Below are 53,670 nucleotides of genomic sequence, written 5' to 3'. Positions count from 1 at the left end.
AGGGTAATGTTGCCACCATTGCCAGCATTAGCCGCAGCAAAAATCCCATTAGTTGTAATCTTGCTATTGCTACTGGTCACATTAATATTACCGGCATTGCCAGCCGAAAATACTTGCGCTTTGATGTCACCTGTGGTAATCTGATCGAAAGCGTTAATTTCGATGTTACCAGCATTGCTAAAACCACCGTTGGCATTAATTAAACTAGAAGTAATTGTGCCATTTTGACTGATGATTGTGATGTTACCACCAGCAGCGTTAGCACCGGTATCGACTCCAGAAGTGAGGTTGGCTGTTTGAATATTACCATTGGCTTTAAGTGCGATCGCACCTGCATTTCCTGCACTAGAACTGGAATCTAAATTGCCGACATTGATAGTGCTACTGTTGCTATTGAAAGTAATATCACCGCCAGTCCCAGTTCCTTTGACGTTTGCCGCGACATTGCCGCCGACATTAATCTTTCCTTCGGCTTGCAGAGTAATTGCACCTGCGTTACCTGTGGCAGTAGAGTTATTGTTTGTAGTAGAGGTATCGATCGCAACTTCTGGAGTATTGCTAATGTTTATACTGCCGCTAGTGCTAGTAATCTCTATTGTACCGCCATTGTGAAAAACAGAATTTTCAGCAGCAGCAATAATTTCTTTTGTGTCAATATTACCTGGTGCAGTGATACTTATATTACCAGCATTCCCCGCATTGGCTTGAGTAATAATTCTACCTGTAGTAATAGCACCGAAGAGGCTTTTTACTTTAATATTTCCGCCGTTTCCTGCTGTCAAAACACCAGCTTCAACAGAGTCAGTAGTAATATTACTAAAGGCTGTGATTTCAACATTGCCGCCGTTACCGTTGGAGGCATTAGCATTAATCGCAGTAGCGGTAATTGCTCCGTTTTGGCTGGCGATGGTAATGTGACCGGCAGAGCCTGTAGTGCTATTGCTGGAAGTGACTGATGATGCGATGACACCTGCATTGCCACGGAGTTCGATCTGACCCCCATTACCTGCACTAGAACTGGCATCAACAATACCTGCTTTAGTGTTAATAATTCCCTCGCTACTAAAGAGCAATATATTTCCTCCATAGCCGTTACCGCTTCGGGAAATAAGGTTGGCAGTAGCGATGCCTTTGGGTGCGGTGAGCGATATCCTGCCTCCATTATTGCTAGAACTCGTATCTAAATTTCCGGCAGTCGTATCGATATTACCAGCAAAACTATTAATTTGAATTACTCCACCGGGATTGGTGATATTATTAGTAGTAACATTTTGATTTGCTAACAGTAAAATGTTGACATTCTTTGTGCCGACGATACTAAAACCGTTGGTGCTTATCGAGCCAGACGTTAGAGGCGATTGCAAAGTAACTGTGCTATTAAAAATGACATCACCAGCCATAGTAATAGCACCACTGCTATTTTCCCTTCCTATAGTTATGGTGAGGAAACCCGGTTGCCAAGCTTTGATGTCTTCTGTTGTTATTTCTAAACTATTTGGATCGATATTGCTATTGCCACCAAGCACAATATTTTGGCTTGGCGTTGATGGCTGAAGTGTAAAAAAAATACTGCCCTTTACAGAACCTGCACCGCCATAAAAGTTTATTTCATCTGCCGTTAAACCCAGAGAATTTGTACCAATATACAAGTTTTTATTAAATACGATCGCTCCTGTGCCTGCGTCAAGATTTGCACTACCGATAAGAGTAACATCACTGTTAAAAGTAAGGCCGTTTTGTGTAGGAAATATCTGGCCTGCTAATTCAATATTCAGAGCGCTAGCAAAGTCCAATCCAACTAGAGGAATTGATTGGCCGACATTACCGTTTATCCGAATAGTACCGTTACTGCCTGCCAAAAGCCTCAAAAAATGGCTACCATCTACTGTGCCGTTTAAACTGATATCACCAGTATTTAAACCAGTATTTATATCAAGATCGTTAGTCAAATTAATTGGGCCATTTAGTGCAATATTTCCGCCATTAGAGTTAGCAGTTGAGTTAATGCTACCCGTATTGATTTTGGTGATACCATTCACAAAAATTTGACCGCCGTTCCCTATCAAATTGCCAGCAGAAGCATCGATATTTCCTGTAGTAACGCTATTTCCACTCAGAGCAATATTGCCGCCGTTACCTAATGTGCTACCTCCCACAGAATTGATATCACCTGTGTTGATATTGCCCTTAGAAGCGGTGACATTGATTTGGCCAGCATCACCACCAAGAGAACTAGAATCTAAAACGCCTACATTAATATTGTTGTTGTCGCTGGTGAGGGAAATATCCCCACCTCCCGAACTAATTGTAGAGTTGACAAAGATGCCGTCAGCACCCGTGCTAGTTGCGGTACTGTTATCGATAAGGCTGATATCACCGCCTGTTGACGAGAGCGTTCCATCTATGCGGATACCTTCGGCACTATCACTATTGCCGTTGAGGTTAATATTGCCGCTTGTTGATGATATCGATACGCTTGGATCGACTTTAATACCCCAAGAACTACTGTTAGTTCCATTGATATTAATACTACCTGTACCTGAAAAGAGAGGTGCATAAATAAACACGCCTCCCGTTTTACCAGTGAGAGTGATATTGCCGTCATTTGTCGTAATGCTATCTTTGACTGTAATATTGTTACCAGCTTCGGCACTCAATCCCACGCCAGGAGTAGTAATATTAACGGGAGCGCCACTATCAAAGATAATATTATTGGTTGCTTGTAGGGTTACATTTGTACTGGCATTATTAATCAGGTCAACAGCGATCGCATTTCCACCTTTGTCGGGATCGGCAAATTCATCTACTTCCGTCAGATCGACAAAATCTCCGGGAGCGGCTTGCACGATAATATCTGTAGGATCGAGTAAAAGCATCCCCGGATTACCTTGGGGCGCTAAAGTATTCACATTTCCTTTGAAGTCCAAAAACTCTCGACCGGATATTTCGACAAAACCTCCATTTCCCGATAAAATACCACCACGAGCAGTAATGTTGCCAAAAGTCCGGTTAATTTCGTTTGCCCAGACAATTACCCGACCGCCGTTGCCGTTGAGTAAAGCATCAGCAGCAATGGTAGAATCATTACTAATAAAAGTGCGAGAAGCATTCGGAACTGCACCCAATCCTTTGTAATCGCCGCCAATCAAAACAGTGCCGCCACCGGAAGTACCAGAGGCGTTAATATTAGCACTGGCAAGACCGACTTTATCGCCGAAAACTTGTACTCTGCCTCCGGTTTGTCCGGATACGTCGATCGTACCGGATGCGATCGCACTACTTCCCTGTGTTGGTACGGTAATTCCCGAACCGGTTAGCTGCACGCTGCCATCTTTATTTACAGATATTCCCGTAGCATGACCGACACCTCCTCCGGTCAACATTTGCGGCAAGGATGCGATCGGCAACGTCCAATTATTAGGTAAAGTACCGCTATTCCCTAATAGTTGCAGTTCCAAACTCAACACAAAACCGGGTTGACTCAAACGCACAAAGCTTTGCCCCGGCACCGCCATTACGGTAATATTACCAGCAGGTGCGGACAATTGCCCGGTATTGACAACCGTACCGCCGAGTAAAGTGAGATCTTGCCCTATACCCACTGCCAAATTACCCGAATTGACGATGCTTCCGGGCTGCTGCATTGTCAAGGCAAAAGCTGAAGGCGTTCCTACCAGCGCTGCATAATTATTAGGCCCAGCGGCATTAAACCAGTTGACGTTCCCAGGCATATCTGTGGGAGTGAGACCAATACCGTTGGCTGTAGTGGCTAAGAAAGCAGCAGGCACATTTAAACTGGCATTTGCGCCAAAGACAATGCCAGATGGATTCATTAAAAATAAGTTGGAATTACCGCCCGTAACTTGAATAAGGCCGTTAATATAAGAAACGTTACCGCCGTTTACCCTCGCGAGGATGTTCAGGATATCGGGTCGGGACAAAAAGTTAGCAACTTGGTCGGAATTGAGACCAAATTCGGTGAAACTATGAAATAGGTTGGCACCATCCCCAGATCTTTGGCCACCCGTGATGTCAAAACGATTTTCTTGAGGGGTAACTACAGTGCCAGTCCCGTCTGCTGCTGGGACGATCGCTTGTCCCGTAGCTGGTGCTGCTAGTGCGATCGCTCCTGTTAAAGCAGAAAAGAGAAAAAAGGCACAAGTCCGAATTGAAGCCATAGCCTGACCTCTCTGCCCTGGTTAATCATAAAATTACTTGTGTTGTGCTGACATCTTTCTTAGCACAGCAAATAAGATTGTCAATGATTTGATACCTTGTGCCACAGTGAGAGCGAAACGCTAAGGGAAACAGGAAAAGGAAAAAGGTGGGATGTCGGACGTCAATCAGAAAATGATGTTCCTATGTTAAAACCCCTACCCATTTGCATAAGTGGATAGGGGTTTTGCTATATTAAGTTAGCAACAAAATCAACTATCGGCGGGCGTATCTACCTGGAGCGTAAGCTTCGATCACTTTTCCCGTTTGAGAACAAGTCACCATCAAATAATCGCAAGCGTGACATTGTGTTGAGATAAGTTTACTGATAGAAAGGTAGTGACGTTCTCCGTGATTGCCACAGTTGGGGCAGCGGATCTTTTGTACTGTTTGCATTTTGAAATCTCTCAATTAACTCAGTTTTTAAAGACAATGGTAAAAACCAGCACCCATGATGACTGTTTTTCTACATCCGGAGTAAGAAAACGGGTTTCTTTGGGTCATATAGACGTAATCTCCTCACACCCAGCAAAATAAACCAAGTTTCTGGGATAACGCGATCGGCCCTTTAGCACCCGCGATGACACTTTTGCCGCATCATTCTCTGGTTATGACACACCTGGTTTAAACCAGATTTTCCTGACTCCAATTTCAGCTAAAACAGTCTCAAGCTGTAGCCATAGGTTGTTATATTTGAGTTCGGGTAATCTAGCTAAAAGCAATGATCCCCAATCATTATCTTGGCATAAGTCTTTGATATCAGACCCTACCATTCGGATGATAGCAGAAGATTGCTGTCTCCAGCGCCGTCACTAAAAATTATTTTTCAGTAAAGAGATGGCCTTTATATACATTTATTGAAGAATATTTAACGACTATTTTTAAGATTCTGTTCAACTTTTAATTATTTCTTTAGATACAGGATTTAAGCATGAAAAGGGGAAAAGTTATCATTTTTCTAATAAATTTGGTTTCGAGAGGGATGTCCTAACCTGTCACGCATCTAAATTAGTTATTGAGATTGCAGGGGGGCAGGGGAGCTTTCGGAGCAGGGGAGAGGATTAGAGCTACTTCTTCTGTTTCCCAATAATCAAATTTAAATGCCCAACAGCTTATTGTAGAGACGTTGTATAGAACGCCTCTACAAGCCTAAGGAAATCAGGTTATAGGGATTTGCAGCCGCATGAGGTACATGACTCCCACTTCCTACTCCCCAACTATGAGCAAATGCGTACAGGACTGACTGGGAATATTGTAGCGATCGCTATCTCCGCAAATCCTCAGAATCGCGAATTCTGCCATCAGGCATTGTGGTTTTCTTGAGAATTGCTCTCGTTAAATCCACTCCAATTAAGTTAGCTTCTCGAAGCGTCGTACCCGTCAACTCAGCTCCGCTTAAGTCTGCATTACTAAGGTCAGCATGACCGAGAGCGGCAAAACTCAAGCGAGAAAGTCTCATATCAGCACCTCGCAAGTCAGCGTGAGTGAGAAAAGCTTGCTTGAGGTCAGCACCTACCAAATAAGCTCGACTTAAGTTAGCATTAGTCAAATCGGCACGAACAAGTTTGGCACCCGACAGGTTAGCTGCTTGCAAATCAGCACCTGCAAGATAAGCATTACGCAAATCCGCATCCCTAAGATCCATCCGACCCAGAGGCGCACCGCTGAGGTCGCACCCCCGGCATTCTCTTGTTTGTAGCAAAATCCTTAAGTGTTGGGGATTGTAGGCTTGTGCTGAAGCACTTATCCCGAAGAAAGTCAATAAGATAATAGAACTTAGAAGGTGAAGTTTCATCTTTGTGCCCTGGAAAAAGGCGCTAATGTTATATCTAGTCTGCAAGACTGGTCGTCCTCAAACTGAGTTTCCCTTCCACAGCTTGACATCACTCTCCCCCAATCGCAAGCGATCGGGGGAGCGGGGGAGCGGGGGAGTGGGGGTGTGGGGGAGTGGGGGAGCGAAAGAATTAATATTTGACTTTTGACTTTTGACTTTTGACTTTTGACTTTTGACTTTCCCTCTCCCTAACTGGGATGGAAATAATCGAAAATTTCCTGAGCTAAACGAGGGCCAATTCCAGGCGCTTCCGCTAGCTGTTTTGGAGATGCCTCGCGGATATAATCGATCGAGTGAAAATGTGCCAACAGTTGCTTTTGTCGCTCAAATCCCAATCCGGGAATTTCATCCAAACGAGAACGTCGCAACTTATCGGTACGCTGTTGGCGATGGAAACTAACCGCAAATCGATGCGCTTCATCCCGCAGTCGCCGCAACAATTGCACACCCGGTTGTTCTGCATCTGTTTGCAATGGCAAAGATTCCCCTGGCAGAAATATTTCTTCTCGCTGCTTGGCTAAACTTACCACTCGCAAATCTTCCAACAGATTCATTTCTTGCAACACTGCCACAACCGATGATAGCTGACCTTTCCCACCATCAATCATCACCAAATCGGGAAAATCTGGATTTCCCACTCGTTCCAATTGCGGGTCTTCTACGTACTTGCGAAAGCGACGGCGGATAACTTCGGCGAGACTGGCAAAGTCGTCGGAGTGACCGACTGTAACGGCAGGATTTTTGATTTTGTAATGTCGATAATGTTGTTTGGCGGGTAAACCGTCGATAAAGACAACCTGAGATGCGACAGCATTTGCACCTTGAATATGGGAAATATCGTAACCTTCTATGCGGCGTGGCAAGTCTGGCAAATCGAGAATGTTGGCTAAATCTTGCATTGCTTCGCTGTTGCGATCGGCAAATTTCTGAGTGCGAGATAATTCATACTCAGCATTGCGCTCCACCATTTCAATTAATTCCGCTTTGCTTTGTCTTTGCGGAGCCAAAATTGTCACTTTGCGACCTTTTCTTTCTCCTAAAAATTCTGCCAACATTTCGCTTTCCGGTAACTCGTATTGCACCAGAATTTCCGTGGGAATTTCTACAGGTTCGGCATTTTGATAATGTTCTTCCAACACCCGCTGCAAAATCGCTCCCGGTGTAGCAGATTCAGCATCTGCCACAAATCCCAACCTTCCGACCAAACGTCCGGCTCGAATCTGGAATAATTGAATGCAGGCGTGTCGATCGTCTGCGGCAAGTGCGATCGCATCTCGCGACACGGTATCATCAGGTAACGAGACTTTTTGTTCAGCCGTCAAAGATTTCAATCCAGTAATTTGGTCGCGAATACGCGCCGCCGTTTCAAAGTTGAGCGCTTCTGCGGCTTGTTCCATCTGCGCTGTGAGAATATCGATCAATTCTTGCGTGCGACCTTGGAAAAGCATTGCCACTTTTTGTACTGTTTTGCGATATTCTTCTGGAGAAATCAGCAGCTGGCATACGCCAGGACAGCGACCGAGATCGTAATTGAGACAGGGACGGTCTTTAAATAAAGGTTGGGGACGCTGACGCAAAGGGAATATGCGCTTGACTATATGTAGAGTTTGCCGCAATATGCGAGCATCGGTGTAAGGGCCATAATATCTATCTTGTTTTTTACCTAGTCTGCGATTGCGGGTGAGAAAAATACGGGGATAATCTTCTGACCAAGTAATCAGGACGTAGGGATATTTCTTGTCATCTTTAAGCAGTACGTTGAAATACGGTTGGTACTGCTTAACTAAGTTTGCTTCTAATGCCAGTGCTTCTGCTTCCGTATCGGTGACGATGATTTCGATCTCGACTACCTGCTGTACCATTAAGGCAATGCGGGGGCTGAGGTCGGAAGCTTCGCGGAAGTAGGAACGCAGACGCGATCGCAATTTTTTCGATTTACCGATGTAGAGGATGCGATCGCTCTCATCCCGCATTATATAAACACCTGGCTCCGCCGGAATCTCCTTGAGGCGACTTTCTAGGCGTTCCGGGTCTTTGATTAAAGGTAGCGCTTTCTGCGAAGTGGTCACAACTCACTTAAAGAAACTGTCTCCATCACCATGATAAGAAAGCCTTTTCGTTTAGAGGGTGGGTATTGCCTACCGCGAACCGAACAAAAACCCGGTTTTTTGCAAAAAACCGGGTTTTTAATCAATTAGATAATTTATTAAGCAACTTTTTGTGACTTGCGTTTGCTAGCTGCCAACAAGCCACCCACAGCCATCAAACCGAGCATTGTAGAGGGTTCGGGCACTTTTACTCCCTGTAACGAGACTTCGTAGTTGCCGTTGTGAGAGAATCCATCCGTGTTAACCAGACCCGAATTAGTAGCGTTGAAGCTGTAGAGATAGTCAGTCTTACCTTCGTAAGTATACTTGACTACTTCGCTTGCTTGGAATCCACTTGGTAACAAAGCTGCAAATCCTGCATATTTGGGATTACTAGCATAGGCAGCCTTTAAATTGTAGTGACCTGCCAGCCCAATACTAATGAGACCGGTATCATCATTTTGGTTGACGTAGGAGATGTTGGGGTCGCTGCTTGCTTGGAATCCCCCCATACCCAAAAAGGCATTAAAGTAACTACTTGCAACGCTACTTCCTACGAATAAACCATAACCAGCTTTGGTGATGAACTCGTTAAACCACTTGTTAGCAAGGTTGTTCGCGCCGTATGCGGTATTCAGACCGGCTCCAAACCAGTCACTTGCTGTGATACTGCTAAGAGTGAGCGACTTGCCACCAATATTACCTGTCAAGGTGGTGTTCTTTTGGAAATCGATCGCAGTAAAAGTCCCTTTCTCTGTACTGGCTCTCAATTCTACGTTACCGGTGGGACTGGCGGCATTACCGTCGAGAACGGCTTGTATGTTTGCCGGAGTATTTGGAATCTCAACGGTTTGATTGCCGGACACACCGTACACTAAATAATCGCTAGCTGCACTTCCGCCAATTGTCGCATTAGTGAGGGATGCGGCGGATGCTGGGGCAGTGGCTAGAGCGCTCACACCTGCGACCATTGAAGCGCCGATAGCAATACGTTTAATAGTCTGAAGCATTTTTGGATTCCCTCTCAAGTTTCTCAATAAACGATTTACGTTGCACATCCCACTGTTGACGGGATTTGTCTGTTTCTCTTCCCGGTTGTAGCAGATCCACCCGTGAACGCTTAACCTTCACTTTCTTCCATTTTAGAAAAGCGATTTTTGGCTTGGGTGAACTTAGCGTAATTTCTGGTCAAATTTGTGTGAAGTTTTGGTGAATTCTGAGGGCTGGTTCAAAAAAAGGTGATATCCATCGATCGTCTCAGATTCGTAAAATCTTGACGATCTGTGGGTGAAATCATTAGATACCGTCGTTATTTGATTGAGTTCTTAGATGAGATAAGCCAAAAATTTTATTCCTACTGAATATCCCGATACTAGATACGTATATAAACCATAAAAAACTCAAAAAATTTTCCCTTTATTTATGTAAAAATACGTAAATGTTAATTTTTATAAAGCAAATAGAAGCGGAATTATTAATATTTCTTAAAGATTCTCAATCGTAGTAGGCAAAAAAAGATAAATTTATGACCGGTCAGTACTAATTTTCAAATATGAGAGTTTAGATTAAGACTAAGAGAATTTCTCCTTTAACACCTTGGCCGTCTACTTTCACACAAAGCGGGTTGCATCCATGCCTTCAGAAAATCTTGAAACTCAGTATCGCGAAGCATTGAATCAAACTCTCAATCATCTCCAAACAGTAAATTTATTAGTGGCACAAATTGAAGCTAAAATGGATGACATCAGAGATTCTATGCAAAATCTCTCTCAGATTGGGGAAAAAATTACAAGCCGGAAAAAATGGCTGATAACTAGAGATAAAAGAAAGGTAATTTATATAGGTCGATCGCGTAATTCTTCTTGAATTGCCTGCCGCAAATGAGAAAGATTGACCGGTTTAACGAAGTACCTCGTAGCTCCCAAACTGAGAGCGCGTTGTTGATCGGCTTTAAAAGCATACGCCGAGACGACGATCACCGGCACCTGATGCCAGTCCGGTATCTGCCGGATTTCTTGGAGTATGGTATAACCATCAACTCCTGGTAACTTCAAGTCTAATAAAACTAGCTGAGGCCGAAACTTGGACATCACCTGAAAAAAGGTGGTGCCTTCGGCAAGGCACAAAACCTGGTATCCGAGATAACAGAGGTAGTCGCTCAGTAAGCGACGATTTACCTCGTGGTCTTCAACGAGTAAAATTCGATCGGCCAAAATTTGCTCTCCTGACTGAGCAAGCGGGATTTGCTGTATTTTCAGCATGGTTTTTATCGTTTGGCTAGCACCCTTTGTGTAAGGCTTTCGTTTACAACCGGAAAATTCTCCAGAGAGTAATACTAGGAGAATACAGTAGCAATACTGCTAAGTATCCGTTACCTTTATGTAAAATTTATCAATTTATACAAAAGATAAAAATCTTATTCTGTCTTTATAACAAGTTGCTTTACCGAGTAAAACCTGCTTTTAATCACTTCTACCCATTATTAAAAATATGTGAATAATTGTGTACATAATTTGAGCGAAAGTTGTGTATTACCGATACAGAATAGTTATAGTAAATTGCTTCGATACAAGTTATACATTCTGATTTATTCAATCAAAAAATACAGCAATACGATCGCATTTTACTATTACGATTTTTCTGAAATTTTAATTTATTTCGATCGACTTATAACTCTCCAAGAGCTATCCTGCATTTGCAATTTAGCGCTTAGTTGCAAGAGAATTGTCCAGACTGGCAAAATCTAACAGAGGGGCTTAGCCATCTAGTTCGAGTTATAGCGATTGCGTTCGTCAGTTATGACGTTCTTAGCCCAAAATCATTTACTAGGGCAATATTTAGGCAGGCGATCGCACACGCAAGAATTCATCCATTCGCTTCACCGCAGCTTCTAGAACTGGCGGTTCGTGTACGAGAGCAAAACGGACATACCCTTCTCCAGATTTACCAAACCCAGCACCGGGAGAAACGGCAACACCCGTAGCTTCCACGAGCTGAGTGCAAAATCCGATCGAATTTTCCGTCCAAGGTGCCGGTAATCTGGCCCATACATACATTGTGGCTCTTGGTGTCGGAACCGGCCAGCCAATATTATTTAAAGCTTTGACGAAAGCATCTCGCCGATTTCGGAAAGTGGCAACGGCAGCTTTGACTCCTTCTTGAGGGCCACTTAAGGCTGCGATCGCACCGTTGAGGATACCTCCATATTGATTAAAATCAACAGCCGCTTTTACCTGCCGCAACGCCTGAATCAACTTTGGATTGCCAATAGCATAACCGATGCGAAAACCACCCATGTTATAAGACTTGGAAAGAGTGAAGAACTCGATCGAAACACTTTTTTCAGGATCGGCTTGCAGTATCGAAGGTGCCGATGTATCCTCAAAAACTAAATCGGCGTAGGGAAAATCGTGAACCAGCACAAGATTGTGCTGTTGGCAAAAGGCAACAGCTGTTTGGAAAAAAGACAGAGGTGCGATCGCCGCAGTAGGGTTATGGGGATAACTTAGCACCATCATTTTTGCCTGTGCTAAAACTGCTTCTGGCACCTCCTCAAATATAGGCAAAAACCCATTTTCTGCCCGTAGGGGCATAGGGTAGATCTGACCGCTGGCGAGGTAGACCCCACCCATATGAGAAGGATACCCTGGGTCTAATAGCAGAGCAAAATCTCCTGGATTGAGAACTGCCAAGGGCAAATGGGCCGTTCCTTCCTGAGAACCGATCAGCGGCAGCACTTCTGTTTCTGGGTCAACCGGGATACCAAATTTTTGAGTATACCAGGTAGCAGCAGCAACCCGAAAATCTTTTGTGCCGCGAAACAGTAAGTAACCGTGGGTACTGGGGTCTTGTAAGGATTGAGCGATCGCATTGATGACGTGGGTTGCTGCTGGCAAATCCGAAGATCCCAGCGACAGGTCAATTAATTCCTTCCCCCCTGCTACTGATGATGCCTTTGCCCGATCCATATCTGCGAAAACATTAAATTGCAGGGGTTCTAAACGTTTAGCAAATTGCATATTTACTCAATAATCATTGTTCAAGAGTCAATAGAAGTTGAGGTTGTAAGTTCCTTTTCGCTTGAGCGTTCCTATATCTTTTTGAGGGGAAAAGATTGTGGCTTTACGAGTTTCTGAAAGTATACACCCGAATGGTTTGTATTCCACCTGACGGCAATTTTTCTTGAAGTTCGGAAAGCGTTTCTTTCCTTTTATCTTCATTCTTGCAATTATCGTATAATTGAGCGAGTGCAGACCAAGACCTTTCCGCAGCAGATTGTCTCCCCATCGAATTCCGTTCCTTGGCAAATATGAATTGGGAGGTGCGAATAGCCTCGTCAATGGCGCGATATTGACTATTTTTTCCTTTGACTTTGAATTTGCAAACAATCATGGTTCGACCTTTATATACCAGGTTTTATATTAGCATAGCTCGTATAAAATCGCCCTAGAAGGGCGAGGTTTTTACCCAAAATTTTGATAACTATTTACAAGTGGGATTCCAGTAACTGGGTGATTTTCTGTTTGCTATCGATACCCTCGACAGACCCGATCAATTCACCCTTGTTAAACAGTCTCAATGCAGGAACGCCTTCGACCTTATACTTTGCCACAGTAGTCGGATTGGGATCTACCTCCATTTTGACCACCTTGAGGCGATCGCTATAAGTTTGCGCTGCTGAGTTAATTAACGGGGTCATCAGACGGCAAGGGCCACACCAAGAAGCCCAGAAATATACTAACACTGGCTGAGTTGCTTTCAGGACTTGAGTTTCAAATTCAGAATCGGTAATTGCGATCGTGCTGCTCATAAAACTTTTCCACGACTGACATTGATCAACTTACCCCACCCCAGACACGAACTCAACCTAGTTCGACGGAAATATAACTTGCGATAGTTGCGAAAAGCATTGGCTGTGCTGAAGGTCAGATGGATGCAATCTTTACAAATTCTTTATCGAAGGTATGTACAAACACTGGTTATAGGTTTATATGTATATGTTAGGGTGCATTCGGAAAAGACTCATAGAGAGTTGCTGGCTTAGTTAAAGAATTTACACATTTGGCATTTCGATCGTCGATTGGCAGTATGGCAGCAAAAAGCCGCTGAAAAATTGTCCGTCATAGGGGCAAAACAAACGCTTACCAGAAAGCGTAAGTTCTACAACTAACAATGCTTGACACAGCTTAACGGCCACTCTCGATCGGAGCGTTCTGACGATCGCACCCTTGAGTCTCCCTAGAATCAACACTTTTGTGTCGGGAGGCACTACCTGTATGAAAACCTTTAGTAAAAAGCGCTGGAATCAAATCAGCCTGTCCCTAACCATCCTCACTGGTGTAGGAATAGCTACAGCACAATCGGCACTTGCCGCCACTTTCACCGTTGCCGGTTATACCTGGGATTCTGACAACTCTGTAGTCGGAGGCTCAATAGTTTCAGGCAGCCAGGTAATTAATCACTTCACTGCCAGCTTCCTATCGGGCAACAGCGAAATTGCCAATCGAACCGTCGGTGCGATACTCGGCTTCGATCCCGATAGTTCGGTAAATATTGGCGATGTAAACAACCCGGCTATCCCAGGTACGATCGACCTTAACTGGGGAACGGGTATGTCCCTAACAAATGCAGCTGGGAATGACTTCGTGGTCTACGAGAACGGTGGCTGGGGGAGACCGGAAGCATACGCGGTAGCGATTAAGAAAGTCGGTCAAAGCACCTTCACTCAGTTCAGATACGAGTTCAGCGATGGTTTTGAAACTAACGTCTTTGCGACTGGTTTCGACTTGAGCGATTTCGGCATCGGTAATGAGGAGGCAATTGATGGTATCCGTATCACCAAACTGATCCCCACCGATACGGTCAGTGGGTCTGATGGGCAGGGTTTCCTTGGCGGTAGCTTCAATCCTCAAACAGGGCCTTGGGGAGGGGGTAGTTACACCAACGATATGTTCGACCCGGATGCCACTTTTGTTGTGGCTCTGCACAAACCCAAACCAGTTCCAGAACCTACTTCTGCATTGGCTTTACTGACTTTTGGTGCTGTTACTGCTGCCGCACTCCAACGCAAACACCAATCAAAAGTTAAAGGTTAGAAGTGAAAAGTTAATAGTGAAAAGAAGAAAAGTGCGTTGGGGCTAGAATAAACTGAAGGACACAGAAACATAGTTTCTGTGTCCTTTACTTGCTGGAGTTTAGCCGATCGGGCGACAACTATTGCTCAAAGCTAGACTGGATAAGCTTTTCGACTCGGCGATCTCGCTGATAATATGCTTTTTTATGATGGCTCTCCCAATTTGGTACAACATCCAATTTTTTAGTACGAGCATTTTGAACTTTCGCGGCGACTCACTATAAATTGAAACTCCAGGATTTACACCTAAATCCTGCCATTTTAGCCAGACTTCCGGTGCCAATTCAATGTATTCATTTCGTTTTAAAAGTAGTGCTTTAGCCGACATTAGCGTCGGCTCCAACGTGTTGCAATAAGGCACAGCTATTAGTATAACCGTTTGTTTCAAATCATAACGTTAATTAAATTTATCTTCGATTATATTTCTCATCGATTATCCCAGTAATTATCCATATGCTATTTATTTGCAATACCTGTAGCAAATTAACAGAATCTACACCACACCATTTGACAGGAGATACTATGAGCAGCGAAAGCGGATGCCCATTTACGGGGGGCGGTCAGAAATCTCAGCCTCGCAACGTGCCGTCGAACCGAGACTGGTGGCCTAATTATTTGAATCTGAGCATCCTCCATCAGCACTCAGCCCAGTCCAATCCTATGGGTGAGGAATTCAACTACGCATCAGAGTTCAAGACTCTCGACTTAGCTGCCCTAAGAGCAGATATCTACGAGCTAATGACGACCTCCCAGGACTGGTGGCCAGCCGACTACGGTCATTATGGGCCGCTCTTCATTCGGATGGCTTGGCACAGCGCAGGCACGTATCGGATTGGCGACGGTCGCGGCGGCGCGGGTTCGGGTAGCCAGCGGTTTGAACCCCTCAACAGTTGGCCAGACAATGCCAACCTCGACAAGGCACGGATGTTGCTTTGGCCAATCAAGCAGAAATACGGCCAAAAAATCTCCTGGGCTGACCTGATGATTTTCGCGGGCAACTGCGCCCTAGAGTCGATGGGCTTCAAAACGCTGGGCTTTGCAGGTGGGCGCGTGGACGTCTGGCAGCCAGAGGAAGACATATACTGGGGTTCTGAGAAAACCTGGCTCGGCAATGAGCGTTATGAAGGCGATCGCGTGCTGCTGAACCCCCTTGCCGCCGTTCAGATGGGTCTGATCTACGTGAACCCAGAAGGGCCAGACGGCGAGCCCGATCCGATCGGTTCGGGTCGCGATATTCGCGAGACCTTTGGTCGGATGGCGATGAACGACGAGGAGACAGTCGCGCTCACCGCCGGTGGACATACCTTTGGCAAATGTCACGGTGCGGGCGAAGCATCGCACGTAGGCCCCGATCCTGGGGGTGCTACCATCATCGATCAGGGCCTCGGCTGGAAGAGCAACTTCAACACGGGTGTCGGCGTCGATGCGATCACCAGCGGTATCGAAGGCGCATGGACCCCCACACCGACGCAGTGGGACAACAGCTATCTCGAAACCCTGTTCAAATATGACTGGGAACTGACGAAGAGTCCTGCTGGCGCGTGGCAATGGAAGCCCAAGGGCGACGCTGGTGCGGGTACGGTACCTGACGCACACGATCCGTCGAAACGGCACGCCCCCATGATGACCACGGCGGACATGGCCATGAAGATGGACCCCATCTACAACCAGATTGCGCGGCGTTACCACGATAACCCAGATGAGTTTGCTCTTCAGTTCGCCAAGGCGTGGTTCAAGCTGACGCACCGCGACATGGGGCCGCGATCGCGCTATCTCGGCCCGGAGGTTCCCCAGGAAGAGTTCTTGTGGCAAGATCCCGTCCCCGCAGTTGACCATGAGTTGATTGATGAGCAGGATATCGCTGCTCTCAAAGGCAAAATTCTGGCTTCGGGACTGTCTGTCTCCCAACTGGTTTCGACCGCTTGGGCGTCGGCGTCAACGTTCCGCTGCTCCGATATGCGCGGTGGGGCGAACGGGGCGCGTATTCGTCTCGCGCCTCAGAAGGATTGGGAGGTTAACCAGCCAGAGCAGTTGGCAACGACGCTGCAAACCCTGGAGGGAATCCAACAGGAATTCAATAGCTCGCAGTCTGGCGGAAAGCGGGTTTCGATCGCTGACCTGATCGTTCTGGGCGGATGTGCAGGTGTCGAACAAGCGGCGAAAAACGCCGGTTATGACGTGACCGTTCCCTTCAAGCCGGGGCGCACGGATGCGTTGCAAGAGAAAACGGATGTCGAGTCCTTTGCCGTGCTGGAACCGACTGCGGACGGGTTCCGCAACTACACCAGCGGCAAACACAGCGAATCGGTCGAAGAGTTGCTGGTCGATCGATCGCAATTGCTGTTCCTGTCAGCCCCGCAGATGACGGTTCTCCTGGGCGGCTTGCGCGTCTTGGGAGCGAACTATGGCGGGTCTAAGCACGGCGTCTTCACCCATCGACCAGAGACGTTGACCAATGACTTTTTTGTCAACCTGCTTGACTTGGGTACGAAGTGGAAGGCGACCTCTGAAGATGAATATGAGTTCGAGGGGACCGATCGCAAAACGGGCGAACTTAAGTGGACTGGTACCCGTGTCGATCTCATCTTCGGCTCGAACTCTCAGCTCCGAGCTCTGGCGGAAGTTTACGGAAGTGTGGACTCGCAGCCGAAATTCGTGCATGACTTTGTGGCGGCATGGGACAAGGTGATGAACCTCGATCGCTATGACCTCAAATAATTTCAGCGCAAAGACGTTCAAAGGTTTCTAAGTGTAATATCAATTCAGAAATCTAGACTAACCGCGCTTGAAGGCGCGGTTAGTCTAAACTCCAGGAAGAAAAAAGCACTTGTAAATTTCAGCTAGCTGTAGTTTTTTTCTTAGTAGCAGTCGTTTTTCCAGTTGTTTTCGCTGTCGTTTTTCCAGCAGTTTTCGTTGCTGTCTTAGTTGTCGATGTGGACGACTTTTTGGCAGTAGAAGAAACGGCTGACTTACTAGATTTTCCACTGGACTTCTTAGTAGATGCCTTAGCCTCTAAAAGTTCCACAGCCTTTTCCAGGGTTATTTCTTCCACCGATAAATCTTTCGGAATGGAAGCATTCGTTTTCCCGTGCTTGATATAGGGGCCGTAGCGGCCATCATAGATATTCACGGGTTCCTCATCAGCTGGGTGAGCGCCCAAGGCTCTTAAAGGTTCCTTCGACTTGTTGCTACTGCCGCCGCGCCCCTTCTTAGGCTCAGCCAGGAGTTCCAATGCACGTTCTAACGAAATTGTCAATACATTATCGCTAGATTTCAAAGAACGAAAGTCTTTACCTTCCTTACCTTGGTCATGAACAACGTAAGGGCCAAAACGTCCCAGTGCAGCTTGAATTTTGGCACCGGTTTCCGGGTGATGGCCTAACGTTCTGGGGAGAGCCAGCAGTTGCACTGCTGTATCCAGAGTGACATTCTCCAGCGTGACATCTTTGGGCAAAGAAACACGTTTCGGCTTTTTGTTTTCCTCGGTGACATCGCCCAACTGCACGTAGGGGCCATAAGTGCCGATCAATACGTAAATCGGCTCCCCTGTTTCCGGATGCAGTCCCAGTTTTTCTGGCCCCTCAGTTTTCTGGCGCAGCAGCACCTCTACTTGTTCTGGGTTGAGGTCGGCGGGAGTCAAATCCTTGGGAATCGAGGCGGTAACAACACCGTTGCCGTTTTCTGCCTCTATATAAGCGCCAAATTTGCCAATGCGGACTTTGGCGTCGAGGTTTTCCAATTCGATCGCACGAGCTTCGTTGGGGTCAATTCCGCTTTCCCGTTCCTTCACCTGAGTATCCAGACCCTGTTCTCCCAGGTAGAATTCCCGCAAATAGGGGAGCCAATCTGCTTCACCGGTAGCGATATCATCCAAAGTCTGCTCCATCTGGGAAGTAAAACTGGTATTTACCAAATCGGGAAAGTGTTTTTCCAGCAACGCGGTAACGGCAAAAGCGGTAAAAGTGGGGATGAGGGCGTTGTTATTCATCTGAGCGTAGCCGCGATCGATAATCGTACCGATAATGCTGGCGTAGGTACTCGGACGCCCAATCCCTTCGCTTTCCAAAGTTTTCACCAGAGAAGCTTCCGTGTAACGCGCTGGCGGCTGGGTTTCGTGACCGACAGATTCAATCTCTTTGCAGTTGGGGCGATCTCCCACCTTCAGAGGTGGTAAAATCACCTCTTGGTCTTCCAATGCGGCTTCCGGGTCGTCGGAACCCTCCACGTAAGCACGCAAATATCCGGGAAAATCAATCCGCTTGCCAGTAGCACGAAAACCGGCATCCTCCACTTGCAAATCGACTGTGACGAGAGTTTGTCGGGAATCTGCCATTTGGGTAGCGACAGTGCGCTTCCAAATCAAATCGTAAAGTTTGAATTCCAAACCGCTGAGGGCTGTTTCTTGCGGTGTGCGGAAAGTGCTACCGGCTGGACGAATGGCTTCGTGAGCTTCCTGAGCGCCTTTGCTTTTGGTAGTGTAGCGACGGGGTTGGGGACTGAGGTATTGTTGACCGTACATTTGCTCGACGCAGCTGCGGGCAGCTGTGAGAGCTTGCTCGGACAAATTAACCGAGTCCGTTCTCATGTAGGTAATGTAGCCCTGCTCGTACAAATTTTGGGCAATCCGCATTGTATCGCGAGCAGAAAGGCGCAATTTCCGGTTAGCTTCCTGTTGCAGTGTCGAGGTGGTAAACGGTGGAGCGGGTTTGCGAGTGACCGGACGCTCCTCTAAATTGGCCACCGTCCAAGTTTTACCGATGAGTCGATTTTTGAGCGCTACAACATCGGCTTCGTTGAGCAGAATAACATGGCGATCGGCAGCAATTCGACCGGTTGAGGGGTCAAAATCGCTGCCGTTAGCTATTTTTGTCCCTCTCAGCGTCATTAGCTTGGCTTCAAAACCAGTTTTCTGCTGCTCGAGCGTGGCTTTGAGATCCCAGTAGCTAGCTTCGTGGAAAGCGCGGCGTTCCCGTTCCCTTTGCACCAACAGCCGCACGGCTACTGACTGCACCCGCCCAGCAGACAACCCCCAAGCAATCTTCTTCCACAGCAGGGGTGAAAGCCTGTACCCTACCAATCGGTCTAAAATGCGTCTGGTTTCCTGGGCGTGGACGAGCTGTTCGTCGATGTTGCGGCAGTTTTTCAGGGCTTCCCGGATGGCGTCTTGGGTAATTTCGTGAAACACCATCCGCTTGGTTGGTATTTTGGGCTTTAAAAGTTCTTTGAGATGCCAGCTAATGCTTTCGCCTTCGCGGTCTTCATCTGTTGCCAGTATCAGTTCGTCAGCTTCTTCAAGAGCTTTTTGCAGCTCTTTGACAACTTTCTTTTTCTCCTTGGGGATGACATATAGGGGTTCAAAATCTGCCTCTACATTCACCCCCAACTGCGCCCATTTTTCCCCTTTGACTGCTTCGGGAATTTCTTCGGCAGATGAGGGCAGGTCGCGCACATGGCCCATCGATGCCTCGACGCGGTAGCTGGAGGACAGGAAGTTGCGAATGGTGCGTGCTTTCGTGGGAGATTCGACTATTACGAGCGTTGACATGAGAACAAAGATAGTAGCAGCTTGGCTGGACAGTCAAATTTGGATAGTTGCCTCTGGATGTCAAAAGTCACCGGGAACACATGGAATAGAGGGTTATTGTGGCATCCGAAAGGCGCTAAAAGCGCAACAGCGATTAACTTTAGCCGGGACAGTTCGATCGGATAAGGTAGTCTTCAGTACTCAAGGTAGACAAGGGGGACTCTGGGAGAAGGAGAATTTTTTACCAACTGGTGAGAGACTGTATCTCAGAGAAGGTAAAGTCTTCTTTTCTATGTGTCCCACCTCAAGCTGTAGCAGCGAAACCGATTTAAGTCATATCTCATCTTTAACTTATATCTGACTTTTCTGGCTAGAGGTGAATTTTATCTTTTGAGCATAAATACTTAGGATATCCTGTTTGCCTGCTACTTGTTTGTGCCACATTGACATACTCACCGGGCTGAAGCCACGGTGATTCTTTACGCTTCATCAGGTTTTGCTACCTTTCGTAGTCTGACAATCCCTCGACGTACATTTAAAGTAACGGTTAGCACAATCCTTGATTACTGTTACCGAACTGGCTTGGGATGGCAACTCCTTAGACCAAATAGGTTTTAGGTTGCCAATTTTAGCAAGATACACTTCTGGGTCTTTTACTGAAAAAGCAGCTTTCGTGAAGGTTGCAGATTGGCTGTTTTTCTTTTTTTTAAAGCGAGGCTGACCTAATTTCTTACCTTTCCTTTTCCCTTTAAGAGAATCAAAGTAATTCTTGTAAGCCACCTCTAATTGCTTAAGAGATTGCTGCAATGGTACAGACGACACATCATTTAACCAACAGATCTGTTGCAGCTTGTCACTACACGCTCTCTGTTTGACCAGTATAAATTAAGTGAGAAACAATGGGCGGTTTATCCCCAATATGAAAAGCACGAACACGCGCTTCTTCTGTACGATCGGCAACAGTAAAACGCTCGTGCTGGCGCAAATGTTCTGCCCAAGATTCTACAACATAAGTTTCCACGTAACGACTCGGATCGGCAGTATCTTCCCACAAACCCCAACGAATCGCGCCATCGCGCCGACGCAAGCGACTCAAAGCGTGCATTGCCTTTGCAAATTCCTGCGATCGCGCTGTGTCGATGCGATATTCTATTGTGATCAGCACCGGCCCTTGTTCTGGATTCAATTCGATCGCCACCACAGGTTCCGGCCAGTGCAAAGATGGAGTTAAATCCAATTTCTCGCTGGTCACCAAGCGATAGGGGACAGCAGCGACCAACCCGATAACCAAACCGATCGCCGCACCTGAAAGTGCGGTAGAATTTCCCCAACGCTCGGCAGCTAAGCCCCAAAATGCGCTGCCAGTCGCTATCCCACCTTGAAATACTAACTGATAAAGACTGAGCGATCGCGCTTGCACCCATGTTGGCACTGCTAGCTGCGTCGCGGCATTTAAACTGGACATAATGCCAATCCACGCCAGTCCGCCTGCAACAAGCGCCAAGTACAACAAACCGAGATTGCGTAGATATGCCAGCGCCAGTGTCGCTAAAGCAAAGACTACCGTTCCCGCTACAATTAACACATCGGTAGAAACTTTTCTCCGTACTTTGGGCAGTACGAAAGCTCCTGTGATTGCCCCCAAACCGATGCAGCCCAGCAGTACACCGTATCCTAACGAACCGAGTCCGAGTTCCTGTTTTGCTACCAGGGGTAGTAGCGCCCACAAAGCACTACCGCAAATAATGAATACTCCCGTTCGCAGCAACACAGCACGCAAAACAGGGGCATACTTTAAATATCGCAGTCCGGCTCGAATTGCGCCGATCGTGCGTTCTGCGGGTAAAGCGCTTTTGGTTTGCGATCGCTTCCAACTATAGATTACCGCCATCACGCCCAGAAACGATGCCGCATTTAGCAGAAACACTACGCCTGCACCAGCTGCTGCTACCACAATACCACCCAATGCAGGCCCGACAGCGCGTGCCACATTAAAACCGACGCCGTTAAGGGTAATCGCGGTTGGCAATTGCGGGCGAGATACCAGTTCCGGTACAATGGCTTGCCAAGCTGGGGCATTCATCGCCGCACCCAACCCCAAGGCAAAAGTGAGTGCTAGCAGTAACCAAGGTGTTATGGCGTGGAATAATGTCAGCACGCCAAGTAATAAAGCTGCAACCAACATCCAAGCTTGCCAAAATAGTAGCAAACGACGGCGATCGATAATATCCGCTAGCGCACCCGCCGGCAGTCCGACGATAAAAACTGGCAAACTGGTTGCAGTTTGCATCAGCGCCACCATCAACGGCGACGGTGTGAGGGTTGTCATCAACCATACCCCGCCGACATTCTGCATCCAAGTACCGATATTCGATGCTACTGACGCGACCCACAGAGATCGAAATAAAGGTTGGCGAAGCGGATGTGAGGATGTGTTTGTCACCATTGGCGATGAAATTTTATTTGTAGTTATTCAATATTTTTGGATGAAAATTCTGCTTGTAGAAGATGACGATCGCATTGCGGAGGCACTCAAAGAAGCCCTCACCGACCAAAATTATACAGTGGATATTGCCGGTGATGGTGAGTCAGGTTGGAATTTCGCAGAAATTGGCGCTTACGATCTGATTTTACTGGATGTTATGCTGCCTAAGTTAGATGGTATCCGCCTTTGTCAGAGGTTGCGATCGCACGGTTTGAAAACGCCTGTTCTGATGCTGACGGCGAAAGATACCAGTACCGATAAAGTGATGGGATTAGATGCAGGTGCAGATGATTATGTCGTCAAACCTTTCGATTTACCAGAACTATCAGCAAGAATCCGCGCTTTACTGCGCCGAGGTAATTCCAGCTTACCGCCTATTTTAGAATGGGAACATCTGCGCCTCGATCCTAGTAGCTGTCAGGTGACTTATCGAGGGCAAGAATTGCGTCTGACTCCCAAAGAATATGGTTTGTTAGAATTATTTTTGCGTAATAGCGGTCGAGTTCTCAGTCGCAGTACGATCGTAGATCGTCTTTGGTCTTTTGATGATGACCCTCCCTCGGAGGAAACTGTTAAAGTTCATCTCAAAGATTTACGCAAGAAGTTGAAAACCGCAGGCGCTCCGACTGACTTCATTGCAACAGTTTACGGTTTGGGATATAGGCTCAAACAAATTAGTCATTAGTATTTATATTTGCTAATAAAATAACACTTCGCCATGAATAATATCCAATTTAAAGCTTTGCGATCGCGTCTGTTACTATCATACTTGACGGTGATGCTAGCAATTCTCGGTACTTCTACTGTAACCGTATACGGATTTTTTTCGCGCATTCTTTATCAACAATTAGACGAACGCTTAGAGCTTTTAGCTCAAGCAGCCGCCCACAGCTTGACCCAAATTAAACATGAATATCGCCAACAACAGCAGAGTAATCCTGCTAATTTAACTTCCGATACGCAAGTTTTTCGACGCTTAGATGGAGACGGAGATTTGGATATTCCCTGGCAAAATATGCGGGAACCAGATCAAGGTGTAGAATGGTTTGATGAAAATGGTCAGTTATTGGGAAATGCTGGCAAAACTTTTGACAATTTATCCCCCCATACTGGATTTGAAACATTACAGCAAGGCAAAATTCGCACGATTACAATTGGCACGTTCAGTTACCACCAAGGAGAAAAAAAATTAGAAGGTTACATTCGCACGAGCGAATCTACAGAAGAAGTGGAAACCGTTCTGATTCGCTTGCGCTGGGGTTTGGGTTTGGGGAGTGTGGTCGCGCTTAGTGTAACGGGGATTGGTGGTTTGTGGCTGACTAAACAAGCACTCAAACCAATTGAAGCAAGTTTTCAACAATTAAAACAATTTACAGCCGATGCTTCCCACGAGTTACGAAGTCCGCTGACGGCGATTAAAACTTCGGTGGATGTGATGCAAAATCATCCGGAACGAATTCATCCTGCGGATGTGAAGAAATTAGGTGCGATCGCATCTGCTACGCAACAAATGAGTCGGTTAGTAGAAGACTTGTTGCTATTGGCGCGGATGGATGCAGTAACAGTAGCGGTTCAGCATGAATGGATAGCGATTCCTTTAGATGAAATGTTAGAAGATTTGCTAGAAATGTTAGAATTACAAGCAGAAGAAAAAGAAATTTATCTGAAATCGAATTTGTTAGCGGGGATATTTGTGAAAGGGGATGCAGTTAAGTTGGTGCGTTTATTTGCGAATTTGCTGGAAAATGCGCTGCAATACACCCCCGCCGGAGGAACAGTTACCCTGACGATGAAAAACGTTGACAAATATGTCGTTATCAGCGTGGAAGACACGGGGATAGGAATTGCACCATTCGATCTCAAATCAGTGTTCGATCGCTTTTGGCGGGCGGATAAAGCGCGATCGCGTCGTCAAGGCGGACAGGGTATGGGTTTGACGATCGCTCAAGCTATAGCCCAATTTCACGGCGGCGAAATCACCGTCAGCAGCGAGGTCGGCGTCGGTAGCAGTTTTCGCGTCCGTTTGCCATTAGCTTAATTAAACCAGTCTTTTGGATCTACCCGGTTTCTTTACTTTTTAGTTTTAACCTTTAAAAGTAGCTCAAGTGCAGCACCCTTTCTGCCGTTGATTTTTTCAGGTAATCCATAATGAATCGTGCCTTTCGTAAATACCATCGCATGATTGCGATCGCAGTTTGTCTGCCTTTAATTTTAACAGTGGTGACAGGATTGGGTTATACAATTTTGGATGAATGGTTTCACCAAGATGAATTAGCTGAATTCCTCCTGGATATTCATACATTCAAAATTTTACATTTGTCAGAAATCTATCCAATTTTGAATGGTTTGGGCTTAATCGGTTTGCTCGTGACTGGTTTGAGTATGACTGGTTTATTTAGAAAACGCCTTCAACCACAAAATGAAGCCGATAAATATTGAACAAAACCCTCACTAGACAAGGAGATTTTTCCCATGAATCATTGCCTGAATTTATCTCAAATTAGCAAAAAAACATTTATTCTCCTCTCCACCGCTATAATCGCTGCACTTTCCCTCACAAGTACTCAACTTTGCCAATTTTCCTGAGTGCAACAGCGCCAAAGACCTTTTCCTAGAAATAGTTTGAGCGAGTTTTGATTTGGTTATCCGGACTTACGCAACAGAGTAAGCTAGTAAATATCATCCATAAGTCCTGTTACTTGTCAATATAGTTAAGGTGAGGTTTTCATGGATCGTCGTTCTTTCCTCGCTTGGGTCGGTGTCGGCTGGGTAGCAAGTTCGTTGCCGATCGCGATCGCAGCTTGTTCCTCCGATGCTGCCAAAAGCGATAATTCAGCTAACAAAGCAGCTACGGCTAATCCTACGGCTAATCCTACGGCTAATCCTACTGCTAATGCTGCTGCTAATCCTACCGCCAGGGCTGACGGATTTCAGCCAGTAGGGACAGTAGCGGATTTAGACCGCAAAGGTCAAATCCTCAATAAGCGATTGGCAAGTGGGCCAGTATTGGTGATCCGCAATCCAGATGACACCAATAGTTTAGCTGCTGTTAATCCCACCTGCACCCATAAAGGTTGTACCGTAGCTTGGAAAACAAATAAAAAGCTTTTTGTTTGTCCGTGTCACGATGCCGAATTTGCTGTGGACGGCAAAGTTGTTGAAGGCCCAGCAAAGAAACCTTTACCTACCTATGAAGCTAAAATTGAAGGTGATGCCGTTTTGGTGAAGGTGAGTTAGTCAATCAATTTTCGATTGGGAATTTTGCATTGACCTAGTTAAAACTGCGGTTTATCTGTAACATTGTTAGATTTGGGATGGCGATTTTCCCTGAAATCCCAAATCTAAAAATCGTCTATTCGGGAGTTAGTAGTGGTTGTATTTGTAATGTAAATTGCCAAAATAAGATGACAAATACACATCATTACTTGACGATAAGGAGCAGATTTCAAGTGGTTAAACACTCGCAAACAAAGTCAGAAGATCTACTAGAAGCACAACTGTATGGCACGCGCTACAGTGCATTTTTAAGCGAATTATTGACAAATAGTGGTTATTTTTTAATTTTTAATGCTTTTTCGGAAATTTCGTTAACAAGTTGGACTTTGTATTTAATACAGCCGACTCATTACCTAATTGCTGGGGCAATTTTGCTACAAGCTTGGTATTTAGCAGGAACTACGAGCCATCGGTTTTGGGGAAATTTAATCGGCCCTTTTTTATACACAACAATAGATTTTTTATTGGAGGGAATGGATTTTTTCCAAGAGCCAAATCATTACGTTTTGTGGTTCTTTTCGCTCACAATTGCCACTTGGCAAGGAATCAGATTTCATTGGCTACCCAGTGCAGCGCCCTTGATGATTCCTCTGGAAAGTTTGAGCAGAACTTTTATGGTTGTTGCGATCTATTTGATAGTAAGTTTTAAGGCTGACGGACAAACATTTAGTTGGGAAAACTTTCGTCAATTTCCTACCATTGCAACGCATAAGTTTTTGATTGAAAGTATGCTGTTTCTCGGCATTATTTTAGGTTTGCAAACAGTGCAGATCGCTTGGCAACGAAAAGAATTGCAAAAAACGGCTCAATTGTTGCGAAATTTGGCAGAGTGGGGAATGGGAAGTTATGCGGTGATAACTGCTGTCACCAATCCAGAGGAATTGGCCTTTCAAAGGCGAGATCGCACAATTGTATTCATGGATATTCGCGGTTTTACCGCTTGGTGCGAGAAAACTTCACCCGATGCCGTTGCTTCTGTACTGAACTCCTATTATTATAATGTCGAACCCGCAGCCGCACAGTATCAACCGCTACGCATTACCCTCACAGCCGATGAAATTATGGCCATTTACGCTACACCTCAGCAGGGAGTTGCGGCTGCCCAGTATATGTATCAAGTAGCACAAATTATTTTAAAACGTCACGGTTTGGGTGCAGGTTGTGCCATCCATTGCGGGCAGGTAATAGAAGGATTGTTTGGCGGTAAAGAAGTGCGTACTTACACAGTGATTGGTGATGTGGTGAATACAGCCAAACGATTGGAAAGTGCCACACCTGCGGGGGCAATTACGATTTCGGATGATGTGTATAAAGCAATGCAGGATGAGTTAAGGGTGGAAGCTTGCGAACCGATAATGGCGAAGGGGAAGACGAAGGCGATTAAAGCTTGGCGGTTGGTGGTGGAGTAAAGGCGATCTGTTAGGCAAAGATGTGACGGTTAGGTAAACCCACAAAAAAGCCGGCCTACGCAGCTTTGATTAGTTTCGGCAGTTCTTTAAAGTTTGCAGAGGTGCTAATTCTACATCAAACTACTTTTTACCTGTGTCGTTCTTGCCTTTACTTTTTTGCCCTGTAATTTGCTTAAAGCGTTTCTTTATGCGCTCTTTAATTAAGGGCAAATCAAAGTATCCTGGCAAGTCAAGAGCAGCATTATAAGTTACAATAGCTATGCCAAGCCCTATAAAGAGCCGATCGTCAAGCCCTAGCAGTTTTTGTAGCTCGTCTGAGAAAAATCCCAGATACATGAACTTAACGCCTGACGATACAGTTAGACTGGTAAGAAAAGCCCCTGTAAAGATTCGCGTCTTAGAGTATTCTTGCTTGTCTGGGTTCTTTGGCAACCGATAGTAAGAAATTAAAAACGCTGTCATTAGGAAGCCAAAGACAGCGTACTTGATTATTTCAGCCTCAACCATTGATAGTTTATGCAGTTTCTTCGGATTCTTCTTTACCAAGCAATATCATAGCTGTTCCTGCAACTACTACACCAACTGCTGCTCCTGCAAGTACTGCACCAAGAGCTACTCCAGAGGCAGAGGCTACCCCCAGTAAAGAGACAGCGCCAGCGGCTAACACGATGATTCTGTTACCCCGACTGCGAATGGTATCCAAATTCCTCTTATTCTGTTCTTGAGTTTTGCTGGGGGTGACATCTTCTGCATTTCCTGTGTTGCAGTCAGGCTTGTCCCTTAATTGGGTCATAATCCGACTCCTTATATTGCATATTTCTATGAAACACCCCCGATAAACAAGTTCAGTCCCAACTTTGCCCAACTTATTCCCAACTTATTCCCAACTTGTACTTGTTCAGATTGTTATACTCTATACAGATTTCTAGCTTTCAACCATGTCTCGCTCTGTTAGGGTTCGCTTAGAATATATCGAAACCGTCAAAATGGCGCTCAAGCGTAACGGTTATGTAAGGCAGCAAGATTTAGCTGAACATTTAGCAATCTCTAGAAACACTATCAACAAATTTTTCAATGGTAAACCTATTGACTATTTAAATTTTATAGAAATCTGTGAGATATTATCCCTTAAGTGGCAAAAAATTGCTGATTTAGATGATTATACGGAAACTCCACCAGAAAATGTAAAAGAGAAATTAGCAGATAGCTTGAATACTCAAACAAATAGATTTATAGAAAAAAGGGTTATTTTACAACAATCAATTCCTACCGTTCCTGTTTGGAAAGGCAGAGATGAACTTATAAGCAAATTAAAAGAAATATTAATTCTGGAAAAAAGATTAGTAACTGTTTTTTTAAATCCAACTAAAGTATTAGCATTAATCGGGCAAGCTGGTATTGGGAAAACCAGTTTGGCGGTAAAACTTCTAGAAGAATTTGGTGTTAACTTGCCAAATTGTAGTTTATCAAAAAATTCTCCTTATGATTGCGTGATATATTTCAAAGCGCAGGACGGAACGACTTTTGATCATGTGGCAGAGTTTCTGTTAGATGGGTTGGGAATTGAAACGCCGGAAACTTTGAAAAATGCGGATGAAAAAATTGGGAAAATTATCGCAAGTTTGGCAGAAACGCGCTGTCTTTTGGTATTGGATAACTTGGAAAGTGTTTTGCATCCAGCTAATCATCCGCAAGCGGGAAAAGCTGTTTCTTTGGATTTGCGTAAATTGCTGAATGCGTTAGCTTATCAGCAACATATTTCCCAAACAATTATAACCAGTCGGGAAGTCCCAGCAGATTTGGCTGATACACGCTATGAAGGGGCGGAACCTGATACGGAATTGGTGCATATCGAAAGGCTGACGGGCGTATCAACTCAGGCAGGTGTGGAAATTTTACAACAGCGCCAATTAAAGGATCAATTGGAAGATTTGCTATGGATTTCCGAGCGAGTGAAGGGTCATGTATTTTTGTTAACTCAACTGGCGGCGATTGGGAAAGGTAAACCTGGGTATCTGCGGAAGCATCCCGAATTGGTGACGAAAAAGGCGGAACCGATTTTGCAAGAACAATTGGCGCGACAAAGTGAAGCGGCGCGAGATTTACTCAAGCGGATGTGTGTTTTGCGCGTACCAATAGATGTCAGAGGTTTAACTTTTTTGCGATTGTATACGGATGATATAAAGAAGAATGCTCGATTTTTGAAGGCAGCAGAATTAGGAGAACCTGCTGAATTTACAGAGGAAGAAATTAGAGAAACAGAAGCGATTTTAGAACGATTGGTTGATAGCAGTTTGGTGCATTGTCGCTATGATGAGGAGAAATTCGATTTATTTTACGATTTGCATCCGGTAATTATGGATTTTATGCAAGGGGAATGTAAAGAGGAACTGCCGAAGCTGCTGGAAAGTGTTTATAAGTTTTATTGCACTGGTAAGAATGTGGAAAATCCGAAAACATTAGAGGATTTGCGCCCGGTTTTGGAAGCTCAATATTTTGCTTTTCAGTTGGGGAATTATAGCGAAGCGTACTACTTAATAAAATCTGAATACCTTTACAGATGGGGATATTGGAACTTGTTAAAAGATTTGTATGAACAAGTTATCCCGCATCTTGATGATGATAAACGTCAAATTTGCCTGCAATGGATTGCCACAATTTATCGTGAAGTTGGAAATTGGGATACAGCAGAAAAATATTATCAGGATGCTTTAGCTATAGCACAAGAACAAGAGGATAAAAGTAACATAGCATCTTGCCAAGGAATGTTGGGATATATTGAGCGAAATCGCGGTAATTGGGAAGAAGCGGAACGTCTGTATCGGCAATCTTTGCAATTGAGAACCGAATTAGGCGATCGGGCTGGTATGGCTTCTAGTTGGGGCGTTTTGGGAGATATCGAGCAAAATCGCGGGAATTGGGAGGAAGCGGAACGTCTGTATCGGCAATGTTTGCAAATTGAAACCGAATTAGGCGATCGGGCTGGTATGGCTTCAAGTTGGGCTAGTTTGGGAGATATCGAGCGAAATCGCGGCAATTGGGAAGAAGCGGTGAGGTTGTCTCAGCAGTCTTTAGAATTGTTTGAACAACTGGGCGATCCATTTGGTATTGTAATGGCACTAGATGATTTAGGTAAAACCGAAATCTGCCGAGGTAATTTAGATGCAGCAGAACCTCTTTTATTTAAAGCTTTGCAGATGGCACAACAATTAGGGATAACTAAGTATATTGCTGTGACTAACTACGATTTAGCACAACTTTACCGCCAACGAAATAACCCAGAACTTGCCCAACAACATTACAACACAGCACATCAAATCTTTCAACAATTAGGCGCAGCCAAAGATTTAGAGAGAATCGAGAAAGAGTGGAAAACCACCGATTTAAACGCGAATACATGAATAAACGAAAAATAGGTAAAGTGAAAAATTAACATTATGTTTTCTAAACGATACTCACTAAGAGATGCAATAAATACTATCAAACAAAATCGAGATAAACTAGAAATTGAACTTGGCAAAAAGAAGCTCGATCGATTGCTGTTTAATCTCGAAGAAATTAGCTTAGATTTGGAAAGCATTTCTAAACAGATAATTGATGTAGCAAAAGGAGATCCAGAAATAGAAAAGCTTACAGAAATATTTGATTTTTTCCAATATGGTTCTATTCCTCACATTTTAGGACATTTGGAGACAATAGAAGAACTACTGGAAAAAGAATCTAGCGATCGCGAAACATCTGGCGAAATTCACTCTAAAAACACGACAATTGTTAGAACGTTTGTTGCGAGCGATCGAACCGATTAATAACGCAAGTTGCTAGTTATAATCCGTCGGGTGTGTCAGAACCTAAAAATTACTGTGAATTGCCCAAATTTAACGCTCTGACGCACCCGACAAACCACTTTGTTGGGTTTCGCTGTCGCTTAACCCAACCTACAACTCCCCCACTCCCCCACTCCCCCACTCCCCCCACTCCCCCACTCTTTCCCCTATCCCCCTAAAGATAGCTACAATAAAAAGTTGGAGCAAAAACAGGACTGAGGTGACAACGATCGAACCTGAGTCACTGGGCTATCAAATTCGCTAGGACTCTTGATTTAACTATGCCTCTGCCTATTGTTGCTATTATCGGTCGCCCGAATGTGGGCAAATCTACTTTTGTCAATCGTTTGGCTCTTATGCAGGATGCCATTGTTCACGACGAACCGGGGGTGACTCGCGATCGCACCTACCGTCAAGCATACTGGGGCGATCGCGAATTCATCGTTGTGGATACCGGCGGTTTGGTGTTCGACGACGATACGGAATTTTTACCTTTGATTCGCGAACAGGTGATGGCGGCGCTGTCAGAAGCGACGGCGGCTATATTTGTAGTGGATGGCCAAAGTGGGCCAACGGCAGGCGATGAGGAAATCGCAGAATGGTTGCGTACTCAAACTGTACCCATTTTGCTAGCTGTGAATAAATGCGAATCTCCAGAACACGGTTTAACGCAAGCGGCACAATTTTGGGAACTCGCTTTAGGCGAACCTTATCCAACTTCTGCTATTCACGGTAACGGTACTGGCGAAATACTCGATGAGTTAATTAAATATTTACCGGCTGTTGGGGAAGAAGAAGAAATACCGGAAATTAAAGTGGCGATCGTCGGTCGTCCGAATGTGGGAAAATCGAGTTTGTTGAATGCGTTTGTCGGCGAAAATCGCGCCATCGTTAGCCCGATTTCCGGAACGACGCGGGATGCGATCGATACTCTTGTGGAACGAGATGGCAAAACTTATCGCCTCATCGATACAGCGGGTATTCGCAAGAAGAAAAATGTCGAATACGGGCCGGAATTTTTTGGCATCAATCGCGCTTTCAAAGCGATCCGTCGCGCCGATGTCGTGCTGTTAGTAATAGATGCACTCGATGGCGTGACCGAACAAGACCAAAAACTCGCAGGACGAATTGCCGAAGAAGGTCGCGCTTGTGTAATTGTAGTGAATAAATGGGATGCGGTAGAAAAGGATAGTTACACAATCTACGACTACCAAAAAGAATTGCAAGATCGATTGCACTTTACCGAATGGGCAGAAAGTATTTTTGTTAGTGCTAAAAGCGGTCAAAGAGTAGAAAAGATTCTCGAATTAGTAGACTCTGCCTCGGAATCCCACAAACGCCGAGTGTCTACTTCTGTCATCAATGAGGTAATAGAAGAAGCTGTACGCTGGCATTCTCCTCCCGTTACCCGTCAAGGTCGTCAAGGTAAACTTTACTACGGCACTCAAGTTAGTACGCAACCGCCTAGTATTGCCTTATTTGTCAACGATCCCGACCGCTTCAACGATAATTATCGTCGTTATATTGAAAGCCAATTCCGCAAACAGTTAGGCTTTAAAGGTACGCCCTTGCGATTGTTCTGGCGCGGGAAAAAGGTGCGCGAAATGGAAGCTGGTAGCCGAAATAAAGCAACTCGCGTTAAATAGTAGTCATCGGTCATTAACGACCGATTTCAGATTTCAGATTGAAAATTGCTTTCTTGATGGAATTTGGAAATCTGAAATCTAAAATTTGAAATTTCCCTCTTGGACAATCGATCGAAAAAAGGGATTTTATATCATGTCCGGTGGCATTGGTATTATATGATTGATGCTCTCATATTATCTGTGAGAGATCGGGGGTTAAATTTCTACCGCAGATGTGGGCAGATAAACGCAGATAAACGCAGATAAGAAAGGGATTTTTTATGCAACCGATGCTACTGGACATGAGATCGAGCCTTGCTTTTCGAGGGGAATTATTAAAAAATTTTTCCAAATATTGTAGAGACGTTTCATGAAAGGTCTCTACAATATTCAAAGACCAGCCAATCCAAAATCTAAAATCCAAAATCCAAAATCCAAAATCGCGTGACAAAAGATGGATTTACTGCGATCGCTACCTCTAGGACTGTACCTCGAACAACCGATTACCTGGCTGCACAAGCTCGATCCGCGAGTTAAGCTAGCATGGTTGATGAGCTTTCTGTTTGCTCCCATTTTGGCAAATCCGGAAAGCCGAATTGTGGTATCGGTACTGCTGATATTGCTGACTTTATCAGCCAGAATACCTCTGCGCGTCTGGCGTCAGCAAATGGGTTGGCTGCTGATACTGTGTGTGTTGGTTTTCTTTTTGAGTGCGATCGCACCTGACGGACTCGCAGTACAATATCAGCCGCGACTGCCATCATATGAGAAGGAATTTGTCAAGCCTCAGCCGGAAAAAAGTGGGGGAGCGGGAGAGGAGGAGAGCGGGAGAGTTTCTCAATCACCGCTGGCGAATCTAAAATCCCAGAATTATAGCTATATCTTATTCAAGCAAGGGCCGATTACAGTCACCCGTAGGTCTTTAGATTTGGCAATTCGCGTTAGTACGCTCTTATTCACCTTAATTTACAGCACTAACCTATACCTGCTCACAACTGCGCCAGAAGAAATCACGGCTGGGATAGAAAGCTTGATGCGACCCTTGCGTCGATTCAACTGGCCGGTCACAGAAATTGCGCTAACATTAACTTTATCTTTGCGCTTTATTCCCTTAGTCTTAGAAGAAGTGCAGAACTTAGTGCGCTCTGTGTGGACAAGAGCGATCAATTGGAAAAAGCTAGGTTTACGCAGAAGTATCCGACTGTGGATGACGGTAGCAGAACGATTGCTGAAAAATTTGCTTTTGCGAGCCGATCAAATTGCCAGCGCGATGAAAGTACGCGGTTTTACCAGTCCCGATCGACATCGCGTGCAGTGGAGTCAGTTGCGTTTGCGGACGGTTGATTGGCTGGCAATGTTAAGTTTAGCGATATTCTGGGGAATGCGGTTGATGTGGGGGTAATGGGGAACTCTAGATAATGATGATCAGAGCAGTGCAACCGTGGTATTGGCGATCGCTCCCTTTAGAAGGTAAAACCGGATCGGCAGTATTCGCCGCTTTGTTTTTGGGGAATAATGCGATCGCGACTCTACTGGAAAGTCCCTCGATTCCCTCTACTCAAAATAATTTAGCTCGATATTCCATCTGCGCTGGATCTCCCCGCATTCTCAACGGAAAACTGCAACTGTGGACACCAGCAATAGGTGAAATTCTACCCTTCCTGCGTAATTTGCTCTCCTCTCCTCCCCCCCACTCCCCCACTCCCCCTCTCCCTTTCACTGGCGGTTGGTTAGGTTGGCTGGGTTATGACCTCGCTTGGGAAATCGAGCATCTACCAAAATATAGATCTGATTCGCTACCGTTCCCAGTTGCTTATTGGTACGAGCCAGAATGTTTTGCTGTATTAGACCACTGGGAACAAAGCCTCTGGCTAGCGGCTTCTGAGCCAGCACAACTCGATTTCTTACAAAATCAACTGGAATCGGATCTGGAAAGAGCGGGAGAGTCAAAAGTCAAAAGTCAAAAGTCAAAAGTCAAAAGTCAAAATTCCGCCTCTTCCCTTTTCCCTCTCCCTGCTCCCTCACCCACTTCCCCCCAATTCTCCATTTCCCAAGCAGACTACGAAGACACCGTTCGACAAGCGAAAAAATATATCCAGGCTGGTGATATTTTTCAAGCTAATCTATCTGTGCGGTTTGAGGCTCGGACAACCGCTTCGAGTTGGTCAATTTATCGAGCTTTGCAGGAAATCAATCCTTCTCCCTTCGCCAGTTATTGGCAGACACCTTGGGGAGCTTTAATCAGTTGTTCTCCAGAAAGATTGGTGAAGCTGGAAGAACGTCAGGCGCAAACTCGACCGATCGCAGGTACGCGATCGCGCTCCTCAGATCCTACTCAAGATAGACGACAAGCTGAAGATTTACTGGCAAACCGCAAAGAAAACGCCGAACACATCATGCTGGTAGACTTGGAACGCAATGATTTAGGGCGAGTTTGCCAGTGGGGATCGGTAGTTGTCGATGAATTGCTTACGATAGAACGCTACAGCCACGTCATGCACTTGGTTAGCAACATCGTCGGTACACTGCGATCGGATTGCGATTCTGTAGACTTGATTAGGGCGATGTTCCCCGGCGGTACGATTACCGGCTGTCCCAAAGTCCGGTGTATGGAGATTATTGAAGAACTCGAACCGGTGCGTCGCAGTTTATTCTACGGCTCCTGTGGCTATCTCGATCGGCGGGGTCACCTCGACTTAAACATCCTCATCCGCACCCTTTTATTTTCCTCCCCCGCTTTCCCCCCCTCTCCCTCTGCCCCTGTGAATACAGTTTGGGGTCAAGTAGGCGCTGGGATCGTCGCTGACAGCGATCCGGAGAAAGAATGGTATGAATCTCTTGACAAAGCTCAAGCTCAATTGGCGGCTCTATCCCACGCCGAAATACCCATGTAGGGTCGGGGGAAGAGCGGCAAACCTTGAATAGGTAATGGTAACAAACAAATCCCCAGGAAATTGGTAACAAATTATCTTCAGTTAAATCGATGCTACCAACTCTCTAATATGAGCCCGCATTACTATAAAGTAATGGGATGAAAAGTTGAGATACACTGTTTGGCACATCCGTCAAAATACCCAACTTGTCTAGATCCCCTCTACCTAAGCTGCTGTTGACTGTGTTGGCGATAAATTTGCACTCTTAATCTGAGTCAATACCAAACAATAGGATGGCTGTCAAGGCTATGCAGCAGTAACAAAGGCAAGAGAGCGACAAAATCGCCCCCAGACGAACTCGTTGCCAGACTAAAGCTGGTGTCGGCAAGACGCAACTAAAGCCCTGCCTCTGGCAAAAGGTGCTAGATCGAAGGGAAGTAAGATAAGAAGGCGACCTAAACGAGTGCAATTCAAGTCTATCTCTACGGCTTAGGGATTAATTTTGGCACCTGCCGATCGATTCACCGCATCTGCTAGGTGTCCGAGTGCCCGTCCCTTGTTAATTTTTATAGCTGGAATGAGGATAAATCGGCTTTTGCTGAAGAATGAATGAAAACACAGAGACATACCTAAATCATCCGACATTTGGTTTACTTTACCGAGTGTGTACGCTAGAAGAAAACAAGGAATTGTTCACTACACTCTACGCGCAACGCTTATTTTTTTTAGTCAGTACTACACCTGCTGGCATCACTTGCGAGCCGATTAGCCGTTCCGATTCTCGCCTCTTGGTAGAAAATCGTCTGCGATCGCTCCGACGCAGCGGCCAAATACAGGAGTACGATAAGCTCATGGTCATTCACCACCGCACATTTCAATGATCGGCTCTCATTTAGATGAGGAGATCGCCTCTCGCATAGCCCTCGTCCGCCAACAGCTACCCGAATCTGTCTGTTTAATTGCTGTCACCAAACAGGTGTCGATCGATGCTATGCGCTCTGCTTATGCAGCTGGAATACGGGATTTTGGCGAAAGCCGCGTCCAAGAAGCAGAAGCCAAGCAATTACAGCTGCAAGATTTACCGGATATCACCTGGCATTTGATCGGACATCTACAAAGCAATAAAGCTAAAAAAGCTTTGGCGCATTTTCAGTGGATTCATTCGTTAGACAGTTTAAAATTAGCCCAGGAACTCGATGCCAAGGCAGGGTCGCTTTTACAAAAACCGCAAGTTTGTCTGCAAGTCAAACTTTTACCAGATCCCAACAAATACGGTTGGACAGTTCCGCAATTGCTAGCAGATTTAAGCGAACTCGATCGGTGTCAAAATATACAAATTCTTGGGTTAATGACTATTCCTCCCTTAGATTTGCCACAAGAGGAAATCTTGGCATTGTTTCACAGTACGCGGGAATTGGCCGAGAAGATCCAGGGGCAAAATTGGTCGCGCATACAAATGCAGCACCTATCAATGGGTATGTCTGACGATTATCTGCTGGCGGTACAAGCGGGTGCGACGATGGTGCGTTTGGGACGAACTTTATTTGGCGAACGATCGGGATAGGGATTAGGGCGTCGGGCGTCGGGCGTCGGGCGTCGGGAATAGGGAATGGGGAGAGGGAAGAGGGAAGAGGGAAGAGGGAGAAGGGAGAGGGAAAAGGTGGAATTTTGACTTTTGACTTTTGACTTTTGACTTTTGACTTCCCCCGCTCCCCCACTCCCATAAAGCCTAACAATTTCTAAAATTAAAGGTTGTAGGGGCTGATATATTGCCAACCGCAAGACATGATAAATAGAATAGGGTGCTTTCCAAGGCAAGTACCCTTACCCTATAGGAGAAGGGCTTGTAACCCAAGTAAAATGTAGTTGCATGGAGTGACAACAACCGTGAATGGTATTTTTAGCAAGCTAAGAGATATGGTTGGGCTCAATGAGCCAGTAGAATACGAATACGACGACTACGACGATGTAGACGATCGGAATAACTACCAAAACCAAAACCTCTATGCAGAGGAAAACCCGCAAGCAGCAACGGAAGAAGAGCGCCGTCAGCGCCGCCGGATGCGAGATCGCATCGGCGTAGCACCAGAAACGGCAATGCCATCGCCCATGAATAACGTGATCGGAATGCCAGGAGTGAACAACGGATTTTCAGAAGTTGTGGTCATGGAACCCCGCAGCTTTGAAGAAATGCCCCAAGCAATTCAAGCTTTGCGGGAACGGAAATCGGTGGTCTTAAACCTGACCATGATGGACCCAGACCAAGCGCAACGTGCTGTAGACTTTATCGCAGGCGGCACCTATGCGATCGACGGTCATCAAGAGCGCATTGGCGAAAGCATCTTCCTGTTTACGCCTAACTGCGTGCAGGTAAGTACTCAATCCGGTGTCGTTCACGAAGTACCGCAAGCGCAAGTACGCATCCCCCGTCAAACTGCGCCTTCACCCGCCTGGGTAGAGGATCGGCGGATTGTGCAGTCGAGTTAGCGATCGCGAGTCATTAGTTAGCGGTCAGCAGTCAGTAGTTACTTGAACGAAGCGCTAACTAATGACTGCTAACTTTTGACTTTTGAATGATTGAATGATTGACTTTTAACAAATGAGTATCAGGTTTGGCATCATTGGCGGCGGGGTAATGGGAGAAGCTCTCTTATCCCGCTTAATTAATCGACAAATTTATCTACCGTCAGAAGTTTTGGTAAGCGAACCGCAGACCCAACGACGCAGCTTTTTAGTGCAGGAATACAGCGTTGGCGTTACTGCGGACAATCGGGAAGTAGCTAGGGCAGCTGAAGTGCTATTTTTGGCAATTAAGCCCCAGGTGTTTGAGGCGGTAGCAGCAGAGTTGGTAGAAAATGTAGTTACTCCCGAAGGGCAACTGGTGATTTCGATTATGGCTGGGGTGACCTTGAATAAGCTGGAATGGGCTTTTCCAGGACAGGCGGTCATTCGGGCGATGCCGAATACGCCAGCAACGGTGGGCGCTGGGATAACTGCGATCGCCGCCGGCAATCACGTCCAGATCGGTCACTTAGAACAGGCACAGCGCATCTTTAAAGCTGTGGGAGAAGTGGTGGAAGTGCCAGAAACGATGTTGGATGCGGTGACGGGGCTTTCCGGATCGGGGCCGGGTTACGTGGCCCTCGTCGTCGAAGCGCTTACGGATGGCGGTGTAGCAGCCGGTTTGCCAAGGACGATCGCTTCTCAGTTAGCACTGCAAACTGTACTCGGTACCGCTCAATTACTCAAAGATACGGGAATGCACCCAGCGGAACTCAAAGACCGAGTTACCAGTCCTGGCGGTACAACTATTGCTGGTATTGGTGAGTTAGAACGTGCCGGTTTTCGTTCGGCTTTGATCGAGGCGGTCAAAAAGGCTTATCGGCGTTCTAAGGAGTTAGGTAGTTGATCGGGTTTTTTTTAACGCAAAGGAACGCAGAGGTAAACGCAGAGGAACGCAGAGAAAAGATGAACATCTAACCAACTCTGCGTCCCTTTGCGAAAACCTTTGCGTTCCTTTGCGTTAAAATTAAATTATTAAATATTATTTAAAATTCATCAAAAAGCTGTGCCTAATTCTTCAAGACGAGGATTTGATTATTATACTATAATTCCGCATAGGACTGAGCCCAAGATATTGATGTATGGGGTTGACAATGGTTGGTCTTTGCCTCATTTTTTACCTGCCAAAAATCATTTCGCTCATGTAGGTCAGATCGATAAAGCTATGCAGGAGCAGTTGGGTATCGATGTGAGGACTCTCTGCTGTGTTTATAATGATTTGGATACTGAGAGCGATCGCGTCAATCGAGTTTTTGCTCTGGAAAATCACAGTCCCAGTTGGCAATTACCTGCTGGATATGTCTGGATTGGCGAACAGGAATTAAATAAGCTTCAGCTAGCTGTACCGGAGCATTTTGCTGTACTTGAAGCTTGGTTTGATGAATTTAAAGACCCTAAAATCAGCATTCAGCGAGTGCCTTGGGCAAGATTGGGTTGGTTTGAAAGGGTATCTGCTTGGATTGAGGCGCAACTTAATCATCTTGGTATAAGTGCTATTTCTCCAATCGAACAATTGAGAGCTTGGGGTATTTCCTGCATCATGCGGGTGAATACAACAGCGGGAAATATTTATTTCAAAGCTTTGCCAAATGTATTAGCTAATGATGCTTTATTTACGCAAAGCTTAGCTGCATCTTACCCAGATAATTTACCGAAAATTTTGGCGGTAGAACCGGAACAGCACTGGATTTTGATGCGGGATTTCGGCGGTACAATTCTTTCTGAAAATAGCGATATCGCTCGTTGGGAAGCATCGCTACGTTTATATGCGAAAATTCAGATAAACGAAGCTAGCCGCGTTGATAAGTTGCTAGCTTTGGGTTGGCCCGATCGCCGGATTTACAAGTTGCCTTTTCATATCGAGATGTTGTTATCTGATACTGAGGCGTTGCTAGCAGGAGATTTTATCATTATTGAGGATGATGATATCGAAGAATTGCGTGGCTTGATTCCGCAATTCCAAGCAATGTGTGAGGCATTGGCAAGTTACAATATTCCGCAGACGATCGTACATGGGGATTTCTGGGCAAAAAATGTGGTTGTGACAGATAATAACTATATTTATTTTGATTGGCCAACAGGTGCGATCGCACATCCTTTTTTTGATATCGTTAACTTTTTGTATATCGAAAAATACGTTCCAGATATTCCCGATGTGCGGACTCATCTCCGCAATATTTATTTGGAAAATTGGACAATTTACGAACCGATGGAACGTTTAATAGAAGCATTTGAATTGTCGATAACATTGGGAATGTTTTATCAAGCAATTACATATTACTGGATAGTTTCTAATTTAGAGCCTCTGGCTAGATGGGAGATGGAAGTTGCAGTACCTTTGTGTTTGGAAAAGCTTTTGCAGTATAATAGAGGATTGTTACAAAGTTAAAATTATTGAGATGTGAAATGAATTATGTTAAACTTTAGTTATACCAGTTCCAAATCATTGCTTCATTAAAAGAATGTCAAGCATGGATGTGTATTTCGTACTCAATGGCATTACTTTTGTTTGGAACAACGAAAAGGCAAGTCGCAATCCACAGAAGCATGACGGCATTACTTTCCAGCAAGCTGCTGAGGCATTTTTCGATCCCTTTCTCGTAGTTATTGTTAATAGTTAATTGTATTGTAGAGGTAAAGTGAGCAATTGTTAAAATCGGGAAAATCGGCAAACCCAGAAAATAGAAAACGTTATAAATTTGAGATCTGGCTTCACTTTTGTATAAAGTACACCCCAGAAACCCGGTTTCTTCAAGAAACCGGGTTTCTCTGTTCCTCACTCTCCTGAAAAGTGCTGTATCCTTAAAGGAAGACCCATTTTAATAGCTATTTCATGGTCAACTAAGGTAATGTTATTTAAATCGAAGAGAGCTAATCTCCCTTTTAAACGGGATACTAATCGGGTTTTAAGAGGAGATAAATCTGCTTTGAGAGTAGGATTTTGAATTTTTAAGACAAAGACAATTTTTAGGCGACGAGGTTTGACAGGGAATGTTTGGCAGGAAGCAGGTAAATTAATTTTAATCTGTTGACCTTGTTCGGAATTAATCCAGACGGATGATAAAATCATTAAAATATCGGTAACTTTGTTAATTAGTTTCTCTAACAGGTAATCTGGTAGTCTTTCTGAGGGAGTTAATTGAGAATAATCTTTGACATCAAGTAACCAGAGAATTTGTTGAGAAGTATCCCACCAAGCAAAGTCCATTTCGGCAAGATTTTTACCTTTGAGTTTCTGATAAGCTGGATTATCTTGCAAGCGAAAGCTTTCTCCATCAGGTAAGTCAATAATTATCCCACTTTCTTGATAACTTGGCATGGTTATGATTCTAAATCTAAGCGCACATCTTCTTCGTAAAGTTGAATGGATGCTGCTATAATTGGATTATCTGGCATTCCTTGGCGCAAATCGCTAAAATTTGCTAATACAGTTTCTTGTTTAATTAAAGAATACAAAGGAATAATCTGTTGATATTTTCTGGCTAATATTTCTAGTTGTTTTACGACTGTATAGCTATGAGTTGCTAGGTAAATCTGCACGCCAGCTTGAGCTAAATCGAATAAAAGTTTAATGAATACCATTAATGCTTGGGGGTGCAGATTGGCTTCTGGTTCGTCAATGATGAGAATGGTTCCAGATTGCAGAGTGTGATTGCGAATTAAGGTGGTTAGAATACCAACTTTTTTGATTCCTTCGGCGGTTTGGGACATTCCAAATTTTTCTCGTCCCCGTTTAAATAGAAATTTATTTTTCTCTCTCGTAATTTCACCATTAAATAATGTTTCCAAGGAATCGAGAATTTCTGCCATCTTGGGGGGCAGTTTTTTTCTAGATACTGGAACTCGCAAAGCTTTGATTAAATCTTGATAGGTATCGTCAAAGCCAAATATTTTTAATTGTTCGGAGGTGGCTGCGATCGCATCAAAAGCAGTTAGAATTTCTTTAGGTGGAATAAACAGGGTATTTATCCCCGTTTGTGGGGGAATATTGTCTGTTGTTTCGGAGATTTTTTTAGTGGTATCGCGACCAAAAGAAAAGCGATAATCTGTATTTAGCAGTTTGGCTTCAACTTCTAATCGAGTTTCCCCTTTTTTCACCAATTCACCCAGTTTGCTATCTTCTGGTTGATAAACCCAGAACATTTTTTCTGCTAGCACTTCTCGCCAATTTGGTTGGTCGGATTGTTGGCGTTTGGTGTAATCTTCAACGCTTTTGGCAATGACATAGAGAAGTTTGAGTAAATAGGTTTTTCCCGTGTCGTTTTCACCAATTAAAACGTTGATTTGACCGTGTTGTTGCCAGTCGAGGTGAGAAAAAATGCCGAAATTAGATATTTTTAAAGACTTAAACATTTTTATTAACGTATTTTTGAGTTAAGTAGTTGCGCTAAATTTGGCGCTTTAGCGCAACTACTTACCTGGCTGAAATATGGAATTTCCTTGGTCATAATTTGTCTTATGCTTGGGGAATTTGTTCGGTTTCTGTTGGTAATTTTTGGCCAATCTTTGGTTCGGTTCCTGCTAGTAAACGCTGGATGTTACTGCGATGACGCCAGATGACGTAGATACCGGCGGCGATCGCAAATATTTGATAAGGTAAAGGTTGACCGAAGCCAAACATCAGCAGGGAAACTGCGATCGCACCTACAATAGAACTGAAAGACACGATGCGGGTGATGGCCAGCATTACTGCAAAAACGCCAAAGGTTGCCAAACCAACTTGCCAAGACATCGCCAGCAAAATGCCCAAACTGGTAGCAACCGACTTTCCGCCTTTAAAATTCAACCAAATTGGCCAACTATGACCGATAATCGCTGCTAATCCCGCCAAAGTAACCAGCGTTGCTAGAGATAATCCGGCTGTGCTAGAAAAAGAGTATGCTAAATGAGCCAGCGCGATCGCTAAAGCACCTTTAGCCGCATCGACTAGCAAAACGACGATCGCAGGCCCTTTTCCCAGAGTTCGCAGCACATTTGTTGCGCCAATAGAACCAGAACCTTGCTCTCGAATATCGATACCTTTAAGTATACGAGCGGCTAAATATCCTGTGGGAAACGACCCTAACAAATAAGATACCAACACCAACGCAATATTGACAGTTACCCCAAACATAATCAACCCATCCTTTAGTGCCAATCTCAAATTGAAAATAGCAGATTGCAGATGGAATCTTTCTATTTTAAATCTCGATCTGCAATCTGAAATTATCTAGCTTCTATCCAAAAACATCTGCGTTCATCTGCGTTCATCTGCGGTAAAATTATCTAAATCCTTAAAATCGATCGCGCTCCAACGAATAGCTAGGCGATTGCGGGTCAGGTGCAAAAGCTAACCACAAGGGAAATTGCAGCACAGACAGACTAATTAGGTCTTCCGTTTCGTCAATAACAATTAACGGCATTTGCCCTTCCTTCACCAAGCGTTCGGCTTTCATTGCCAACGCTTCTGGAGTTTCAAACAAGGTAATTCCCCGTTCTGGGCCAAAATCGCCGCGAGAAATGCCCAGACAATCTTGCAAACCGCGCCGCCATTCTCCCAGACGTTCGGGGGTATTTGCCAGAATCAAAGTGCGGAGACGATCGTGATATTGCGATCGCAAAACTGAGATAATCGATGAAGCGACGAGGATGTTTTGCAAGCGAGAACCCATACTCCGCAACGCTCCCTTGCCACCCTGAGTGAAAAACCAGTACGATGCGCGTTCCGCATGAATTGGTTCAAAGGTGCGACGCAATTGCCAAGGCGGGCCATAATAATCCGGTCGCGTGCGATATTGGTCTAAAAGCTTGCGAATTTGCTTAACTTGTTCCTGAAAACCCTGTTCGGCAAATGTTGGAACTGAGGTAGATTCTTGCACGGGTTTGGCATCTCTAACAACCACCTTTTCTTCTGGTTCTGGTGCTTTGGGAATCAATTCCAATTCCTCAGCAGCCGATGCCAAATCCTGTAAACTACCGACTAGATAATCTTTGAAACCTTGTACCCGAATTGCCAAATCTTGCGAAACCCCAGCAAAAGTGGTTTTCATTTCGGCGCGGATGCGTTCTTGGCGGCGTTCCAATTGTTCTACGGCAATTTGCAGCGTTTGTTTGCGCTGTTCTAATTCGCTCAAGCTTTCTTGAATCAGGCGACCGCAAGTTGTTTGCATTTCGGCTACCTGCTGGGAGAGCATTTTTCTAGTGCTTTGCAGGGAGGAGATTTCTTGTTTGAGAGCTTGTTCTTCTTGTTTTAACTCAGCTACCCGTTCTGCTAACTCAGCGATGCGATCGCTCCCACTCTCCACTTTATCATTTTCCAGGGCGAAATCCCTTTGACTGATATTGTCGTTTCCTACAATATATTCTGTATTGGCAGACAATCCTAAGCCCACTACCAACTCATCTTTTGTCGGCAGATCTTCCGTGCTGGGCGGCGCTAAATCTCCTTCTATAAATTGATAATTTTCATCATCATCTATAGGCACTACTTCGCTAACTACAACATCCGCTGTCGGTGCTTGTTCGACCAACTCAATTATGGTATTTTGTTCTGGTGAATTTGACCATGCCTCAATAGCTGGTTCTCGTTCCGGCGGTTGCTCTTGTTTTTGGGTTTGGGGTTCGTCTGAATTCATTTAACAACTAACAGCTAACAACTCATAGTTACTAACCAGGGGTAAAGCTGGTGGTGGGCAATTCCCACCCTACTTTACTAAATCTTGGGACAGCGTTGCTCTAAACAAGTTTGTAGCATCTTGGGATCGAACAGAATCGGCAGGAAGTGAATGCTTTTGACTTCTTTAAAATAAAACAAGATTGGCACTCTGGGCCAAAAAATGCGCCAATTTTGCCATTCCCGGTAAGGGAAACTGCGAATTATCTTACCAGAGCGGTATATATCTAAAGCGGTTTCCGTAAATTTGAGGCGGATGGTGACAGTCTGGAACAAGAGGAACAATCCGAACAGGGAGATGATGGCGCTAAGCCAGGGTTGTACCAACAATAGCGGTATGGCGATCGATACTAAAACTATGGGTATGGTGTAACTGGGGGAGAGTTCAACCGTTTGTTGGGATTCGATCGAAGCAGCCGTGGTCACAGTCTTTAATTCCTCTTTCAGCAAAGACTTCTCTCTTATTCTATAAGCTCACGTTTCACAAACCTTGTAGGACAACGCTGCCCGTTCCCCGGAACATCACCCAAGTCAAGAAGAAATTGGCGACAAAGATAGCCAGCAGAGAGGTGACTACAGCAGTTGTGGTTGATTGTCCCACACCTTTGGCTCCCCCTGTTGTGGTTAAGCCCCAGCTACAGCCAATCACAGCAATCAACGCGCCGAAGCAAAAAGCTTTGATCGCAGCGCTACAAATATCCCAGACATGGAGAAAGTTACGGGCGGAGTCGAGAAATACTGTCTGGGAGATATTGTATAGATTGGTGGCAATCAGCAATCCTCCCAACATCCCGGTCACCAAGCACATTAGGGTCAAAATTGGCAGCATCAAGCAGCAGGCGATCGCACGGGGAGTTACTAAGTAGTCGATCGGATCGGTTTTGAGCATCAAGAGGGCATCGATTTGTTCCGTTACCCGCATTGTGCCGATTTCTGCCGCAAACGCCGACCCCACTCGTCCTGCGAGAACTACGGCGGTGAGGACTGGGGCAAGTTCGCGGCACAACGCCAGTGCCAGAACTCCTCCCACGGCGGTGCTGGCACCCAGGTTGATAAATTCTCGCGCTACTTGCACTGTAAATACCATGCCCACAAAAGCTGCTGTTACCAAGGCAATCAGGAGTGAATCTGGGCCAACGGCTGCCATTTGATCGATGGTATTGCGGCGGTGAATTTTGCCGTTGAGGATGTGGATGAGTACCTGTCCGCCCAACAAAATCGCGGCCAGCAAGCGCTGTCCCCATAACCCCAAGCTGAAATTAGATTTTCTCCCCTTCACCGCGCCAATGTACTCGCTGCGTTAAGAACTGTATCTAATCTGAACGATCCCCGTGAACAAATCCTTTATATTTTTAATGAAAACTTAAGATTTTTGACTTTTTGGTTCGATGGTGAATGTAACGCCTATTGTGGTAAGTGGCAAGTAGCCATTTTCTGGCATGGGCCTGTCAGTTCGATCGGAGTAGTAAATTTGCATGAATATGATGCCCAACTTCTTCCGCTCTCTGCTGCTGACGAGTTTTCTGAGCTTTGTCGCCCCTATCCTGCTAGTAGGGGGAACGTTAGCAGGTTTGTCTTTGATTGGCTATATTCCCGTTTTGGGAATTATCGGTCAGTCTGGCGCTGTATCAATTTGGCAGTTTCTGGCCGTTTTCGGTAATGGCTGTGCAATTGAGGGATTATTGACAATTGGTATGACTTGTGCTTTGGTAGGAGCTATGTTTGACACCTATGCTTTTTATAGGTATCAAACTTTACGCGGGAATTAAGGGATCGAGTATACTTAAATTCAGCCTATTCCGCATCTTGCGGAGTGCTGGGGAGTGCGATCGCTCAGTACACTTCGTCATGAGTACCAATATCAATCAATACAATCATATGCTCGCCGGAATCAGCATTTTCCTTGAAAGTGTAAATGATTCGGCAATCGTACTCAACCCAATAAGCCCATAACCCTTCCAGCGGACCCCTCAATTTATGCGATTTCAAAGATTGTCCAAAAGGAGCGGCTGCCAGCAATTCCAGCACCGCAAAAATTTTTACCTCTAGTTGGGGATTTTTACCTACAACGCGCTTAAAAGCCCGCTTAAAGCTACCATCCCAAACAAGAATTCTCATTATCCACAAGTAAATCAGCGCGTAGGTCAGCTATTGTACCACGCTTGGCTTGTCCCGCTGCGAATGCTGCCAGAGTCTCAGCAGCATTACTGGCGATTTCCTGGCGTCTTTGTTCAATCCGTTTTTTGCGAATCAGTTCAAACAACAAATCTAGATCCTCTGGAGAAAGAGCGTCAACGTATTCAATCACTGTTTGAAAAGATACAGGGTTACTCATCGACAGTTTTTCGAGGCTTCGGTAGACTTCACACACCATACTTTTATCGTACATGAGTTCTCATGTAGCAAATCTGGTTTAACAGAATCTAAATTATTTGCGGTATCGTTTTTAGCAAAAAAGATGGCGTGGGAGAAAGACGATAGTTAAATTTGCCTAGTGCGATCGATCCCCCTAAAGAAGTACTTACAAAAATTCGATCGCTGGCGATAAGATCGCTTAAGGAGAATATTGCTTTTTTCTTCCGGTAAATCATGAAAGGAAATTTATAAAAAAAGAGAATTTGAATCAATTACAGAGGTTTTCGCGGGACTGCTTCATTTTCCATCTGCGACTGTCCTTTTTGGATTGGGTGTCTGGCTTGGGTGAGTGCGATCGCTTCATCCTCAACCGTCAAGTTTACCATACCCAAACATAAAATTGCGAGGGCTGCAATAAGATTAAACATAATTTTGATTGGCAGCCCCCCAGCTTTATCTATGAGATTGTCTTTGTGCTGCCTTGCTCACCACTTCCATATCCAACTCTAACGCGATCGCAATTTGTTGCACACTCAATCCCAACTGCAACAATCGAGGCACTGTTTCTAGCTTGCCTTCTAACTTGCCTTCTAGCTTAGCTTCTTCAACAACTTCTTGAAAGTACCGCGTCTTTTTCAAATCGCTTAACCCGAACATCGCTTCTACCTCCCCGCGACTCATACTAGGAAATTTATAGACTTTTCGTAACTATTAGTTGGATTCTCCTCGTGCTGCCTTTCTCACTACTTCAATATCCAACTCTAACGCGATCGCAATTTGTTCCACACTCAATCCCAACTGCAATAATCGAGGCACTGTTTCCAACTTGCCTTCCAACTTGCCTTCCAACTTGCCTTCTAGCTTAGCTTCTTCAGCAACTTCTTGAAAGTACCGCGTCTTTTTCAAATCGCTTAACCCGAACATCGCTTCTACCTCCCGGCGACTCATGCTAGGAAATTTATACACCAAGACTGTTTCGATCAATTGTAGAACTTTTTGCCGGAATGCTTCATCCGACTGCTGTTGTGCATTCTGGATTAGCTGTCTGGCTTGGTCAATCGCTATTGTTTCATCCTCAACTATTAAGTTTAGCATCCCCAAACCGACTGACTGGTTTGCCGCTTGACCCAATTCTGACAAATAAACCCGCTGCACTTGTCCAGCCGCCAGAAAGTGCTGATATTCTAATGGTACTTCTGTATCGCTACTTTGGCGGTTGAATACCGCTACCGCACGCCAAGGTCTTTTCGGTTTGTATTGATACAGATAAACGGAAATTTCCGTAAAAAACCGATAGTAAAATTCTTCGTCTCGTTGAAACTGGACTTCGGCAAAATAAATTGGTTGATTGGGTTTCGATGGCAGAAATACGCCATCAATCCGTTTGATTATTTCTTTGATTTCCACTGACTTGAACTCGTAGCCGCTTGCTTCTGATGTCGGCTGACCGATTAGTTCAAAGAAGATGCTGGGTAAACTCTGAAATATTTGATAGAAGATGCTGTCTGTTTTCATGATTTTTTGGGGCTTAGATACTCACCTTAAGACGGCGGCAGGCAAGTTCTCACATATTCTCGAAAAACAGGAGTTAATATAAATGATATTTTATCACATTCTATTGTTTTGAGTAAATAGCGTTTACTCAAAGATTGTAAACCGTTAATCAAGTCCATTGATGACAAAGATAAAACTTGTCTTAAATCTTCTCTTGACACGGGTCGATCGCACTTACTTAATTCTACAACAATTTGTTGTTCTATAGGGGATAATCTATCGAATAATTCCTTTAAACGATATTTAATATCTTCGGTCAAGAGTAAACTGTCCTCCGTTAAAAACTCAGACACTTTTCCTAAAAAAATATTTCTAACTAAGCTGGCAATATCCTTTAAATAAACTGGGTTTCCTTCATATAATTCCAGCAGCTTTGGCCAGGTTTCATCATCCTTCAATCCCAGATTATTCAGGATTTCGGTATCGCCTAAGCCTCCTAATTCCAAACACTTAACAGGATACAATTCCTCATCTAAGCAAATCATTTCTTGGCATTGTTCTTGACCGATTAAGATTAAAGTGCTTTGATGCTCGATCTCTGTCATCCTTGTGAAAAAGGTTTTGTAGTCTTTATATTCAGTTTTGTACTGTCCCGCGAATTGTCCGCTGGTAAATAACTCTTGCACATCATCAAGGATAATTAAACATCTTTGCTGGCGTAAAAGATTGAATAGTTGGGTTAATTTATTGTCAGTTTGAATAGGTTCGTAATTAATCAGTGCGAAAATTTCAGTAATAATGGTATCTAAAGATGGGGAGAGTTTGATGCTTTTCCAGATGATTATATCAAATAGTTGTAAATTTAGGTCAACAAACTGTTTAACTAAGGTGGTTTTCCCAATACCACTGAGTCCTAAAACGGAGATGAGACGGGGGTTTTGAGTGGTTAACCAGTGGGATAGGGTTTGGAGTTCGAGAGTGCGATCGCAAAAATGAATTATCTTAGGCGCTAGGATTAAATCGTGATACACTGTCTTTTTGGTCGTTTTCTCTTCCTTATTGATAGATTGATTTTGCTCTGCTGGAGGATAAAACGGACAATAACTAATATTAGTATTTACACCAACAACAAACTGAGGAGAATTTATAGCTCTTTCTAATGTCCAAGAAAAATTAGATTTATTGATATCTTCATTAAGCTGTTCGGATAAAATCTTAAATAACTTACGACTAACATCTCCAACATAGTTTTTATCATACCCAGATTCATCTGCAATTTGATTGTAACTTTTCCCTTGCCAAACTCCTTGAATGACAGTTTTTTGCAGATCGTCTAGGTGTTGTCCCGTTTGTTTCTCGACTATTCGATCTACAAATTGTAAAATTTCCGTAATAGTCATAAAAGTCAGGTATAATAACGATTTTGGGCATTCTAGCTCAGTATAAACCAAGAAAATCAGGTTTTTTCTGGGCTTTACTTAAAAATTTGTTATAAAAATCCGATCGAATCTGTTTTTTTCAGTTGGTAGCATTTAGCACAAGGCATTTACTATAAGACAAATGACATTTTACCGATCTGGATAAAGTTCTACTTTGTTAAGTAAAACACCGCAAGCGCTAGATACCAAGGAAAAAATGAAATTTATTCGTAAATTTGCCGCAATTGGGGCAATATGCCTAGTTTTTGCGGGTTCGGCTTGGCAAGTAGCACAAGGACAGCAGCGCACCACTTCTCTATTTTCAACTGGTTGCGTTCGGCGCGGATCTATAATGGACAGCAGTCAGCAGGATATTTCTATAGGTAGACAGGTATTTACCGAAATTTTTTATTTTAGAAATAATAATGGGTATGGTGAAAAGTCAGACTTATTACTTACCTGTAGGATTAGACCTGCTGGATCTCAACCAAGGTTTAAAACTCTTCGTCTAGCTTTTGGTATTGCTGATGACCAAAGGGCTAATGAACAAGCAACTGTAAACGTTTATCTGGATGGAAATATGGCTACTTCTAGAACGCTGTCCGTAGGCGAAAAATCCCTTGTAATATTGGATGTCAGCAGGGTAAGCAGTGTCGCCATAGAAACTCCTCAAATTTATAGTATAAAAGTTTCGTTTGTTCAAGCTTTACTTGAGCCTATTTCCTCATCTCCCGGTCGCAGGCAGTAATTATGAGTATCAGCCGACGCAAATTTACTAAGTTAGCTATTTTGGGTGGTGCTTCTGTGGCAGCTACCTCTGGTATATTTTTCCCCAAACCAGCAGAAGCATTTGTTATTGGCCTTATTCTTCGCGCATTAACATCCCGTGCTGTTTTTGGTGGCTTATTGCGCTTTGCTGCTGGCAGAATTATTCGAGGTGCATTATCCGACGAATTTGGCCCTTCTGAAGAAGAACTTTTGGCAATTCAACTAGCCGACAAGGATTTCGTTGAGCGTCAATTCAGAGAAAATAAAACCGAACTTGCACGCGCTCAAACCAATATTATCTGGGGGCAACAAAGACAAGATAAATGGGGGCCAAATGTAGGTTTCGGTTTTGTTCAAAAGTATCAAGGTGAAACTAGCACTGCTAAAATTACTGGCCCTACAATGGCAGGCATTCACGTTGCCAGTCAAGTGCTAGCCAAACAGGGACTTTCTCCTAATCAGGTTGCGGATTCACTTTTCCCTGTAAATTCTCAATTTGATGATTGGTGTAGTTGGGAAGGAGATAGTTTCCCTGATGCAACTGGGAGCCGAAATGTTTGTTTTCAAAACTATCGTACAGCCTTTGGTGAAGTTACTTCTCGCTACGATTTAATCCAACCCGGTCGCGGTGGACGCGGTAATGTTGAACTAATTGTTGAAGGTGGTGGTCAGCCGCGCCGGGAAATTATCGTTGAAGTTAAATTCTCTTGAGAGGAACTGATGAAAAAATCTGTCTTTCGTTCAACTACAGTAATACTCTTAGCAGCTTCGTGTCTGTTATTTGGCAGCGAAACACAAGCCGCTAAATTTAGCAATACCACAAATACAAGCCATCCAGAATCGCACTTATTTTCAAACTCAGAAACTCTTTTAGCTAGAAGACCTCGCCGAAGTTTACCAGCATGGGTGGGAAGAGTACCTAGAAGCAGTAGAGGGCAATGGCTGGATGAAGAAAAGGGTATTTATCGTTCCAGCAGAGGTAGTATTATTGGCCCTTACAGTGCGCTGGCAAATCATCCACAACGACAAGCTTGGCTACGGCGAGAATTCCAAGGACAAAATGTTCAGGCTCACCATCTGATAGAGCGACGTTTTGCTAGATTATTTGGAATGAATGGAAATGATATGCCTGCCGTACTCCTGACAAGAGAACAACACAGTAGAAGAATGGGTAGTGGTGGAATTCACGAACGAATCAATCAACTAATTCGCCCTGGAAATAGATCTGGTAGTAGAAGATATAACCCCGCTCAAGTTTTGCAAGCGTACAGAGAAGCGTATAGGGAAAATGATGATTGGATTGATGCAATTGGGGCAATACTGAGGCCGTAGTGACAATGATGCAAGTGCGATCGCTTAGTTACTAATCCCCATAAAACTCAGCTAAAATAGAATTAATCTCATCAACTGTAATATCTTCTCGTTCTGATTTACTGTAAATAGTCAGCAATAAAACGTTGCTTTCTGATTCAACTAAATAAATTAACCTATACCCTGCACTTTTACCTTTTTGAATATTACTATTTTTAGCTCTCACTTTATAAACAAAATAATCTGCACCAAATCCAGATAAGCGATCGCCAACAAAATTTCCTTTCTGAACTTCCGCAATTATCGGTTCAACATCAGCCCGAATATTGCGATATTTTTTTGATAACCGATACAACTCCTTTTCAAATTCATTAGCGAATCTAACTGAAATTTGATTGAAATTATTAGCCATCGATTCTATTCCATAATTCAGAAATAGGTCGCGTTTGTCCTGCTTTTACTTCTTGTAAAGCACGTTTTAAACTCGCTTTAATTTCTTCCACAGGAGGATCGTCAATATCGTACTCATCTTCATTACTTACTAAAACAATTACTTTCACGCGACTTGGTGCAGGAATATTGAGATGGCTATCTAAAATCAATTGACCTTTTTCATCAATTGTTCCCATTACTTCAAAGGCTTGCATAATTGACTCTCCTCAAACATGGGATAACGCAATTATATCATAAAACTGCTTTTGTAGCGAGGCAATATCAGTTATCCATTGTAACTTGTAATTTCTGTTCGCGTAAGTGAGTGCGATCGCCTAGCTGTGGAGAGTGCGATCGTCTGTCCCGATAGTTTTCATCAAAGCAAAAAAAGTTATCCCTCGGATAATTAACTTAACAATCTGACGCACCCTACAAGCTATGGTTGAGAATAGCGCTTTTTGGTAAAGGTTGGATGAGGTACGATAGGATCTCGCTTCGTTTCACGCGAAGCCTACCTAACGGCATTTTATATGCTATAATTACCGAAAAATAGCATTTCAATAGGTTCGCTATGTCTTCCGTAGAAATCACACAAGCAATTTCCAAAATATCAGAATTATTCCATTTAGCTTTAAATGGAGAAGAAATCATTATTACAGAAAATCAGCAACCATTATTAAAATTAGTTTCACTTCAGCCAAAACCTCAACGTCCTCCTTTATTTGGCACGGATAAAGGAATCATCTCTATTTCTGATGATTTTGATGCACCATTAGAAGGATTTGAAGATTAACAATGCAACTTTTATTAGACACTCATGTAATAATTTGGTTTTTTTCTGGGGATATAAAACTTAGCGATACAGCCCGAAATTTAATTGAAGATATAGACAATATAAAATATATTAGTGTGGCAAGTGTTTGGGAAATGGCAATTAAACAAAGTAAAGGAAAACTTACTTTATCTGTCGGTTTGGACGATTATATTCAAGAAAAAATCAAGCTGAAAGATTTTGAATTGCTAAATATAAAGCTTAGCCATTTAAAAGTAATTTCGCACTTAAATTTTTATCATAACGATCCTTTCGATCGATTATTAATTGCACAAGCTATAGTAGAAAATATTTCTATTATTAGCCAAGACCCTATGTTTAATTTATACCCAATTCACCTTATATGGTAAAGCACAAGCCGTAATCGTTTTCCTCCCCTCCCCGTAGACGGGGAGGGGCTGGGGGTGGGGTTTTCCAAACTTAACCTGGAGTTCCCCGCGCTGCGGGGAACTCCAGAAGACTAAAACCCTTACCCAGAAATGGATGTAAAGATTATCGTTCGGTCAAGTTGTACCCATGTAATTTAAGCTTTTCTTTATTTTTGAGATGATTAGCTTATGG

General features: G+C 44.4%; 56 protein-coding genes. 26 read left to right on the top strand and 30 right to left on the bottom strand.

Annotation, left to right across the window (positions count from 1 at the left end; translation table 11 throughout):
* The 5 genes from ACE1CD_RS17210 to ACE1CD_RS17190 form a co-directional block, all read right to left on the bottom strand.
* Positions 1-4,178: beta strand repeat-containing protein (locus tag ACE1CD_RS17210; protein ID WP_374825691.1), on the bottom strand; the 4,178-nt coding region annotated here is incomplete at its 3' end.
* Between the two features lie 253 nt (positions 4,179-4,431).
* On the bottom strand, positions 4,432-4,611 hold the full coding sequence (locus tag ACE1CD_RS17205) for a replication restart DNA helicase PriA (RefSeq protein ID WP_190474926.1): 180 nt from the start codon (positions 4,609-4,611) through the stop codon (positions 4,432-4,434).
* An 868-nt stretch (positions 4,612-5,479) separates the two neighbouring features.
* A complete protein-coding gene (locus ACE1CD_RS17200) occupies positions 5,480-6,010 on the bottom strand; it encodes a pentapeptide repeat-containing protein (RefSeq protein ID WP_374790145.1) in 531 nt (176 codons plus the stop codon).
* Between the two features lie 227 nt (positions 6,011-6,237).
* Entirely contained in the window at positions 6,238-8,118 is a 1,881-nt protein-coding gene (gene uvrC, locus ACE1CD_RS17195; RefSeq protein ID WP_374825689.1) for an excinuclease ABC subunit UvrC, read from the bottom strand.
* A gap of 137 nt (positions 8,119-8,255) precedes the next feature.
* Positions 8,256-9,146, bottom strand: coding sequence for an NF038130 family PEP-CTERM protein (locus ACE1CD_RS17190; RefSeq protein WP_374825687.1), 891 nt, complete (start codon positions 9,144-9,146; stop codon positions 8,256-8,258).
* Between the two features lie 622 nt (positions 9,147-9,768).
* Between ACE1CD_RS17190 and ACE1CD_RS17185 the strand changes: the two genes are divergently transcribed.
* Entirely contained in the window at positions 9,769-10,002 is a 234-nt protein-coding gene (locus ACE1CD_RS17185) for a hypothetical protein (protein ID WP_374793488.1), read from the top strand.
* Here the strand turns inward: ACE1CD_RS17185 and ACE1CD_RS17180 are convergent.
* From ACE1CD_RS17180 to ACE1CD_RS17160, 5 genes are all read right to left on the bottom strand, one after another.
* A complete protein-coding gene (locus tag ACE1CD_RS17180) occupies positions 9,972-10,397 on the bottom strand; it encodes a response regulator (protein WP_374793490.1) in 426 nt (141 codons plus the stop codon). The genes ACE1CD_RS17185 and ACE1CD_RS17180 overlap by 31 nt on opposite strands.
* A 576-nt stretch (positions 10,398-10,973) precedes the next feature.
* Entirely contained in the window at positions 10,974-12,155 is a 1,182-nt protein-coding gene (locus tag ACE1CD_RS17175) for an LL-diaminopimelate aminotransferase (protein ID WP_374825685.1), read from the bottom strand.
* Between the two features lie 103 nt (positions 12,156-12,258).
* Positions 12,259-12,528, bottom strand: coding sequence for a hypothetical protein (locus ACE1CD_RS17170; RefSeq protein WP_374793494.1), 270 nt, complete (start codon positions 12,526-12,528; stop codon positions 12,259-12,261).
* A gap of 94 nt (positions 12,529-12,622) precedes the next feature.
* Positions 12,623-12,946, bottom strand: coding sequence for a thioredoxin family protein (locus ACE1CD_RS17165; protein WP_374793496.1), 324 nt, complete (start codon positions 12,944-12,946; stop codon positions 12,623-12,625).
* Positions 12,947-13,189: 243 nt separating this feature from the next.
* A complete protein-coding gene (locus tag ACE1CD_RS17160; RefSeq protein ID WP_374793498.1) occupies positions 13,190-13,405 on the bottom strand; it encodes a hypothetical protein in 216 nt (71 codons plus the stop codon).
* A gap of 7 nt (positions 13,406-13,412) precedes the next feature.
* On the opposite strand from ACE1CD_RS17160, the gene ACE1CD_RS17155 reads away from it, so the two are divergent.
* A complete protein-coding gene (locus tag ACE1CD_RS17155) occupies positions 13,413-14,231 on the top strand; it encodes a hypothetical protein (RefSeq protein ID WP_374825683.1) in 819 nt (272 codons plus the stop codon).
* A gap of 99 nt (positions 14,232-14,330) precedes the next feature.
* Here ACE1CD_RS17155 and ACE1CD_RS17150 read toward each other — a convergent pair whose 3' ends face one another.
* Positions 14,331-14,597 (bottom strand): hypothetical protein, encoded by a 267-nt coding sequence (locus tag ACE1CD_RS17150; RefSeq protein WP_374793501.1) that lies wholly within the window; start codon positions 14,595-14,597, stop codon positions 14,331-14,333.
* Between the two features lie 194 nt (positions 14,598-14,791).
* Here ACE1CD_RS17150 and katG point away from each other — a divergent pair, with 194 nt between their 5' ends.
* The gene (gene katG / locus ACE1CD_RS17145) at positions 14,792-16,987 is read left to right on the top strand and encodes a catalase/peroxidase HPI (protein ID WP_374793503.1); all 2,196 of its coding nucleotides are present in this window, start codon (positions 14,792-14,794) and stop codon (positions 16,985-16,987) included.
* A 118-nt stretch (positions 16,988-17,105) separates the two neighbouring features.
* Here the strand turns inward: katG and topA are convergent, their stop codons facing one another.
* Positions 17,106-19,814: a type I DNA topoisomerase gene (topA, locus tag ACE1CD_RS17140; protein WP_374825681.1), complete on the bottom strand. Its 2,709-nt coding sequence runs from the start codon at positions 19,812-19,814 to the stop codon at positions 17,106-17,108.
* On the opposite strand from topA, the gene ACE1CD_RS17135 reads away from it, so the two are divergent.
* The gene (locus ACE1CD_RS17135) at positions 19,813-20,154 is read left to right on the top strand and encodes a hypothetical protein (RefSeq protein ID WP_374793507.1); all 342 of its coding nucleotides are present in this window, start codon (positions 19,813-19,815) and stop codon (positions 20,152-20,154) included. The two genes, topA and ACE1CD_RS17135, sit on opposite strands and share 2 nt — an antisense overlap.
* 128 nt (positions 20,155-20,282) lie before the next feature.
* On the opposite strand, the gene ACE1CD_RS17130 is transcribed toward ACE1CD_RS17135, so the two are convergent.
* Positions 20,283-20,573, bottom strand: coding sequence for a hypothetical protein (locus tag ACE1CD_RS17130; protein WP_374793509.1), 291 nt, complete (start codon positions 20,571-20,573; stop codon positions 20,283-20,285).
* Positions 20,574-20,649: 76 nt separating this feature from the next.
* Positions 20,650-22,239 (bottom strand): MFS transporter, encoded by a 1,590-nt coding sequence (locus ACE1CD_RS17125; protein ID WP_374793511.1) that lies wholly within the window; start codon positions 22,237-22,239, stop codon positions 20,650-20,652.
* Positions 22,240-22,279: 40 nt separating this feature from the next.
* Between ACE1CD_RS17125 and ACE1CD_RS17120 the strand changes: the two genes are divergently transcribed.
* The 5 genes from ACE1CD_RS17120 to ACE1CD_RS17100 all read left to right on the top strand — a co-directional run bounded on the left by ACE1CD_RS17120 (position 22,280) and on the right by ACE1CD_RS17100 (position 26,963).
* Entirely contained in the window at positions 22,280-22,963 is a 684-nt protein-coding gene (locus ACE1CD_RS17120) for a response regulator transcription factor (RefSeq protein WP_374793639.1), read from the top strand.
* A 33-nt stretch (positions 22,964-22,996) separates the two neighbouring features.
* Positions 22,997-24,316, top strand: a complete 1,320-nt coding sequence (locus ACE1CD_RS17115; RefSeq protein ID WP_374793513.1) for an ATP-binding protein — start codon at positions 22,997-22,999, stop codon at positions 24,314-24,316.
* Between the two features lie 110 nt (positions 24,317-24,426).
* A complete protein-coding gene (locus ACE1CD_RS17110; RefSeq protein WP_374793515.1) occupies positions 24,427-24,717 on the top strand; it encodes a peptidase in 291 nt (96 codons plus the stop codon).
* Positions 24,718-25,005: 288 nt separating this feature from the next.
* On the top strand, positions 25,006-25,515 hold the full coding sequence (locus ACE1CD_RS17105) for a ubiquinol-cytochrome c reductase iron-sulfur subunit (protein WP_374793517.1): 510 nt from the start codon (positions 25,006-25,008) through the stop codon (positions 25,513-25,515).
* Positions 25,516-25,727: 212 nt separating this feature from the next.
* Complete coding sequence (locus ACE1CD_RS17100) at positions 25,728-26,963, top strand: adenylate/guanylate cyclase domain-containing protein (protein ID WP_374793519.1); 1,236 nt, start codon at positions 25,728-25,730, stop codon at positions 26,961-26,963.
* Between the two features lie 120 nt (positions 26,964-27,083).
* Here the strand turns inward: ACE1CD_RS17100 and ACE1CD_RS17095 are convergent, their stop codons facing one another.
* Both ACE1CD_RS17095 and ACE1CD_RS17090 read right to left on the bottom strand, forming a co-directional pair.
* Entirely contained in the window at positions 27,084-27,470 is a 387-nt protein-coding gene (locus ACE1CD_RS17095; protein ID WP_374793521.1) for a hypothetical protein, read from the bottom strand.
* A gap of 7 nt (positions 27,471-27,477) precedes the next feature.
* The gene (locus ACE1CD_RS17090) at positions 27,478-27,756 is read right to left on the bottom strand and encodes a hypothetical protein (RefSeq protein WP_374793523.1); all 279 of its coding nucleotides are present in this window, start codon (positions 27,754-27,756) and stop codon (positions 27,478-27,480) included.
* A 145-nt stretch (positions 27,757-27,901) separates the two neighbouring features.
* Between ACE1CD_RS17090 and ACE1CD_RS17085 the strand changes: the two genes are divergently transcribed.
* The 11 genes from ACE1CD_RS17085 to ACE1CD_RS17035 all read left to right on the top strand — a co-directional run bounded on the left by ACE1CD_RS17085 (position 27,902) and on the right by ACE1CD_RS17035 (position 40,468).
* Positions 27,902-30,364 carry a tetratricopeptide repeat protein gene (locus ACE1CD_RS17085; protein ID WP_374793525.1) on the top strand — a complete coding sequence of 821 codons (2,463 nt, stop codon included), beginning with the start codon at positions 27,902-27,904 and terminating at the stop codon, positions 30,362-30,364.
* Positions 30,365-30,400: 36 nt separating this feature from the next.
* Positions 30,401-30,769, top strand: a complete 369-nt coding sequence (locus ACE1CD_RS17080) for a hypothetical protein (protein WP_374793527.1) — start codon at positions 30,401-30,403, stop codon at positions 30,767-30,769.
* A gap of 299 nt (positions 30,770-31,068) precedes the next feature.
* The gene (gene der / locus ACE1CD_RS17075) at positions 31,069-32,433 is read left to right on the top strand and encodes a ribosome biogenesis GTPase Der (protein ID WP_374793529.1); all 1,365 of its coding nucleotides are present in this window, start codon (positions 31,069-31,071) and stop codon (positions 32,431-32,433) included.
* Positions 32,434-32,866: 433 nt separating this feature from the next.
* Positions 32,867-33,814 carry an energy-coupling factor transporter transmembrane component T family protein gene (locus ACE1CD_RS17070; protein WP_374793531.1) on the top strand — a complete coding sequence of 316 codons (948 nt, stop codon included), beginning with the start codon at positions 32,867-32,869 and terminating at the stop codon, positions 33,812-33,814.
* 16 nt (positions 33,815-33,830) lie between these two features.
* A complete protein-coding gene (locus tag ACE1CD_RS17065) occupies positions 33,831-35,306 on the top strand; it encodes an anthranilate synthase component I (protein WP_374825679.1) in 1,476 nt (491 codons plus the stop codon).
* 584 nt (positions 35,307-35,890) lie between these two features.
* A complete protein-coding gene (gene pipX / locus ACE1CD_RS17060; RefSeq protein ID WP_374825677.1) occupies positions 35,891-36,166 on the top strand; it encodes a transcriptional coactivator PipX in 276 nt (91 codons plus the stop codon).
* Positions 36,163-36,849: a YggS family pyridoxal phosphate-dependent enzyme gene (locus tag ACE1CD_RS17055; RefSeq protein ID WP_374825675.1), complete on the top strand. Its 687-nt coding sequence runs from the start codon at positions 36,163-36,165 to the stop codon at positions 36,847-36,849. The genes pipX and ACE1CD_RS17055 overlap by 4 nt, the downstream gene beginning before the upstream one ends.
* A gap of 323 nt (positions 36,850-37,172) precedes the next feature.
* The gene (locus ACE1CD_RS17050) at positions 37,173-37,772 is read left to right on the top strand and encodes a cell division protein SepF (RefSeq protein ID WP_374825694.1); all 600 of its coding nucleotides are present in this window, start codon (positions 37,173-37,175) and stop codon (positions 37,770-37,772) included.
* Between the two features lie 112 nt (positions 37,773-37,884).
* Positions 37,885-38,694 carry a pyrroline-5-carboxylate reductase gene (gene proC / locus ACE1CD_RS17045; protein ID WP_374825673.1) on the top strand — a complete coding sequence of 270 codons (810 nt, stop codon included), beginning with the start codon at positions 37,885-37,887 and terminating at the stop codon, positions 38,692-38,694.
* A gap of 231 nt (positions 38,695-38,925) precedes the next feature.
* Positions 38,926-40,236: a phosphotransferase family protein gene (locus ACE1CD_RS17040; RefSeq protein WP_374825671.1), complete on the top strand. Its 1,311-nt coding sequence runs from the start codon at positions 38,926-38,928 to the stop codon at positions 40,234-40,236.
* 73 nt (positions 40,237-40,309) lie between these two features.
* Positions 40,310-40,468: a hypothetical protein gene (locus ACE1CD_RS17035; RefSeq protein WP_374793545.1), complete on the top strand. Its 159-nt coding sequence runs from the start codon at positions 40,310-40,312 to the stop codon at positions 40,466-40,468.
* Positions 40,469-40,623: 155 nt separating this feature from the next.
* Here the strand turns inward: ACE1CD_RS17035 and ACE1CD_RS17030 are convergent, their stop codons facing one another.
* From ACE1CD_RS17030 to ACE1CD_RS17005, 6 genes are all read right to left on the bottom strand, one after another.
* Entirely contained in the window at positions 40,624-41,166 is a 543-nt protein-coding gene (locus tag ACE1CD_RS17030) for a hypothetical protein (protein WP_374793547.1), read from the bottom strand.
* Between the two features lie 2 nt (positions 41,167-41,168).
* Positions 41,169-42,200, bottom strand: a complete 1,032-nt coding sequence (locus tag ACE1CD_RS17025) for an ATP/GTP-binding protein (protein ID WP_374793549.1) — start codon at positions 42,198-42,200, stop codon at positions 41,169-41,171.
* 103 nt (positions 42,201-42,303) lie between these two features.
* Positions 42,304-42,960, bottom strand: coding sequence for a glycerol-3-phosphate 1-O-acyltransferase PlsY (gene plsY, locus ACE1CD_RS17020; RefSeq protein ID WP_374793551.1), 657 nt, complete (start codon positions 42,958-42,960; stop codon positions 42,304-42,306).
* Between the two features lie 160 nt (positions 42,961-43,120).
* Entirely contained in the window at positions 43,121-44,461 is a 1,341-nt protein-coding gene (locus ACE1CD_RS17015) for a DUF3086 domain-containing protein (protein ID WP_374825669.1), read from the bottom strand.
* Positions 44,462-44,538: 77 nt separating this feature from the next.
* Positions 44,539-44,925: a DUF3119 family protein gene (locus ACE1CD_RS17010; protein ID WP_374793554.1), complete on the bottom strand. Its 387-nt coding sequence runs from the start codon at positions 44,923-44,925 to the stop codon at positions 44,539-44,541.
* A 55-nt stretch (positions 44,926-44,980) separates the two neighbouring features.
* Positions 44,981-45,778 carry an MlaE family lipid ABC transporter permease subunit gene (locus ACE1CD_RS17005; RefSeq protein ID WP_190468663.1) on the bottom strand — a complete coding sequence of 266 codons (798 nt, stop codon included), beginning with the start codon at positions 45,776-45,778 and terminating at the stop codon, positions 44,981-44,983.
* Between the two features lie 196 nt (positions 45,779-45,974).
* On the opposite strand from ACE1CD_RS17005, the gene ACE1CD_RS17000 reads away from it, so the two are divergent.
* Positions 45,975-46,268 (top strand): hypothetical protein, encoded by a 294-nt coding sequence (locus tag ACE1CD_RS17000; protein WP_374793556.1) that lies wholly within the window; start codon positions 45,975-45,977, stop codon positions 46,266-46,268.
* Between the two features lie 64 nt (positions 46,269-46,332).
* Here the strand turns inward: ACE1CD_RS17000 and ACE1CD_RS16995 are convergent, their stop codons facing one another.
* From ACE1CD_RS16995 to ACE1CD_RS16970, 6 genes are all read right to left on the bottom strand, one after another.
* Positions 46,333-46,617: a type II toxin-antitoxin system YafQ family toxin gene (locus ACE1CD_RS16995; RefSeq protein ID WP_374825667.1), complete on the bottom strand. Its 285-nt coding sequence runs from the start codon at positions 46,615-46,617 to the stop codon at positions 46,333-46,335.
* Entirely contained in the window at positions 46,592-46,834 is a 243-nt protein-coding gene (locus ACE1CD_RS16990) for a hypothetical protein (protein ID WP_374825665.1), read from the bottom strand. The genes ACE1CD_RS16995 and ACE1CD_RS16990 overlap by 26 nt, the downstream gene beginning before the upstream one ends.
* A 292-nt stretch (positions 46,835-47,126) precedes the next feature.
* The gene (locus tag ACE1CD_RS16985; RefSeq protein WP_374793561.1) at positions 47,127-47,282 is read right to left on the bottom strand and encodes a hypothetical protein; all 156 of its coding nucleotides are present in this window, start codon (positions 47,280-47,282) and stop codon (positions 47,127-47,129) included.
* Positions 47,283-47,307: 25 nt separating this feature from the next.
* Positions 47,308-47,535, bottom strand: coding sequence for a hypothetical protein (locus ACE1CD_RS16980; protein ID WP_374793563.1), 228 nt, complete (start codon positions 47,533-47,535; stop codon positions 47,308-47,310).
* A 30-nt stretch (positions 47,536-47,565) separates the two neighbouring features.
* The gene (locus ACE1CD_RS16975; RefSeq protein ID WP_374825663.1) at positions 47,566-48,369 is read right to left on the bottom strand and encodes an Rpn family recombination-promoting nuclease/putative transposase; all 804 of its coding nucleotides are present in this window, start codon (positions 48,367-48,369) and stop codon (positions 47,566-47,568) included.
* A 26-nt stretch (positions 48,370-48,395) separates the two neighbouring features.
* Positions 48,396-49,748 carry an NB-ARC domain-containing protein gene (locus ACE1CD_RS16970; RefSeq protein ID WP_374825661.1) on the bottom strand — a complete coding sequence of 451 codons (1,353 nt, stop codon included), beginning with the start codon at positions 49,746-49,748 and terminating at the stop codon, positions 48,396-48,398.
* A 235-nt stretch (positions 49,749-49,983) separates the two neighbouring features.
* Between ACE1CD_RS16970 and ACE1CD_RS16965 the strand changes: the two genes are divergently transcribed.
* From ACE1CD_RS16965 to ACE1CD_RS16955, 3 genes are read left to right on the top strand one after another with little or no spacing between them, the layout of a single operon-like run.
* Positions 49,984-50,514, top strand: coding sequence for a hypothetical protein (locus ACE1CD_RS16965; RefSeq protein ID WP_374825659.1), 531 nt, complete (start codon positions 49,984-49,986; stop codon positions 50,512-50,514).
* Positions 50,515-50,516: 2 nt separating this feature from the next.
* Positions 50,517-51,245, top strand: a complete 729-nt coding sequence (locus ACE1CD_RS16960) for a Tat pathway signal protein (protein WP_374825657.1) — start codon at positions 50,517-50,519, stop codon at positions 51,243-51,245.
* Between the two features lie 9 nt (positions 51,246-51,254).
* Positions 51,255-51,866: a hypothetical protein gene (locus ACE1CD_RS16955; RefSeq protein ID WP_374825655.1), complete on the top strand. Its 612-nt coding sequence runs from the start codon at positions 51,255-51,257 to the stop codon at positions 51,864-51,866.
* Between the two features lie 31 nt (positions 51,867-51,897).
* Here ACE1CD_RS16955 and ACE1CD_RS16950 read toward each other — a convergent pair whose 3' ends face one another.
* Both ACE1CD_RS16950 and ACE1CD_RS16945 read right to left on the bottom strand, forming a co-directional pair.
* Complete coding sequence (locus tag ACE1CD_RS16950; protein WP_374793575.1) at positions 51,898-52,257, bottom strand: type II toxin-antitoxin system RelE/ParE family toxin; 360 nt, start codon at positions 52,255-52,257, stop codon at positions 51,898-51,900.
* Positions 52,250-52,492, bottom strand: a complete 243-nt coding sequence (locus tag ACE1CD_RS16945; protein ID WP_374793576.1) for a hypothetical protein — start codon at positions 52,490-52,492, stop codon at positions 52,250-52,252. Before ACE1CD_RS16945 ends, ACE1CD_RS16950 begins: the two co-directional genes overlap by 8 nt.
* Positions 52,493-52,848: 356 nt before the next feature.
* Between ACE1CD_RS16945 and ACE1CD_RS16940 the strand changes: the two genes are divergently transcribed.
* Together ACE1CD_RS16940 and ACE1CD_RS16935 are read left to right on the top strand one after the other, a co-directional pair.
* Complete coding sequence (locus tag ACE1CD_RS16940; protein ID WP_374793578.1) at positions 52,849-53,070, top strand: type II toxin-antitoxin system Phd/YefM family antitoxin; 222 nt, start codon at positions 52,849-52,851, stop codon at positions 53,068-53,070.
* A 2-nt stretch (positions 53,071-53,072) separates the two neighbouring features.
* Positions 53,073-53,459: a type II toxin-antitoxin system VapC family toxin gene (locus tag ACE1CD_RS16935; protein WP_374793580.1), complete on the top strand. Its 387-nt coding sequence runs from the start codon at positions 53,073-53,075 to the stop codon at positions 53,457-53,459.
* Positions 53,460-53,670: the final 211 nt, after the last annotated feature.

Origin of the sequence: Aerosakkonema sp. BLCC-F183 (assembly GCF_041929145.1) — a bacterium.
Classification (GTDB): Bacteria; Cyanobacteriota; Cyanobacteriia; order Cyanobacteriales; family Aerosakkonemataceae; genus Aerosakkonema.
The sequence above is the reverse complement of the archived record's forward strand: the minus strand, read 5'-3'. Positions and strand labels throughout refer to the sequence as shown.

Bases quoted from the DNA above. Each gene is read 5' to 3' on its own strand.
- ACE1CD_RS17205 (WP_190474926.1), bottom strand. From the start codon at position 4,611: ATGCAAACAGTACAAAAGATCCGCTGCCCCAACTGTGGCAATCACGGA.
- ACE1CD_RS17200 (WP_374790145.1), bottom strand. From the start codon at position 6,010: ATGAAACTTCACCTTCTAAGTTCTATTATCTTATTGACTTTCTTCGGG.
- ACE1CD_RS17190 (WP_374825687.1), bottom strand. From the start codon at position 9,146: ATGCTTCAGACTATTAAACGTATTGCTATCGGCGCTTCAATGGTCGCA.
- ACE1CD_RS17185 (WP_374793488.1), top strand. From the start codon at position 9,769: ATGCCTTCAGAAAATCTTGAAACTCAGTATCGCGAAGCATTGAATCAA.
- ACE1CD_RS17180 (WP_374793490.1), bottom strand. From the start codon at position 10,397: ATGCTGAAAATACAGCAAATCCCGCTTGCTCAGTCAGGAGAGCAAATT.
- ACE1CD_RS17175 (WP_374825685.1), bottom strand. From the start codon at position 12,155: ATGCAATTTGCTAAACGTTTAGAACCCCTGCAATTTAATGTTTTCGCA.
- ACE1CD_RS17170 (WP_374793494.1), bottom strand. From the start codon at position 12,528: ATGATTGTTTGCAAATTCAAAGTCAAAGGAAAAAATAGTCAATATCGC.
- ACE1CD_RS17165 (WP_374793496.1), bottom strand. From the start codon at position 12,946: ATGAGCAGCACGATCGCAATTACCGATTCTGAATTTGAAACTCAAGTC.
- ACE1CD_RS17155 (WP_374825683.1), top strand. From the start codon at position 13,413: ATGAAAACCTTTAGTAAAAAGCGCTGGAATCAAATCAGCCTGTCCCTA.
- ACE1CD_RS17150 (WP_374793501.1), bottom strand. From the start codon at position 14,597: ATGTCGGCTAAAGCACTACTTTTAAAACGAAATGAATACATTGAATTG.
- katG (WP_374793503.1), top strand. From the start codon at position 14,792: ATGAGCAGCGAAAGCGGATGCCCATTTACGGGGGGCGGTCAGAAATCT.
- ACE1CD_RS17135 (WP_374793507.1), top strand. From the start codon at position 19,813: ATGAGAACAAAGATAGTAGCAGCTTGGCTGGACAGTCAAATTTGGATA.
- topA (WP_374825681.1), bottom strand. From the start codon at position 19,814: ATGTCAACGCTCGTAATAGTCGAATCTCCCACGAAAGCACGCACCATT.
- ACE1CD_RS17125 (WP_374793511.1), bottom strand. From the start codon at position 22,239: ATGGTGACAAACACATCCTCACATCCGCTTCGCCAACCTTTATTTCGA.
- ACE1CD_RS17120 (WP_374793639.1), top strand. From the start codon at position 22,280: ATGAAAATTCTGCTTGTAGAAGATGACGATCGCATTGCGGAGGCACTC.
- ACE1CD_RS17115 (WP_374793513.1), top strand. From the start codon at position 22,997: ATGAATAATATCCAATTTAAAGCTTTGCGATCGCGTCTGTTACTATCA.
- ACE1CD_RS17110 (WP_374793515.1), top strand. From the start codon at position 24,427: ATGAATCGTGCCTTTCGTAAATACCATCGCATGATTGCGATCGCAGTT.
- ACE1CD_RS17105 (WP_374793517.1), top strand. From the start codon at position 25,006: ATGGATCGTCGTTCTTTCCTCGCTTGGGTCGGTGTCGGCTGGGTAGCA.
- ACE1CD_RS17095 (WP_374793521.1), bottom strand. From the start codon at position 27,470: ATGGTTGAGGCTGAAATAATCAAGTACGCTGTCTTTGGCTTCCTAATG.
- ACE1CD_RS17090 (WP_374793523.1), bottom strand. From the start codon at position 27,756: ATGACCCAATTAAGGGACAAGCCTGACTGCAACACAGGAAATGCAGAA.
- ACE1CD_RS17085 (WP_374793525.1), top strand. From the start codon at position 27,902: ATGTCTCGCTCTGTTAGGGTTCGCTTAGAATATATCGAAACCGTCAAA.
- ACE1CD_RS17080 (WP_374793527.1), top strand. From the start codon at position 30,401: ATGTTTTCTAAACGATACTCACTAAGAGATGCAATAAATACTATCAAA.
- der (WP_374793529.1), top strand. From the start codon at position 31,069: ATGCCTCTGCCTATTGTTGCTATTATCGGTCGCCCGAATGTGGGCAAA.
- ACE1CD_RS17070 (WP_374793531.1), top strand. From the start codon at position 32,867: ATGGATTTACTGCGATCGCTACCTCTAGGACTGTACCTCGAACAACCG.
- ACE1CD_RS17065 (WP_374825679.1), top strand. From the start codon at position 33,831: ATGATGATCAGAGCAGTGCAACCGTGGTATTGGCGATCGCTCCCTTTA.
- pipX (WP_374825677.1), top strand. From the start codon at position 35,891: ATGAATGAAAACACAGAGACATACCTAAATCATCCGACATTTGGTTTA.
- ACE1CD_RS17055 (WP_374825675.1), top strand. From the start codon at position 36,163: ATGATCGGCTCTCATTTAGATGAGGAGATCGCCTCTCGCATAGCCCTC.
- proC (WP_374825673.1), top strand. From the start codon at position 37,885: ATGAGTATCAGGTTTGGCATCATTGGCGGCGGGGTAATGGGAGAAGCT.
- ACE1CD_RS17040 (WP_374825671.1), top strand. From the start codon at position 38,926: ATGTATGGGGTTGACAATGGTTGGTCTTTGCCTCATTTTTTACCTGCC.
- ACE1CD_RS17035 (WP_374793545.1), top strand. From the start codon at position 40,310: ATGTCAAGCATGGATGTGTATTTCGTACTCAATGGCATTACTTTTGTT.
- ACE1CD_RS17030 (WP_374793547.1), bottom strand. From the start codon at position 41,166: ATGCCAAGTTATCAAGAAAGTGGGATAATTATTGACTTACCTGATGGA.
- ACE1CD_RS17025 (WP_374793549.1), bottom strand. From the start codon at position 42,200: ATGTTTAAGTCTTTAAAAATATCTAATTTCGGCATTTTTTCTCACCTC.
- plsY (WP_374793551.1), bottom strand. From the start codon at position 42,960: ATGTTTGGGGTAACTGTCAATATTGCGTTGGTGTTGGTATCTTATTTG.
- ACE1CD_RS17015 (WP_374825669.1), bottom strand. From the start codon at position 44,461: ATGAATTCAGACGAACCCCAAACCCAAAAACAAGAGCAACCGCCGGAA.
- ACE1CD_RS17000 (WP_374793556.1), top strand. From the start codon at position 45,975: ATGAATATGATGCCCAACTTCTTCCGCTCTCTGCTGCTGACGAGTTTT.
- ACE1CD_RS16995 (WP_374825667.1), bottom strand. From the start codon at position 46,617: ATGAGAATTCTTGTTTGGGATGGTAGCTTTAAGCGGGCTTTTAAGCGC.
- ACE1CD_RS16990 (WP_374825665.1), bottom strand. From the start codon at position 46,834: ATGAGTAACCCTGTATCTTTTCAAACAGTGATTGAATACGTTGACGCT.
- ACE1CD_RS16985 (WP_374793561.1), bottom strand. From the start codon at position 47,282: ATGTTTAATCTTATTGCAGCCCTCGCAATTTTATGTTTGGGTATGGTA.
- ACE1CD_RS16980 (WP_374793563.1), bottom strand. From the start codon at position 47,535: ATGAGTCGCGGGGAGGTAGAAGCGATGTTCGGGTTAAGCGATTTGAAA.
- ACE1CD_RS16975 (WP_374825663.1), bottom strand. From the start codon at position 48,369: ATGAAAACAGACAGCATCTTCTATCAAATATTTCAGAGTTTACCCAGC.
- ACE1CD_RS16970 (WP_374825661.1), bottom strand. From the start codon at position 49,748: ATGACTATTACGGAAATTTTACAATTTGTAGATCGAATAGTCGAGAAA.
- ACE1CD_RS16965 (WP_374825659.1), top strand. From the start codon at position 49,984: ATGAAATTTATTCGTAAATTTGCCGCAATTGGGGCAATATGCCTAGTT.
- ACE1CD_RS16960 (WP_374825657.1), top strand. From the start codon at position 50,517: ATGAGTATCAGCCGACGCAAATTTACTAAGTTAGCTATTTTGGGTGGT.
- ACE1CD_RS16955 (WP_374825655.1), top strand. From the start codon at position 51,255: ATGAAAAAATCTGTCTTTCGTTCAACTACAGTAATACTCTTAGCAGCT.
- ACE1CD_RS16950 (WP_374793575.1), bottom strand. From the start codon at position 52,257: ATGGCTAATAATTTCAATCAAATTTCAGTTAGATTCGCTAATGAATTT.
- ACE1CD_RS16945 (WP_374793576.1), bottom strand. From the start codon at position 52,492: ATGCAAGCCTTTGAAGTAATGGGAACAATTGATGAAAAAGGTCAATTG.
- ACE1CD_RS16940 (WP_374793578.1), top strand. From the start codon at position 52,849: ATGTCTTCCGTAGAAATCACACAAGCAATTTCCAAAATATCAGAATTA.
- ACE1CD_RS16935 (WP_374793580.1), top strand. From the start codon at position 53,073: ATGCAACTTTTATTAGACACTCATGTAATAATTTGGTTTTTTTCTGGG.